We start from the raw sequence: 56696 nt of genomic DNA, 5'->3' as shown, positions 1-56696 counted from the left end.
GCGACGGGGTGTTGACCGGGCTGCACCTGATGGCCCGGATGGCGGCCACCGGCCGTACCCTGGCCGACCTGGCGGGGGTGGTGACCAAGCTGCCGCAGGTGTTGATCAACGTGCCGGTCGGTGACCGTACCGTGGGCGCCGCCGCACCGGCGGTCCGCGCGGAGGTCGAGCGGGCCGAGGCCGAGCTGGGCGAGACCGGCCGGGTGCTGCTGCGCCCCTCGGGCACCGAGCCGTTGGTGCGGGTGATGGTCGAGGCGGCCACCGAGGAGGTCGCCCAGCAGGTCGCCGAACGCATCGCCGCCCTGGTCCGCACCGCCAGCCCCGCCTCCTGAACCCGGCTCACCACAGACGGAGCTGATCGAGGTGGGCCGGGATCGAGGGGTTCCAGCCCACCTGCGTGACCGTCGTGCGGGTTCCTCAGGAGCTGGGCGCCAGGCGGTGCAGCCGGGTCACCGCCTCCGCCAGCACCTCGGTGCGTTTGCAGAAGGCGAACCGGATCAGCCGTCGGCCGGCCTCCGGGTCGTCGTAGAAGACCTGGGTGGGTACGGCCACCACCCCGCAACGCTCGGGCAGGGACCGGCAGAACTCCACCCCGTCGGAGCCGCCGAGGTCGGTGATGTCGGCGGTGACGAAGTAGGTGCCCTCCGGGGTGAGCACCTCGAACCCGGCCTCGGTCAGCCCACCGATCAGTTGGTCCCGACGGGCCTGAAGGTCGGCCCGGAACTGGGTGAAGTAGGCGTCGGGTAGCCCGAGGGCCACCGCCACGGCCGGTTGCAGGGGAGCGGCGTTGACGAAGGTGAGGAACTGCTTGACCCGCAGCACCGCGGCGACCAGCGCGGGCGGCCCGCTGACCCAGCCCACCTTCCAGCCGGTGCAGGAGAAGGTCTTGCCGGCCGAGGAGATGCGCAGGGTGCGCTCACGCATCCCGGGCAGGCCGGCCAGTGGCACGTGTGCGGTCGCCGCGTCGGTGAAGACCAGGTGTTCGTACACCTCGTCGGTGACCGCGTACGCGCCGTGCTCCTGGCAGAGGTCCGCGATCATGGCCACCTCGGCCGGGGTGAAGACCTTGCCGGTCGGGTTGTGCGGTGAGTTCAGCAGCACCAGCCGGGTACGCGGGCCGAAGGCGGCCCGCAGCGCGGAGGGGTCGAAGACGTACCGACCGTCGGGGCCGGGGCGCAGGGTCACCGGGCGGCGCACCGCACCGGCCAGGGCGATCGAGGCGGCGTAGGAGTCGTAGTACGGCTCGAAGCAGACCACCTCGTCCCCGGGTTCGCAGAGGGCGAGGATCGCTGCGGCCACCGCCTCGGTGGCACCGGCGGTGATGACCACCTCGCCGTCCGGGTCGTACTCCAGGCCCCAGAAGCGGCGTTGGTGGGCCGCCACGGCCGCGCGTAGCTCGGGGATGCCCGGGCCCGGGGGGTACTGGTTGTGTCCGGAGCACAGCGCCTCGGCGGCGGCGGTGAGCATCTCGGGTGGGCCGTCGGTGTCCGGGAAGCCCTGCCCGAGGTTCACCGCACCGGTGCGGACGGCCAGGGCGGACATCTCGGCGAAGATCGTCGTCCCGAAGGGGCGCATCCGGTTCACCAGGGGGTCGACATCGGTGCTCGTCACGCTCGTCAGGGTACGGGGGCAAGGCGGTGGGGCGCCCGACCCCGTCGGGGAGATTTGTGACCCCGATCACCGATACTGCGCCAATCGCTCAAGTTCGGTGATTGTTTACCCGACTTTCGAGCAGGCGAGTTGAGCAAAACTGGGTTAGGCTGCCATCCATGTGTGGAATCGTGGGTTACGCCGGTGGCCGACCGGCGCTCGGCATCGTGCTCGACGGTCTGCGGCGGTTGGAGTACCGCGGCTACGACTCGGCCGGGGTGGCGATCGCCTGCGACGGGGAACTGCTGACCGAGAAGAAGGCCGGCAAGCTGGCCAACCTGGAGAAGGTGCTCTCCGAGCGCGCCGCCGAGGACCCGCAGGCCTGCGGTGCCAGCCCGATCGGCATCGGCGACGGCACCACCGGCATCGGCCACACCCGCTGGGCCACCCACGGCGGACCCACCGACCGCAACGCCCACCCCCACCTGTCCCCGGACGGACGGGTAGCGGTGATCCACAACGGCATCATCGAGAACTTCGCCAAGCTCCGTGCCGAACTGGAGGACGAGGGCGTCACCTTCGTCAGCGACACCGACACGGAGTGCGCCGCGCACCTGATGGCCAAGGCGATGGCCGAGCTGCGCGCGGCCGGTCAGCCGGAGGGGCCGCACCTGCTCTCCGCCGCCATGCAGGTGATCTGCCAGCGGCTGGAGGGGGCCTTCACCCTGCTGGCCGTGGACGCCGGGATACCCGGTGCGGTGGTCGGTGCCCGGCGCAACTCCCCCCTGGTGGTCGGCCGGGGCGACGGGGAGAACTACCTGGCCAGCGATGTCGCCGCCTTCATCGAGCACACCCGGGAGGCGGTCGAGCTGGGTCAGGACCAGATCGTCCTGATCACCGCCGACACCATCGAGATCACCGATTTCGCCGGTCAGCCCGCCGCCGGCAAGGACTTCCACATCGACTGGGACTCCTCGGCCGCCGAGAAGGGCGGCTACGACTGGTTCATGCTCAAGGAGATCGAGGAGCAGCCCCAGGCCGTCGCGGACACCCTGCTGGGCCGACTGACCGACAGCGGCGAGATCGTGCTCGACGAGGTCCGGCTCAGCGACCAGGATCTGCGCGACGTCGACAAGATCTTCATCGTGGCCTGCGGCACGGCGTACCACTCCGGGCTGGTGGCCAAGTACGCCATCGAGCACTGGACCCGGATCCCCTGCGAGGTGGAACTGGCCAGCGAGTTCCGCTACCGCGACCCGGTGCTGGACCGGTCCACCCTGATCGTGGTGATCTCGCAGTCCGGCGAGACCATGGACACCCTGATGGCGTTGCGGCACGCCAAGGACCAGAAGGCCCGGGTGCTGGCCATCTGCAACACCAACGGCTCCACCATCCCCCGTGAGTCCGACGCGGTGCTCTACACCCACGGCGGGCCGGAGATCGCGGTCGCCTCCACCAAGGCCTTCCTGACCCAGTTGGTCGCCTGCTACCTGATCGGCCTGCACCTGGCCCAGGTGCGCGGCATCAAGTTCGCCGACGAGGTGGCGGCCGTGGTGGAGCAACTGCACCAGGTGCCGGACAAGCTGCGGCAACTGCTCGGGCGCATCGAGCCGGTGCGGGAGCTGGCCCGCGAGCTGGCCGACGAGCCGACCGTGCTGTTCATCGGCCGTCATGTCGGCTACCCGGTGGCCCTGGAGGGAGCCCTCAAGCTCAAGGAGTTGGCGTACATGCACGCCGAGGGGTTCGCCGCGGGCGAGCTGAAGCACGGCCCGATCGCCCTGATCGACCAGGGCACCCCGGTGATCTGTGTGGTGCCCTCCCCGGTGGGCCGCAGCCTGCTGCACGACAAGATCGTCTCCAACATCCAGGAGGTACGCGCCCGAGGCGCCCGCACCATCGTGATCGCCGAGGAGGGGGACCAGTCCGTGGTCCGGTACGCCGACCACCTGATCTACGTGCCGCGTACCCCGACCCTGCTGGCGCCGCTGCTGACGACCGTGCCCCTGCAGATCTTCGCCGCGGAGATCGCGGCCGCCCGGGGACACGACGTGGATCAGCCGCGCAACCTGGCCAAGTCCGTCACGGTCGAGTAGTCGCCGGGCCGGGCGGTCCCAGGGACCGCCCGGCCGCACCTGCCCGGTCAGCCGCCGACCACGATCCGGGCCATGCCGTCCAGGGCCGGATTGTCCGGATGCCAGTAGCCGCTGTGGCCGTACCGGCCGCTGGGGAAGCGGCTGCCCCCGAAGGAGGGGTGGGCGGGATCCCGCCCGAACCAGCGCTGGTCGTCGTCGCCGGTCAGCATCCCGGCGATCGCGGCCACCGGGGAGAGACTGACCAGGGCCTGTCGGGCCAGCTCACCGGGGGGTCGGGTCAGCCGGATCACGTCGTCCGGTGCGGCGCTGGCCCACACCTGCCCGGCGGGCACCCCCAGCTCGTCGGCGTGCCCCACCCCGACCCCGGGGGAGCCGACGAAGATCAGGGCGTCCGCCGCCAGCCCGTGATCCCGGGCGGCGGTGCCCACCACCAGGGATCCGTAGCTGTGCCCGAGCACGGTCTGCCGAGCGGGCGGCCCGTCATGGGTGGCCCGCAGCCCCTCCTGGAAGCGGTGCAGCGCCGCACCGGCTTCGTGGGCCTGGCGGTCCCAGGCCGCCTCGTGCAGGAAGTCCGGGGCGTCGTAGTCCAGCCAGAGCACCGCCGAGGTCTCCTGTCCGGGTGCCAGGTCGGCGCCGCGTGACAGCACCCGGGTGGCCCGGCCCAGCTCGCCGGTGGCGTCGTCCAGCCCGGCGGTCGTGCCCGGCACATGGGTCAGGATGGCGGCGGCCCGATCCGGGTTGCCCAGGGCGACCACCGTCCGCCCCTCACCCCCGACATCCAGCCCCAGCAGGTACGCCCGCGGGGGCTGCGGGTCGGCCAGCCGAGCGGTCAGGGCGTCCAGCCCGCGCAGCGCGGCGTCGACCGTGCGTAGCCCGAGCGCCTCGGCGGGCCCCCGTGGCACCCGGTTGAGCAACCGCTCCCAGCGTCGCACCAGCTCCTCTCGCCGGGCCTCCAGCAGCAGCCGGTTGGCTTGGTCGCGGGCGGCGGCCGGAACCCCGTCCAGCCGACCGACCAGCTCCGGCTCGTGGCCGATCAGCCACCGGCGCTGGGTCGGGGTCAGCCCCGCCCACCAGCGGTTGACCTGGGCCGGATCGGCGTGTGGGGCGGGCCGGTCCGGTGGGGGTCGGGTCATCCAGCCGGACTCGGCCTCGGCGGTCAGTTGGTCCAGCCGGGCGGCGGCCTCCCGATCCGCCGTGGCGGCCAGGGCCAGGGCCTCCCGGAGGGCCGTCGCCACCGGGGTCACCGTCTGCACGGCCCGGTGCGGCGGCACCCTACCCGGATCGGGGCTGGCCCTACCCCAGCGGTCGATCAGCACCCCGACGGCGGCGGCCAGGGTCACCGCCGCCGTCAACCGTGCCCGGGCCGCCGCCAGCCGGGCGGCGAACTCCGCCAGCACCTGGTCGATCTCGATCGCCACCGGGGCCAGGGTGAGCAGTCGGGCCCGCAGATCGGACAACTGGCCCTGGGCTGCGGTAGCGGCCAGCCCGGACCATTGGGGGCGCAGGGCCGCCGCGTCGTCGGCCAGCTCACCGGCCCGTCGTCGGGCCAGCCCGCACAGCCCCGCCCAGGCAGTCCCGGTGGCCTGCCAGCCCGCCGGATCGGCCGTCGAGAGTTGGGCGTAGCCGACCTGGCCCGCCGTCTCGGGGCCGGTCACCGGGGCAGGCCGGACAGTCGGGTGGCGGCCCGGGCATCCGCCGACTCGTACGACCGGGCGGCGGAGCGTACGGCCTCACCGGTCTGGGTGATCCGGCCGCCCAGCCGGGCCGTCCAGGACTGCACGGCTGCCTCCAGGGCGCCCAGCGCGGCCCCGGCAGCCCAGCCGGGGGCCGGTGCCGCCAACCCCGGCAGCCCGGCCAACCCGCTCGCCACCCGATGGCCGTGATCGCCCAGCGACCGTCCGATCCGGTGCAGCTGCTCCGGCTGCACGGTCACCTCCTGCTGATGCAGCACACCCGGCTGTCCGGTCGATCCCTGCTGGTGCATCGCCCCTCCCGTGGCCCCGTACCGCCGACTCACCGGACGCTAGGCGGCCCAGGCGGAAGCGGGGGTGCCCTGTGGACAACCGGTGCCTCAGGTGCCGCCGGGTTGTCCACAGGCATTGCCGGGCGATCGGCGGAGGGCTACCCTGCGGCCCCCGCACCGGTAGGGTGAGCCGGGTGAGATCGGTCTGGCGGGTGGCGGAGGTACGGGCGGCCGAGGCGGCACTGATGGCCGAACTCCCACCGGGCACCCTCATGCAGCGTGCCGCCGCCGGACTGGCGCGCCGGTGCGCGCTGCTGCTCGCCGAGCGGGGCGGGGTGTACGCCGCCCCCGTGCTGCTGCTGGTCGGCTCCGGGGACAACGGTGGCGACACGCTGTACGCCGGTGCCCGTCTGGCCCGGCGGGGAGCGGCCGTGTCGGCGCTGCTGCTGACCCCGGATCGGGTCCACGCCGAAGGGCTGGCCGCGTTGCGGGCCGCCGGTGGACGGGTCGTGCCGGACCCGCCGCCCGTGCTCGACCTGGTGCTGGACGGCATCGTCGGCATCGGCGGGCAGGGCGGGTTGCGGGAGCCGGCCGCCCGGGTGGTGGCGAGTCTGCCGGGACACCGGGGGCGGGACGGGGCCCGGCCGACCGTGCTGGCGGTGGACGTGCCCAGCGGGGTGGTGGTGGACACCGGAGACGTGCCCCTCACCTCCTCCGGCCGACCCGACGCGGTCTGCGCCGACGTCACGGTCGCCTTCGGCGCGCTGAAGCCGGCCCTGGCGGTCGGCCCGGCCGCCGCCCTGGCCGGGCAGGTGGAGCTGGTCGACATCGGGCTCGAACCCTGGCTGCGCGGCAGCCCCGCCCTTGAGGTGGTGGAGTGGTCGGATGTGGCGCAGTGGTGGCCCCGGCTGGACGCCGCCTCGGAGAAGTACACCCGGGGGGTGGTGGGGGTGGCCACCGGGTCGGCCACCTATCCGGGTGCCGCCACCCTCTCGGTCGGTGGCGCCCTGGCCGGGCCCACCGGCCTGGTCCGCTACGCCGGTGGGGCCCGCGAGGAGGTGGTCCGCCAGCACCCCTCCGTGATCGCCACCGGTCGGGTGGCCGACGCCGGCCGGGTGCAGGCCTGGGTGTGCGGGTCGGGGTTGGGCACGGACGAGCGGGCGGTCACCGAACTGCGGACCGTGCTGGCCGCCCCGGTGCCGGTGGTGCTGGACGCGGACGCGTTGACCCTGCTGGTCGACGGCTCCCTGGCCGAGGCGTTGCGGCGGCGGGACGCCCCGATCGTGGTCACCCCGCACGACCGGGAGTTCACCCGGCTCTGCGGTGAGCAGCCCGGCGGGGACCGGGTGGCCGCCACCCTCCGGCTGGCCGCCTGGATGAACGCCGTGGTGCTGCTCAAGGGGAACCGCACGGTGATCGGCACCCCGGACGGCCGGGCGTACGTCAATCCGAGCGGCACCCCCGCGCTGGCCACCGGCGGGACCGGGGATGTGCTGGCCGGGCTGCTCGGTTCCCTGCTGGCGGCCGGGCTGCCGGCGGAGCGGGCCGCCGCCGCGGCGGCGTACGTGCACGGCCTGGCCGGTCGGGAGGCGGCCCGCGGCGGCCCGGTAACCGCCCCTGAGGTGGCCACCGCGCTCCGGGCCGTGCTCGCCCGGCTGCCCTGACCTGCCCGGGGCCGACCCGCCCGCACCCGCCGGACCTGTCCGGTGCGCAGCGCGCTGATCAGGGTGGAAAGTAGGGTGGGGGCATGTGGCAGGCCGAGGTGCGCGTGGATCTGGACGCGATCCGGGAGAACGTGAGTCGGCTGCGTGCCGGCACCAGCGCCGAACTGATGGCGGTGGTGAAGGCCGACGGCTACGGCCACGGGATGCTTCCGGTTGCGCACGCCGCCCTCGAAGCGGGGGCCTCCTGGCTCGGGGTCTGCACCCTGGACGAGGCGCTGGCCCTGCGCGCGGCCGGCATCGAGGCCCCGGTCCTGGCCTGGCTGCTGGTGCCGGGTTTACCCCTGCACACCGGCATAGCGGCCGAGGTGGATCTGGGGGTGGCGAGTCTGCCGCAACTGGAGGAGATGACTGAGGCGAGTCGACAGGCGCAACGGCCCGCCCGGGTGCACCTGAAGATCGACACCGGGTTGTCCCGGGGTGGGGCGATCCTCGACGACTGGCCGGCCCTGCTGGACGCCGCCGCCAAGGCCCAGGCCGACGGTCTGGTCGAGGTGGTCGGGGTGTGGAGCCACTTCGTGTACGCGGACTCACCCGGTCATCCGACCACGGACCGGCAGTTGGCGGTCTTCCACGAGGGGCTGGCCATGGTCGAGCGGGCCGGACTGCGTCCCCGCTACCGCCACCTGGCCAACTCGGCGGCCACCCTGACCCGGCCGGACACCCACTTCGACCTGGTCCGCCCGGGGCTGGCGGTGTACGGGCTCTCCCCGGTGGCCGGGGAGAGCCACGGGCTGCGTCCGGCGATGACCGCCCGGGCCCGGGTGATGCTGACCAAGCGGGTCCCGGCCGGCACCGGGGTCTCCTACGGCCACACGTACACCACCGGCAGCGACGCGAACCTGGCGGTGGTGCCCCTGGGGTACGCCGACGGGGTGCCCCGGCACGCCTCCAACACCGGCCCGGTGCAGCTCGGTGGACGCCGCCGGACCATCTCCGGGCGGGTCTGCATGGACCAGTTCGTCCTGGACTGCGGCGACGACCCGGTGGCCGCCGGTGACGTGGCCACCCTCTTCGGCAGCGGTGCCGAGGGGGAACCCACCGCGGACGACTGGGCCGAGGCGGTCGGCACCATCAACTACGAGATCGTCACCCGCTTCGGCAGCACCCGGGTTCCCCGGGTCTACGACGGGGTGACCACATGAGCAACCGTTTCCACATCCCCAGGCCACGCACGGCGGCGGGCCGGGCCGCAGGTCTGGTGGGTGCGGCCCTCGGGGTGGCCGCCGCGGCGACCGCGGTCGGGGTCGCCACCGAGCGGGCCCTGGTCCGTCGACTGAAGGCCGACCCCGCCGACCGGTACGCCGACGAGGTCTTCGGCCGGCAGCGGTACGACGAGGCGTACCGGCTGGAGATGCCGGACGGTACGGACATCCATGTCGAGGTGGTCGAGCCGACCCGCCCGGTCGAGGGCAACCCGACCGTGGTGCTGGTGCACGGTTTCTGCCTGGACATGGGCACCTTCCATTTCCAACGCAAGCTGCTCGCCGAGCGGGGCGAGCACCGCATCGTCGCGTACGACCAGCCCGGTCACGGCCGTTCGGGTCGGCTGGAGAGCGGGGAGTACGACCTGGACGCCCTCGGCCACACCCTGCGCCGGGTCATCGACGAGGTGGCGGCCGAGGGGCCGCTGGTGCTGGTCGGCCACTCGATGGGCGGGATGACCATCATGGCGCTGGCCGAGCTGTATCCGGAGATGTTCGGCGACCGGGTGGTGGGCACCGTGCTGATGGCCACCTCGGGCGGGTTACTGGCGGAGACGAAGCTGGTGGCCCCGGCCCTGCTGGGACGGGTGAGCAGCCCGGTGCTGTACATGGCCGGCAATGTCACCCGGTATGGCGGGTCGGTGATCGACCGGGCCCGCCGGTCGACCACGAATGTGGCCTGGCTGCTGACCCGCAAGTACGGCTTCGGTACGGACAACCCCAGTCCGGCGCTGGTGTCGTACGTGGAGCAGATGAACTCGCGTACCTCAGCGGACACGGTGACCCGCTACCTGCGGACGATCGCCACCCACTCGCGGTTTCCGGCGCTGGCGGCGCTGGAGGGTACTCCGGTGCTGGTGATCGTCGGGGACAAGGACATGATCACACCCGTGAATCATTCCGAGGAGATCGTCCGGCGGCTGCCGCACGCCGAGTTCGTCAAGATCCACGACAGTGGGCATGTGGTGATGCTGGAGCACGCCGACGAGGTGAACGAGGCCCTGCTGGGGTTCCTCGGCAACTACGGGCCGGGATCCGCGTGACCCGGTTCGTCCTGCCGACGGCCGCCGACACCCACGCCTTCGGTCGGCGGCTGGCCGGGTTGCTGCGTACCGGCGATCTGGTGCTGCTCTCCGGTCCGTTGGGTGCCGGCAAGACCGCCCTGACCCAGGGGATCGGGGCCGGCCTGGGGGTGCTCGGTGACATCACCTCGCCGACCTTCGTGATCGCCCGGGTGCACCGGCCCGATCCGGAGGCGGGGCGGGGGGTGGCCCTGGTGCACGCCGACGCGTACCGGCTCGGCGACGCTACCGATCCCCGGGCCGAGATCGACGACCTGGACCTGGACGCCTCCGTCGACGAGTCGGTGACCGTGGTCGAGTGGGGGGAGGGGCTGGTCGAGCAGTTGACCGACGCGCACCTGTGGGTCCGGCTGGACCGGCGCGACGACGACACCCGGGTAGCGGAACTGGTGCCGGTCGGTGGCGACTGGGCGCGGCGGCTGACCGCCCTGGACTGACTCTCGGCCCGGCCACCGGCAGCGCCGTCGTACCGTGCGCCTACAGTGCCGGGGACCGACCTAGCCGCGCGGAAAGGCCGCCGATGCCCGACGATCTCACCCCCCTGGACCTGCCCGCACTGCTGCCGGAGGCCTGGCGGGAGGTGCTGACCCCGCACCTCGACCCGGCCCGCACGGCCGCGCTGGGCGAGTTCGTCGCCAAGGAGTACGCCACCGGCACGGTCTTCCCGCCGGTGGAGGACCTGTTCTCCGCCTACCGGCTGTGCGCCCCGGCGGACTGCCGGGTGCTGATCCTGGGCCAGGACCCCTACCACCGGGTGGGTCAGGCGCACGGGCTGAGCTTCAGCGTGCGTGAGGGGGTGTCCGTGCCGCCGTCGCTGCGCAACGTCTTCAAGGAGTTGGGCGAGGACCTGGGGGTGCCCAAGCCGCGCAGCGGCAACCTGGACGGCTGGGCCGCGCAGGGCGTGCTGCTGCTCAATTCGGTGTTGACGGTGCGGCAGGGTGCCCCGGGCTCGCACGCGAACCGGGGTTGGGAGGAGTTCACCGACGCCACCATCCATGCCCTCGACGCGCTGGAGTCCCGGGTGGTCTTCCTGCTCTGGGGCGGTTACGCGCGTAAGAAGGCGGCGCTGGTCAGCAACCCGCAGCACGTGGTGCTGGAGGCGGGGCATCCGAGCCCGATGAACCCGCGTGGCTTCCTCGGCAGCCGGCCGTTCAGCGCCGCCAACAAGGCGCTCGCCGACGCCGGCCTGCCCACCATCGTCTGGGAGCGTACGGCCGGCTAGGCGTGCAGTCCGGCTGCACGTTCGTTCCTCCCGATGTCGGCAGTGTTCTTGACGTGTTGACAGTCCGTGCTCGGACAGTCGACCATGCAACTAGTTGGTGATGATCGATCAATGTGACTCGTCACCGACCTGCCACCACCCGCATCAAGGAGGACTGCATGCGCCCGTCGAAGCCTGTCCGGACCGTCCTGCTCGCCACCATCAGTGCCGCCGCGATCGCGGTGACCGGAGCCCCCGCGGCTGCGGCCGAATCCCGCAGCTGCACCTACGTCGACGGCACCCTGTGCCTGCACGAGTCCAAGTGGTTCAACGGCGCCACGGTCGAGTACCCGGCACCCTTCGGCACCGACTGCGTGAACAGCTCGATGGGCTTCCTGGGCTGGCTGAACCTCACCGACTACTCGCTGCGGGTGTACGAGGGCGCCAACTGCACCGGGATCAGCTACTACGTGCCGAGCGGTGACCTGCACAACGTGCAGGCTCCGCTGAGCAGCTTCAAGGTCGTCTGACCTCGGCGCGCCCACGACCGACGGCGCCGTGTTCCGTGCGAACACGGCGCCGTCGGCAGTCGGCCGTTCAGCGCCGCCACCAAGGCGCTCGCCGATGCCGGCCTGCCCACAATCGACTGGGAGCGGTCGGCCGGCTGAGCCGTGTGCTCCTGCCTCCAGACTGCCCGCACCTAGCAGGTGGCGGCATCCGCCTGGTAGTTCCGGAAGTGCCGGTCGGACGACATTTCTTGACTGGCGTCGATATTTGGATAACGATATCGAAGACATAGATGCTGGCTAACTTGCTCAGTCTGGAGGTCAGTGGCGACGGCAAGTAGCAGTGGAGCACCCACACAACCGACAGTCCGGAAATTCTTACCGCCAAGGCGCAGCATCGACGCGCGGTGACCGTCCCTGGAGCACACGCACCCCGTCGATTACGCCACGCCGCCTCTCGCAAGGAGAAGCACGCCACCATGAACGAAGTCCCCACTCACCGTAAGAGCCGCCGACGCGGCCGCATCAGGATGCTGGCTGCCGCCGCATTCGCCGCAGTGTTGGCCACCACCGGCACCATCGCGATCTCGGCCAGCCCCGCCCACGCCGAGGCCGACCGGCAGGTCTGCTCGAACACGGAAGGCACCCACAACGGGTTCTTCTTCTCGTTCTGGAAGGACAGCGGCGACGCCTGCATGGTGTTGCGTGAGAACGGCCGCTACTCCAGCTCGTGGAACAGGAGCACCAACAACTGGGTCGGCGGCAAGGGCTGGAACCCCGGAACCCGCCGCACGATCACCTACTCGGGCAACTACAACCCGGGCAACAACAACACCTACCTCGCCCTGTACGGCTGGACCCGCAACCCGCTGGTCGAGTACTACATCGTCGAGAACTTCGGCAGCTACAACCCGAGCAGCGGCGCCACCCGGCTCGGCAGCATCACCACCGACGGCGGCACGTACGACATCCTCCGCAGCCAGCGGGTCAACGCCCCGTCGATCGACGGCACCCAGACGTTCTACCAGTACTGGAGCGTCCGGCAGCAGAAGCGCAGCAGTGGCACCATCACCACCGCCAACCACTTCGACGCCTGGGCCCGCGTCGGCCTGAACCTGGGCAACCACTACTACCAGATCATGGCCACCGAGGGTTACCAGAGCCAGGGAAGCTCCGACATCACCCTGTCGGAAGGCGGTAACTCCGACCCCGGCAACCCGGGCAACCCGGGCAACCCGACCACCCCGCCGCCCAGTGGCGGCAGCGGCCAGATGATCGTCGGTCAGCAGTCCGGCCGGTGCCTGGACGTGCCGAACTCGAGCACCAGCAACGGCACCCAGATCCAGTTGTATGACTGCTGGGGTGGCGCGAACCAGCGGTTCACCCACACCTCGAGCCGGCAGCTGACGGTGAACGGCAAGTGCCTGGACGCCGCGAATCAGGGCACCAGCAACGGTACGCGGGTGACCATCTACGACTGCCACGGCGGCGCGAACCAGCAGTGGAACATCAACTCCAACGGCACGATCACCGGAGTGCAGTCAGGGCTGTGCCTCGACGCCGGTGGCAGCGGTAACGGGGCGCTTCTCCAGCTGTACAGCTGCTGGGGTGGAGCCAACCAGCAGTGGAGCCGCCGCAACTGATCCGTCGCAACTGATCCGTCGCCCCCGGGGCCAGGCGCTGACGCGCCTGGCCCCGTACCTCCTTGGTGCGGTGCGTGCGAGCGCTACGACCCGACGGCGATGGCGGGCGGGCGTCCAAGGGCCGGAGACGATGCGGCTAGGCTGGGTCATTGTGCTCGTACTGGTGGTGGACAGCTCGACCCCGGCGGTGACGGCGGCGCTGGTAGAGGTCACCGCCGACGGCGTCACGACCCGGGCGCACCGGTGCACGGTCGATGCCCGGGCGCACGGCGAACTGCTGGCCCCACAGGTGGACGGGGTGCTCGCCGACCTCGGTGCCCGCCCGGCCGACCTGGGTGCGATCGTCGCCGGGCTCGGCCCCGGCCCGTTCACCGGGCTGCGGGTGGGGCTGGTCACCGCAGCCACCATGGCCCAGGTGCTCGACATCCCGGCGTACGGAGTCTGCTCCCTGGACGCCATCGGTCACCCGGCGGCGGCCGGGGAACCGGTGCTGGCGGCGAGCGACGCGCGCCGCCGGGAGATCTACTGGGCGATCTACGACGGGGCCGGTCAACGGCTGGTCGGGCCGGAGGTCTCCGCGCCCGGGGTCGCCGCCCAACGGGCCCGCGACCTGGCTGTGACGGTCGCGGTCGGCGACGGCGCGCACCGCTACGCCGACCAGCTCGGGCTGCCCCTGCGGGCCGAGCCGCGCTACCCGGAGGCGAACGCCCTGGCCACCCTGGCCGCCGAGCGGATCCGGGCCGGGGCCCCCGGGGACCCGTTGACCCCGCTGTACCTGCGTCGGCCGGACGCCGTGGCGGCGACCGCCCGCAAGTCGGTCCTGCCGTGACCGAGGTACGGCTGGACCGGTTCCGCTGGTGGCACATCGAGCAGGTACTCCCCATCGAGGCGGACCTCTTCGGCGCCGAACAGTGGTCCGCCGCGATGTTCTGGAACGAACTGGCCAACGGGCACCACTACCGGGTCGCCACGGACGAGCAGGGTGGGGTGCTCGGCTACGCCGGGCTGGCCGTGGCCCCGCCGGACGAGGCCTGGGTGCAGAACATCGCGGTACGCCGGGAGGCCCAGCGGCGGGGGATCGGGCGACTGCTGCTGGAGGAGTTGCTGGCCGAGGCGGGACGACGCGGCCTGCGGTCCGTGCTCCTGGAGGTCGCCGCGGACAACGCGCCGGCCCAGCGGCTCTACGCCACCTACGGCTTCGAACCGATCGGGGTACGCCGTGGCTACTACCAACCGAGCAACACGGACGCACTGGTGATGCAGCGGATCGAGGAGGCGAGACCCCATGGCTGATGAACCGTTGATCCTCGGCATCGAGACCTCGTGCGACGAGACCGGGGTCGGCATCGTACGCGGACACACCCTGCTGGCGGACGCCCTGGCCTCCAGCGTCGACCAGCACGCCCGCTTCGGTGGGGTGGTGCCGGAGGTGGCCAGCCGGGCCCACCTGGAGGCCATCGTGCCGACCATGCAGCGGGCCCTGACCTCCGCGGGGGTGACCCTGGCCGACATCGACGCGATCGCGGTGACCTCCGGCCCCGGCCTGGCCGGTGCCCTGCTGGTCGGGGTGGCCGCCGCCAAGGGTTACGCGGTGGCCGCCGAGAAGCCGGTGTACGGGGTCAACCACCTGGCCGCCCACGTGGCCGTGGACACCCTGGAGCACGGTCCGCTGCCCGAACCGGCGGTGGCGCTGCTGGTCTCCGGGGGGCACTCCTCCCTGCTGATGGTCGACGACCTGGCCCGGGGGGTGACCCCCCTGGGTGCCACCATCGACGACGCGGCCGGTGAGGCCTTCGACAAGATCGCCCGACTGCTCGGGCTGCCCTTCCCCGGTGGTCCGTACATCGACCGGGAGGCCCGCTCGGGTGACCCGGCGGCCATCGCCTTTCCGCGCGGGCTGACCGCCGCCAAGGATCTGGCCAACCATCGCTACGACTTCTCCTTCTCCGGGCTGAAGACCGCGGTGGCCCGCTGGGTGGAGGCCCGACAGCGAGCCGGTGAAGCCGTTCCGGTCGCCGATGTCGCCGCCTCCTTCCAGGAGGCGGTCTGTGACGTGCTGGTGGCCAAGGCGTTGGACGCCTGCCGCAGCAACGGCATCGAGACCCTGGTGATCGGTGGGGGAGTGGCGGCCAACTCGCGGCTGCGGGCGATGGCCGAGCAGCGTGCGGCCCGCCACGGCATCCGGGTACGGGTGCCCCGACCGGGGTTGTGCACCGACAATGGCGCGATGGTGGCCGCGCTCGGCTCCCACCTGGTCGCCGCCGGGGTCGCGCCGAGCCGACTGGATCTGCCGGCGGATTCGGCGATGCCGCTGACCACGGTCAGCGTCTAGAGGGAGGACGGCTACGTGATCGTACGGATGTGGGAGGTGCGGGCCGAGCCGTACGCGTTCGCCGATCTGATCACCTGGGTCTGCGACACGGCCCTGCCCGAGTTCGAGCACGATCCCCTGCACGTCTCCAGCGAGGTCTTCTCCTCCACGGATCACCGGGTGGTGGTGATCTCCAAGTGGCGGAGCAACCCTCGACCGATGCCCGAGCCCCCGGTGATGCTGCTGGCCCGGCCACCGCACTCCTGGGACTTCACCCAGGTCGACCGCTGAGCACTCAGCGGATGGTCACCGTGGTGGTGGCGGTGGAGCGGTCGATCTCGCTGGTCCGGGCGGCGATGCGCAGGGTCCAGTCCCCGGGCACCGGGAAGTGGATCTCGGCGCTGCCGTGGTGTGGTTCCAGCGCGAAGACCTCCACGGTGATCGGCTCGATGCCGGCCTCCGGCAGAGCGGCCGTGATCGTCCACTCGGCCACCGGCAACTCCCGCGCCTGCGGCGTGTAGACGTAGGCGTGCAGGCTGTTCGTGGTGCCGGCGGCGGCCGGGTAGATGTCGAACTGGAGGGTGAACAGGTTGGTGGTCACCGACTGGGCGACCCCCTCCCGGGTGACCCCGGCGGCGGCCGTACCGGCCGTGCGGCCCGGTGGGGTCTGCACCAGCAGGGCGGTCACGGCCAGGATCACCGCAGTCACCCCGAGTTCCACTCCGGCCGCCCGGGCTACCCGCCCGGGTTGGGCTGCGGCGGCCCGGCGGCGGATCAGTCGTCGCTGCCCGGCGGCCACCGCCAGCACCACGGCCAGCAGCCCGGCCTTGGCACCGAGCAGCCGCCCGTAGGTGCTGTCCAGCAGCGCCGAGGGCCGGCCCAGTTCGATCGCGGCCTGGACCAGCCCGGCGGTGAGGAACCAGGCCACCGCCAGGGTGGCCCACCGGGACCAGGCCGGCAGGATCCGGGCCAGGACCCGCTCGTGGGTGCCCGGCAGCAGGAACACCGTCAGGGTCAGCAGACCGCCCAGCCACACGGCGATCCCGATGAGGTGCACCGTGGTCAGCACGATGCTCACCGGCGGCACCGGTGCGGCCACCGGATGCCCGGCCAACGGCCAGGTGGCCAGGGCGGCCACCCCCACCACCGCCAGGGCACCCGGGCTACCCCGCCCCGCGGTGCCCCGGGTGACCGGCGGCAGCAGGGCCGCGGCCAGGCAGACCAACCCCAGGCGTACGGTCAGCACCAGCCCGATGTCGCTGTCCGCTACCGCCCGCAGGTCCGCCACGGACAGCCGTCCGACCGGTGCGCCGACCACCTGGGCGGCCTGCCCTACCCAGGTGCCCAGGGTGGCGACGGCAACCAGACCCAGCCCCACCAGGGCCGTGATCGTGGCGCGGCGGCGGGACCGTAGGGGCGGCCACATCGTCGCCGCCAGCAGGGGTGGGCCGACGGCCAGCAGCAGCCCCAGGTAGCCGAGGTACTTGGCCACCGGCACCAGGACCCCGGCCGGTGACCCGACCTCCTCCGGCAGGGGCGGGGTGGCCGAGGGGGCCCCGGCGGCGAAGGTGAAGCTGCCGGAGATCGGGTGGCTGTCCGCCGAGACCACCCGGTAGCTGACCAGGTAGGTGCCGAGCGGCCGGTCGGCCGCCCGCAGGGCGATCCGCATGGTGCGGTCGCGGACCTCCGGGTCACCTACGTTGATCCGCTTGCCGTCCGGGGCCAGCACCTGCACCCGGCCGGGCACCACGGCCACCGGTTCACTGAAGGTGACCAGCACCTCGCGTGGGGCGTAGCCGAGCACCTCGTCACGCTGCGGGGTGGTGGCGACCACGACGGCGTGCGCCGCCGCCGGACCGGCCGCCCCCAGGACCGCGCCCAGGGTGGCGCAGAAGGTGGCCAGGGCCAGCCCGAACAGGACCCCGGCCCGGGTACGGGTGGGCATCTGGTGGGAGTCAGTTACGGCGCAGCAGGCGGTAGCTGAGGAAGCCGCCGGTGCCGATCGCACCCAGGAAGATCACCCAGATCACGGTGTTGCTGATGCCGACCTGCGGACCGGTGTTGGCCGCGGCGGCGGCGATCAGCCCGTCGTTGCCGGGGGCGGGCAGGGCGGCCGGGGGCAGTTCGGCGTACCGGACCAGACCGGTGCTCTCCAGCATCAGCATGTGGTCGCCGACGAACTTGTTCGTGGCGTTGGCCAGGTCCCGGATGACCTCGTTGCGGGTACTGGCCCGGACCGCGCCGACCACCGGGAAGATCTTGCCGTGGGCGACCCGGAGGCGGGTGACGAAGATCTGGTCGAAGCGGGCCCCGGTGGCGTCCTTCATCTCCGTCAGCCACTGCTGCTGTTCGGCGGTCGGCTGGTTGGGGATGGTGGCGCCGAGCTTGTTCGCGGCCTCCACGGTCAGCCGGTCCAGTTCCTCGTGCTGACGGGCGATCTCCGCACCGATCTCCCGGACCACCCGGGACTGGCCCTTCTCGGCGGCCATCTGCCCGGCCGGCATCTCCCAGAGCCCGGCCAGCCGTACGCCGTCCAGCAGGGCCTGGTCGGCGGCGGCGAGTTGCTGACCGGCGGGCGCGGCCAAGGCCGCCCCGGGCAGCACGACGAGGGCCGCGGCGATCGTGGTGAGCAGCAGCGCCAACCGGGGGGACCGATTGCCCTGCCGGTGACGAGCGGAATCCAGCGATGCCATGTCTGCGGTGCCTCCTCGGTCGAGAACCGATCATCTGCCCGACGAGCGTCCGCACGCCGTTGGTCGCCCGTCCGCACACTGGTACGGATCGACCGGCCGATCAGTTCATCGTTCCCGGATCCACCTCATGGCGCTGCCGGCGTACCTGGTCAGCCGACGTCCAGGGGGTCGGCCAGCAGCCGGTCGAAGGCCAGTTCGGCGGCGCCGATCAGCGGGGCGTCCGCGCCGAGCAGGGGAGTGCGCAGGCGTACGTGCTCCAGGCAGGCGGGCAGCCCGTTGGAGTTCAGTCGACTGCGTACCTGAGCGGCGGCGGCCAGGTACAGGTCCCGCATGGTGCCACCGAAGATGACCATCTCCGGGTTGAAGATGTTGACCAGGTTGGCCACCCCGAAGCCGAGCCAGTCGCCGGCCTGGCGTACCGCCGTCTGGGCCCGGGCGTCGCCCCGGTCGGCGGCGTCGAAGACCGCCAGCAGGGCCTCCCGGCCCCGGGCGTCCGAGCGCCCGGCGGCCCGCAGCAGGCCGTGCTCACCGATCTCGGTCTCCCAGCAGCCCCGGTTGCCGCACTCGCAGCGGGCCCCGTCCCGGACCACCACCATGTGTCCGACCTCGCCGCCGTACCCGCCGTGCCCGGTCAGCCGCCTCCCCCCGGCGATGATTCCGGCCCCGACCCCCACGTCGCCGTAGAGGAAGATGACGTTGTCGCAGCCGGCCGCCGTGCCCCGGGCGTGCTCGGCGAAGGCGGCCACCTCGGCCACGTTGCCGACCGTCACCGGCACCTCCGCGCCGAGTTCGGCGCTGACCGCCGCCCCGATCGGCTCGTCCACCCACCCGGTGGCCGGCCCGAGCCGGACCAGGCCGTCGTGGCGACGCACCATGCCGCAGACCGCGATGCCGGCCCCGACGCAGACGGCGTCGGCCGGCAGGGCCTGCCGCATCTCCTTGACCGCCCCGGCCAGCAGGGGGGCGGCCTCTGCGGCGGTGAGACCCCGGGGCCGGTCCAGCTCCCGGCGGTCGAGCATCGCCCCGCCGAGGCCGACCCGGGCGGCCCGCAGCCGGTCCACCTCGATGCTGTACGCGTACGCGAAGATCCGTTCCGACTCGGGCCGGACGACAAGTGAGGGTCGTCCGGCCCGGCCGGTCTCCTTCGGCGCCCCCTCGGTCACCAGGCCGGCGGCGGCCAGGTCGGCGGTGAGCGCACCGATGGTGCTGCGGTTCAGTCCGAGCGCGTTGGTCAACTCGGCGCGGGTGGTCGCGCCGTGCAGATGCACGTAGCGCAGTAGCGCGCCGAGATTCTGCCGGCGGATCTCGTCCTGGCTGGGTCCTACGCGCATCTAATGGTTACTACTTTCGGTGGTGCGTTCAGCGGTTTCCGGTGGCCGAGGCTCGTCGTCGGGACAGCGCGTCGACACTGGCCGCGAGCAACAGCACCACGCCGGTGACCACGTACTTGACGCCGGAGCTGTAGCCCATCAGACCCATCCCATTGTCGATCACGGCCACGACGGCGCCACCGAGAACCGCGTCCAATACGCGGCCTTTGCCCCCGAACAAGCTTGTGCCGCCGATCACCGCCGCGCCCACGGCGTAGAGCAGCACGTTGCTGCCGCCGGTGTTCGGGTCCACGGAGTTGGCCCGGCTGGCCGCCACGATGCCACCGACCGCGGCCATGGTCGAGCAGATCATGAAGGCCGAGATGCGGATGCGGTCCACGTTGATGCCGGCCCGCCGGGCCGCCTCCCGGTTGCCGCCGACCGCGTAGATGTGCCGGCCGTAGCTGGTGCGCTGGAGCACGAAGGTCAGGACCACCAGCAGTACGGCGACGATCGGCACCACGATCGGCACCCCCTTGAGGGAGGTGATCAGCACGTTGAGGCTGCGCTCCAGGTTGAGCACGTAGACGGCGAAGCCCAGGACCAGGGCCAGGGCGGCGATGCGACCCAGCACCACCGGGAGCGGATCGTTGATCAGGTTCCGGGCGGCGCGACTGCGATAGCGGAGCAGTTGCACCACGGCGAATCCGGCTATCGCGATCGCGGCGAGGGTCCAGCCGAGCGCGACCGGCATGTTGCGGTTGACGATCGCCACCACCACCGGCTCGCGGACGGAGATGTTGCGGCCCTCCTTCATCAGCAGCAGCACCACCCCCTGGAAGGCGAGGAAGCCGGCGAGGGTGACCACGAAGGAGGGGATGCCCACCTTGGCGACCAGGAAGCCCAGGGTGGTGCCGATGACCATGCCGGTGAGCAGGGCGGCGAGCACCGCGACGTACCACGGGTAGCCCAGGACGGTGATCAGGTTGGCCAGCACGGCCGCGCAGACCCCGCTGGCGAAGCCGGCCGACAGGTCGATCTCGCCGAGCAGCAGGACGAAGACCAGACCCATCGCGATCAGGGTGACCGCCGCGCCCTGGGTGAACAGGTTGGCGAAGTTGCCGGCGGTGAGGAACGACGGCCGCATGATCGAGAAGATCGTGCAGAGGACGAGCAGACCGGCGACCGCAGGCAGGGCGCCGATGTCTCCGCCGCGTACCCGCTGCCAGTAGTCGCGGAGGTGGCTGCCGATGGTGGGTGCCGGTGCGACGGCGGCGGGGCCCACCTTCGTGACGGCGGTGATGCTCATGAGACGCCTCCAGTGGTGCTGTCGGCCGGCGCCGCGCCGTTGCCGTTGACGCCCGGGTCGGCGGCGAGTCCCAGCTCGCCGGAGCGGCCGGCGGTGATCAGCTCGACCACCTGGGCGTGGGTGATGTCGGTGGTCCTCACCTGGGCGACCATCTGGCCGAGGTAGAGCGCGGCGATGCGGTCGGAGACGGCGAAGACGTCGTTCATGTTGTGCGAGATGAGGACGACGGCCAGGCCGTTGTCGGCCAGCCGGCGAACGAGTTCGAGGACCTGGGCGGTCTGCGCGACGCCGAGGGCGGCGGTCGGCTCGTCCAGGATCACCAGCTTGCTGTTCCAGAGCACCGCCTTGGCGATCGCCACGGTCTGGCGCTGACCACCGGAGAGGCTGGAGACGTGCTGGCGCAGGGACTTGACGGTGCGTACGGAGAGCCCGGCCAGGGTCTCCGCGGCCATCTGCTCCATCGTCGGCTCGTCCAGCACGATGCCGTTGCGCTTCTCCCGCCCGAGGAACATGTTCTGCACGATGTCGAGGTTGTCGCAGAGCGCCAGATCCTGATAGACGACCTCGATGCCGAGCGCGGCGGCGTCCCGCGGACTGTTGATGGTCACCGGTTGACCGTCGAAGACGAACTCGCCGGCATCGGTGGAGTAGATGCCGCTGATGCACTTGACCAGGGTCGACTTGCCGGCACCGTTGTCACCGACGAGGGCGGTGACCTCGCCCGGGTAGGCGGCGAAGGCGACGTCACGCAGCACCTGGACGGGACCGAAGCTCTTGTCGATCCCGCGTAGCTCCAGCAGTGGGGTCGCGGACACGGGGTTCTCCTTATTCCACGGAGGCGATCGGGGCCCGTCCAGCGACGCCGCCCGGTACGGGATTGCCGTACCGGGCGGCGTCGCTTCGGCGGGGACGGGTCAGCTGATGCCCGCGTCGGTGCAGAGCTTGGCGTAGTCGCCGGTGCAGATCTGTTCCTTGGTCACGTAGCCGTCGGCGATGACGTCCTTGACGTTCTCCTTGTAGATCGCCGCCGGGGTGAGCAGGACGGCGGGCACGTCACGGTTGCCCTCCGGGTCCCGGACCGTCTGGCCGGTCTCCTTGCGCTCGCCCTTGGCCAGCGCGATGGCCAGCTCGGCGGCGGCGTCCGCCTCCTTCTTGACCGCCTTGTAGACCGTCATGCACTGGTCACCGGCGAGGATGTTCTGCAACGCCTGCGGGTCGGCGTCCTGCCCGGTGACCGGGACCTTGCCGTTGAGGTTGTTCTTCTTCAGCACGGAGATGGCGGCGTTGCCGAGGCCGTCGTTCGCGGAGAGGACCCCGTCGATCTTGCCGCCGGTCTTGGTGAGCTGCTGCTCGAAGATGGTCGCGGCCTGGGTGTTGTCCCAGTCCGGCACGGAGTCGTCGGCGGCCTTGGTGTACTCGCCGGAGTCGAACTTCGGCTTGAGGACCGAGTCGTAGCCCTCCTTGAACAGGGTGGCGTTGTTGTCGGTCGGCGAGCCGTTGAGGTAGGCGATCGCCGGCTTCTCGACCTTCGCGTCGGTGAGGCACTTGACCAGGCCCTCGCCCTGCAGCTTGCCGACCGCCACGTTGTCGAAGCTGACGTAGTACTCCGCCGAGCCGCCGAGGGTCAGGCGGTCGTAGTCGATGGTGGCGACACCCTGCGACTTGGCCTTGTCCAGGACGGCCTTACCGGTGCCGGAGTCCAGGTTGACGATCATCAGCACGGTGACGCCGTTGGTGATCATCTGGTCGGCGATGGTCTGGAAGGCGTTCTTGTCGCCCTGGGCGTTCTGGATGTCCGACTGGACACCGGCCGCGTCGAACGCCTCCTTGAGGAACTTGCGGTCCGCGCTCTCCCAGCGGACCGAGGAGCTGCTGTCCGGCAGGATCACGCCGATCTTCGGGGTCTTGCCGGAGCCGCCACCGGCCTGGTCGCCGGAGTCGTCGCCGCAGGCCGTCAGGCTGCCGAGGGCGAGCACGCCCACGGCGCCGACGGCGAGGAAGCCCTTGCGCATCTGCAGGGTCCTTTCGAGAGTGGGAAGGGTGTCGGTGTGTTGATGACGTTCTTTTGTTGTGCCCGGCAACGTATTGCGCCCCGCGCGTCGACACAAGGGCGCGGCGGGGGCTAGTTTGTTGTCGGCAGTAACAATTCGGCAACGTCGAAGACACCTCCCTGCCGCGCCGGTGTCCGGGGTGATCACTCCGGCGGTGCCCGGGTGATCGACACCGTTTCGGCGAAGTGGGGGTAACCGACCGGCAGGGATACCGCCGTTGCGGCGTAACGGCGGCGAGCCTCGGCCGATGGCGAGCCTCGGCCGATGGCGAGCCTCGGCCGATGGCGAGCCTCGGCCGATGGCGAGCCTCAGCCCGGTGGCGGGCTGACTCAGCGGGCCCCAGCTAGCGCCGGGCCTCGGGCGGTGGCGGGCTCGGCCTGGTGGCGGGCTCGGCTAGGTGAAAGGCTTCGGCCGGTGGGGGGTGGGCCTCAGGCGGTGGCGAGGGCGGCGGTGTGGGCGCTGGTGAGGGCGACCAGATCGGTCGGGGCCAGCTCCACCTGAAGACCGCGTCGACCAGCCGAGACGTACACCGTGTCGTGCTCCAGGGCGGAGGCGTCGAGCACCGTGGGTAGCCGCTTCCGTTGCCCCAGCGGGCTGATGCCGCCACGTACGTACCCGGTGGCGCGTTCGGCCGCCCCGCGATCGGCGAGGGTGGCCCGCTTGCCGCCGACTGCCGCGGCCAGGGCCTTGAGGTCCAGCTCCCCGGTGACCGGCACGATCGCCACGGTCAGCGCGCCGTCCACCTCGGTCACCAGGGTCTTGAAGACCCGGCCGGGTGCCACCCCGAGGGCGGCGGCGACCAGGGCACCGTAGTTCGGCGACTCCGCCGGGACCTCGTACGGATGGGTGCGATGGGCGATGCCGCGCTTGGCCAGCAACACCGTCGCCGGCGTACCCCGTCCCGTCATGTGCGCCAACCTAACCCCGACCCGCAGTCCGGGATCTCCCGGGTGGCCCTGCCAGCCTCGACCCGGTGGTCAGGCTTCCCGGTCGCCCTTGCCCAGCCCGGAACCTGGCCGGTCTGGCCCCTGCCCGAGCGGAGGACTCAGGGGACCGGCTGGCAGACCAGCACGGTCGGGGCGCCGGCCACCCGGGTCAGTACCAGGCTGGCCGGTTGGTCGCCGGTCAGGCGCAGGTCGTGCCGGAGGCGTTCCGGGTCCAGGGCGGAGCCGCGCTTGAGGATCTCCACCCGGCCGACCCGGCGCTCCCGCAGCAGGGCCCGCAGGCGCTTGAGCGAGAACGGCAGCATCTCGGTCACCTCCAGACACCGGGCGTACGGCGTAGGGGTCGGCGTGTCGGCGTAGAGGTAGGCGATGCTCGGGTCGGCCAGGGTGGCATCCAGTTCGGCGGCCAGTTCGGCGATCAGGTGGGCGCGTACCACCGCCGGGTCGGGGTCGTACACGAACCGGCCCACCGCCCCGACCGGCGCCTCCTCCCGACCGGACCCGACAAGTTCGTGCACCATGCTCCCCTCGACCTGGGGAGCGCCGTCGGTCTGGTGATAAGAAGGGGCCCTTTTAGTACCGGAGGCGTTAAGAAGGGGCCCTTCCTTCACGACGGTGGCGCGGCGGGGGGATTGGGCCAGCGGGCCGCACCAGAGGGCGGCTTCGACCAGGTCGCCGCCGACACTCACCCACTCGGCCTCGGCACCGGCGGGGATGAGGGCATGATCGAGACCGGGGGCCACCTTCACCACCGTGTACGGCACCCGTTCGGCGAGCCCGGTGACGAAGTCCCAGGGCGGCGAGTACGCCTTGGGGTCGAAGATCCGGCGTCCGGTACCGGCTCGACGGCGGGCCGGATCGCAGAACACCCCCGCGACCCGGGTCACCTCGAAGGCGGTAGCGTCGCCGCACTCGACCGTGAACAGCTCGGCCAGCCCGGTGGCCTGCGCGTTCGCCTCGGCCAGGGCGGCGGTCAGCGGGTCGGCCTCCACCCCGTACACCCGGATGCCGGCACGGGCGGCGGCGAGGGCGTCGGCTCCCAGCCCGCAGCCCAGGTCGGCGAGGCTGGTCACCCCGGCCTCGCGCAACCGGTGCGCGCGGCGTTGCGCGACCACCCCCCGGGTGGCCTGCTCCAGGCCGGGCCGGGTGAAGAACATGCCGCCGGCCGCCGCACCGAACTTGCCCGCTGCCCGGCGGCGCAGTTCCGCCTGGGTCAGGGCTGCCGCCGCCAGCCCAGCCGGAATCCCGGCCGAGCGCAGCGCCGCCGCCGCAGCCAGGGGATCGCCCCCGGCCACCTCGGTCGCCGCCGCGAGGGCGGCCGACCCCTCGGGGGTACGCAGGGCGGCAAGCTGCTCCAGATCCACCCGCCCATTGTCCCGACCCACCGATCGCCCCCACCCAACCGGCCCGGCCCGGCTCGGCTTGATCAACTCCGTTTCGCCGCGATGGCGGTATCCGGGTGCGAGGGATACCGCCATTTCGGCGTAACGGAGTCGATCACACTCCCGGGACGGGGCCGATCACTTCCTGGGCGGCCGGGTGGGGTGGTGGGAGGTGATGAAGGCGCGCCAACTGGTGGGGGTGAAGGCGAGCACCGGGCCGGTCGGGTCCTTGCTGTCGCGTACGGCGACCAGGTCGGGCAGGTTGTCGGCGACCTCGACACAGGCACCGCCGTTGCTGTTGCTGCGGGAGGATTTGCGCCAAGCGGCACGGCTCAGGTCCATGACTTCGCCACTTCCTCGATCAGGCGGGCGGACTGCCGGTGCGGCAGCGCCTCACCGGCCACAGTCTCCCAACCCCGTCCGAGGCTGGCAAGGTCGTTCGGGCTGTCCACGGTGTTTCCCCGGAGTTGGTCGTCCAGATGCGCCACCTCGGTGCCGTCGGCGAGCCGGGCGAGCACGAAGGGGCCGTTCAATCCGATGTACCAGGGAGTCGCGGCCGGAATGATCCGCACCTGGACAAATGGCCGGTCGGCAAGGGTGCGCAGGTGCTCACATTGCTCGACCATCGTCGCCCGGTCGCCGACCTGTCGGCGCAGCGCCAGCTCGTCCAGGATCGCGACGAACTGCGGCGGCTCGTCGCGAGCGAGCACCTCCTGTCGGGCCATCCGGGCCAGCACCCGCTTCTCGACCTGCTCGTCGGTCAGCGGCGGCCCGGCCCGCAGCATCGCTCGGGCGTACGCCTCGGTCTGGAGCAGGCCCGGCACCACGGCCGGGTCGTACCAGCGCAGCGAGACCGCCTCCCGTTCGATCTCACCCCACGGCCGGAACCAGTCCGGCTCGGCGTGCAGGCGGATCAACTCCAGCATCCCGACGAAGAGGCCACCGGTCTCCAGCACCTTGTCGAACCGGGCCAGGTAGTCCGCGCTGAGCTGGTTCTGCCCGGTCTCGATCGCGCTGATCGAGGAGGGCGCGTAATTGATCAACTTGCTCAGGTCCTCCTGGCTGAGCCCGCGTGTCTTGCGGGCCCGGCGCAACTGGTCCCGGAGAAACCCCAGGGTCGGTACGTCGGCCATGCCGTCTCCCTCCGTGATGTGGTCGTGCCGCACCGTAGGGAATCGGATGGTCGGACGGAAGACAGGACGGGCATGTTGCGGTAACCCCTGGCGAAGGAGTGGAGAACAGGTGGCGGGGGTGGCGAAAAGATGGCGACACGAGGGGTGGTCGCTGGCACTCTCCTTGACGGAGTGCTAGCCGAGGCATAACCTGCGATTAGCACTCTCACCCTGAGGGTGCCAACACTCGGGCCTGGTGTCCGGGTGTTGAACGCCAGGCGGACCGGCACCCGCGACGACGGCCCCGCCCGGTGGCATGTGGCAGATTGACGCTGGTCGGCATGCCGACCGGTAACGAAACCAGTACCCCAGGAGGGTATGCCCGTGACTACCGCGACCAAGGTTGCGATCAAGCCGCTCGAGGACCGGATCCTGGTCCAGGCGAACGAGGCTGAGACCACCACTGCGTCGGGCATCGTGATTCCCGACACCGCCAAGGAGAAGCCGCAGGAGGGCACCGTCCTCGCTGTCGGCCCGGGTCGTTTCGACGACGACGGCGACCGGATCCCGATGGACGTCAAGGTCGGCGACACCGTCCTCTACTCGAAGTACGGCGGCACCGAGGTCAAGTACGCCGGCGAGGAGTACCTGGTGCTCTCCGCCCGCGACGTCCTCGCGATCATCGAGAAGTAAGCAACCGATCAGTGTCGTTGCCCCGGACCGGCTCGCCGGGCCGGGGCAACGTCGCTTCGAAGGGACATACATGGCGAAGATCCTGAGCTTCTCGGATGACGCCCGGCACCAGCTGGAGCACGGTGTCAACGCGCTCGCCAACGCGGTGAAGGTCACCCTCGGGCCGCGCGGGCGCAACGTCGTCCTGGACAAGAAATTCGGTGCGCCGACGATCACCAACGATGGTGTGACCATCGCCAAGGAGATCGAGCTCACCAACCCCTACGAGAACCTCGGTGCGCAGCTGGTCAAGGAGGTGGCGACCAAGACCAACGACGTCGCCGGCGACGGGACCACCACCGCCACCGTGCTGGCCCAGGCGATGGTCCGTGAGGGCCTGCGCAACGTGACCGCGGGTGCCAACCCGGCCGGTCTCAAGCGGGGCATCGACGCCGCCGCGGCCAAGGTCTCCGAGGCCCTGCTCGGCAAGGCCGTGGAGGTCTCCGACAAGAAGTCCGTCGCCCACGTCGCGACGATCTCGGCCCAGGACGCCACCATCGGCGAGCTGATCGCCGAGGCGATGGAGAGGGTCGGCCGGGACGGTGTGATCACCGTCGAGGAGGGCTCCGCCCTGCACACCGAGCTGGAGGTCACCGAGGGACTCCAGTTCGACAAGGGCTTCATCTCGCCGAACTTCGTCACCGACGCGGAGGCGCAGGAGTCCGTCCTGGAGGACGCGTACATCCTGATCACCACGCAGAAGATCTCGGCGATCGAGGAGCTGCTGCCGCTGCTGGAGAAGGTCCTCCAGAACAACAAGCCGCTGCTGATCATCGCCGAGGACGTCGAGGGTCAGGCGCTGTCCACCCTGGTGGTCAACTCGATCCGCAAGACCCTCAAGGTCTGCGCGGTCAAGGCCCCCGGCTTCGGTGACCGCCGCAAGGCGATGCTCCAGGACATGGCGATCCTCACCGGCGCCGAGCTGGTCGCCCCCGAGCTGGGCTACAAGCTCGACCAGGTCGGCCTGGAGGTGCTCGGCACCGCCCGGCGCATCGTGGTCGACAAGGAGAACACCACCGTCGTCGACGGTGGCGGGCAGGCCAGCGAGGTCGCCGACCGGGTCGCCCAGATCCGCAAGGAGATCGAGGCTTCGGACTCCGACTGGGACCGGGAGAAGCTGGCCGAGCGGCTGGCCAAGCTCTCCGGCGGCATCGCCGTGGTCAAGGTCGGCGCGGCCACCGAGGTCGAGATGAAGGAGCGCAAGCACCGCATCGAGGACGCCATCGCCGCGACCAAGGCCGCGGTCGAGGAGGGTACGGTGCCCGGTGGTGGCGCCGCCCTGGCCCAGATCCTGCCGGTGCTCGACGACGACCTCGGCTTCACCGGTGACGAGAAGGTCGGCGTGTCGATCGTGCGCAAGGCGCTGGTCGAGCCGCTGCGCTGGATCGCGCAGAACGCCGGGCACGACGGGTACGTCGTGGTGCAGAAGGTCACCGAGGGCAAGTGGGGCCACGGCCTCGACGCCGCCATCGGCGACTACGTGGACCTGACCGCCTCCGGCATCATCGACCCGGTCAAGGTGACCCGCAACGCGGTCACCAACGCCGCCTCGATCGCCGGCCTGCTGCTGACCACGGAGAGCCTCGTGGTCGAGAAGCCCAAGGAGCCGGAGGCCGCCGCCGCGGGTCACGGCCATGGGCACGGCCACAGCCACCAGCACGGTCCGGGCTTCTGAGCCGTCCACGAAACGGTACGGCGGGTGCGCCGCTCCCCCGGAGCACCCGCCGTACCGCGTGACGCCCGTACTGCGGGGGCCTTCGCCTTCCGCGACGCCCGTACCGAGCGGGTGATCTCATCGAACCCCGCCCAGACCAGTTCGGGCGCGGGGAGATCCATGGTGCTGCAAACACGCTGCCGCGCCCCTGGACAGGGGCGCGGCAGCGGTGGCTATGGGGTGGATCAGGCGACGTTGCGTTGGGTGGGGAGGGTGGACCGGTGGCTGCTGCCCAGCCGGGCCTCCAGCCGGGCCACGTCCACCCGGGTCTGTCGGCGGTCGGCGAGATCCTCCCAGCCGACCGCGAGCAGCCGCAGCCGCTCGGATTCGCTGAAGCCGCCCCACACCCCGTACGGCTCCCGCACGGTCAGGGCGTGCGCGGCGCACTCGGCCCGTACCGGGCAGGCGCGGCAGACGGCCTTGGCGCCCGACTCCCGGCGCAGCCGCGACGAGCCCCGCTCGCCGTCGGGGTGGAAGAACTGCGCACTGTCCCGGCCACGGCAGGCGCCCAGCCGTTGCCAGTCCCACAGGTCGACGATGGGTCCGGGAAGTCTACGTACGTTCGACATCAGCACCCCTCCTCTCGCGCGGCACCGCGAGATGCTTGTTGGCCGGCTTGTCCGGGTGGCGGGCCGCGCAGGGCACCGTTCCCGGCCTTGAGCCCCCGGTACCCCCACCGTCCTCGGCTCACACGTCCTGTGATCAAAAAGCTTCGGCGACTTGGGGCAAATGACCTATCTGTCGGAAAAGTTGGGAGGATTGCCCGGAACCTCCTCCCGAGGCTGCCCGGTCATGGTCTGCTCGTCTGCGGAGAGGAGATCGTTGTGCGTACCGTTCTTGTGTGCGTTCGGACGCCGCTCGCTGCACAGCATTTGACTTCCGCAGCGGCGCGGCTGGGATTGTCCGGTGCTGTCCGGACGGCCGTCTCCGACCCCGAGGTGATGCTGCGGCTGGCCGAGCGTCCCGCCGACGTGGTGCTCGCCGACACCGCCCTGACCCGACCGGACAGCGCCGGTTTCGTGCGGCGGGTGCTGGCCCGCGCGCCGCAGGCCGCCGTACTGCTGCTCGGCATGGAGGAGTCCGAGGCCGCCGCAGCGACCATCCACGCTGGAGCACGCGGCCTGATCCAGGGCGTCGACCACGACCTGACCAGTGCGGTCGCCAAGGCCCTGCTGCTGTTGGCCGCCCCCGGCCGGGCCAACCGGCACCGGATAGCCGACCCCGCCCGGGACACCGCCACGGTGGGCAGCCCTCGGCCGGCATCCAACGGTCGGCCCGCCGGGGAGAGTTCCCCGACCTGGCCGGCCACGGACCCGGCCGGTGGCCCGTCGATGGTGCCGGTGCAGCGGGGCGAGGACCCGGCCGAGCCGGAGGCCGCGGCCGAGGCGGGCCCGGTCGCCCGGCCGCCCCGCGCCGACCGGTCCACGGTCGGGCTCACCGAACGCGAGTTGCAGGTGCTGCTGGGCATGGCCGAGGGCAAGAGCAATGCCGAGATCGGCCGGGAGTTGTTCGTCTCCGAGGACACCGTGAAGACCCACGCCCGACGGCTGTTCCGCAAGCTCGGAGCCCGGGACCGGGCCCACGCGGTGGCCGCCGGCTTCCGAGCCGGCCTGGTGGCCTGACGCCCACCCCACCGCCCCGACCCGCATCCGGTCCGCCGGGCATGAGGCGGCAAGCCGGGCGTACGCCGGTCGGGCTTTTGCCTTCCGGGCGGCCATGCGGCGGCCGGGTGTACGGCGGGGGACGCGCGGTGGGCTGGTCAGTCTCGGGAGGTGGCTTCGTCCTCGGTGCCCTCGCTCAGGGTGTCGTGCACCCCGTCGGCGTAGCCGCGCGCGTAGTCCCAGGTGACGTAGTGGTCCGGATCGGGGTCGAAGGCCGGTTCGTGCACCCGGGGCCGCCCGGAGCTGAGCAGGTGCCGCAGGTTGCCCCGCAGCAGGTCCCAGTCGAAGTAGTGCGGCTCCCGGCAGTCCTCGCACTCGATGACGAGTCCGCGTACCCCGATCGGCGCGAGCAGTGCCTGGTAGATCTCCAGATCGGCGAGGTCTTCCAGCACGTCCTGGCGTTCGACGTCGGTCAGCGGGTCGATCGCGGAGTCGCGGTCAGGGTCGTCCAACCCGGCTGCCGGATCGGCGGGATCACCGGTGAAGGGGTCGATGGGCTCGTCTTGCACCCCCTCACCGTAGACCTAAGCACCCGCCGATGCCCGTCCCCCTTCGCGCAAGCCAGGCTGAAGGCGTTGCCTCGCCGGGTGGACCGCCAGACGCGGGTGCCACCGGAGCCACTAGGTACGATGGGGGCGACGCCTTCCTGCCCGGCAGTAGCCGGTGCCGCCAAGCCACCTCACTGCAGCCCGTTCGAGCAGCTCAGGAGAGCAATCGTGGAGATTTCGCCCCAGACCCACCTTTCCGCCAGCGCCGATGCTGGCGAGCTGGGCGGCCATCTGCCCGAGCTGCCCGCGGGCTCGGCCCGGGTGGTGCCCTTGGGGCTGACCTTCGACGACGTGCTGCTGCAGCCCGGCGAGTCGGACGTGGTGCCCAGCCGGGTGAACACGGTCACCCGGCTGACCCGCAACGTCACCCTCTCCATCCCGCTGCTGTCCAGCGCGATGGACACGGTGACCGAGGCCCGGATGGCGATCGCGATGGCCCGCCAGGGCGGCATCGGTGTGCTGCACCGCAACCTCTCCGTGGAGGATCAGGCGCTCCAGGTCGACCTGGTGAAGCGCTCCGAGTCGGGCATGATCACCAACCCGGTGACCGCCAGCCCGGACGACACCCTGCGTGAGGTGGACCAGCTCTGCGGGCGTTACCGGATCTCCGGGGTCCCGGTGGTGGACGCCGAGGGGCAACTCGTCGGCATCGTCACCAACCGCGACATGCGGTTCGTCTCCGACCCGGCCACCCCGGTCCGCGACATCATGACCCGGTCCCCCCTGGTCACCGCCCCGGTAGGGGTCAGCAAGGACGAGGCCCTGGGCCTGCTGCGCCAGCACAAGGTCGAGAAGCTGCCGATCGTCGACGGGGCCGGCAAGCTGCGCGGGCTGATCACCGTCAAGGACTTCACCAAGAGCGAGCAGTACCCGAACGCCACCAAGGACGACGCCGGCCGACTGCGGGTGGCCGCGGCGATCGGGGTCGGCGAGGACGCCTACAAGCGGGCCCGGGCGCTCGTCGATGCCGGGGTCGACGTGCTGATCGTGGACACCGCCCACGGCCACCAGCGGGCCGTGCTGGAGATGGTCGCCCGGCTGAAGAAGGACGTGGCCATCGACATCGTCGGCGGCAACGTGGCCACCTACTCCGGGGCCAAGGCCCTCGTGGACGCCGGCGCCGACGGGGTGAAGGTGGGCGTGGGTCCGGGTGCCATCTGCACCACCCGGATCGTGGCCGGTGTCGGGGTGCCGCAGATCACCGCGATCATGGAGGCCGCCCGGGCGGCCCGTCCGGCCGGGGTGCCGGTGATCGGCGACGGTGGCATCCAGTACTCCGGCGACATCGCCAAGGCCCTGGTCGCCGGGGCCGACACGGTGATGCTCGGCAGCCTGCTGGCCGGCTGCGAGGAGAGCCCCGGTGAGCTGATCTTCGTCAACGGCAAGCAGTTCAAGGCGTACCGGGGGATGGGTTCGCTCGGCGCGATGCAGTCGCGTGGGCAGGCCAAGTCGTACTCCAAGGACCGCTACTTCCAGCAGGACGTGACCAGCGACGAGAAGCTGGTCCCGGAGGGTGTCGAGGGCCAGGTGCCCTACCGTGGGCCGCTGTCCCGGATGGCCCACCAGCTGGTCGGTGGGCTGCGGCTGGCGATGGGGTACGCGGGCGCGGAGAGCATCAGCGAGCTGCACCAGCGTGGCCAGTTGATCCGGATCACCGCGGCCGGGCTCAAGGAGAGCCACCCGCACGACATCCAGATGACCGTCGAGGCACCGAACTACCACACCCGCTGACACCCCTTTCGTTGAAAACTGGAGCCCCCATGCGTGACGTGGTCGAGATCGGGATGGGCAAGACCGCGCAGCGCGGCTACCACCTTGACGACATCGCCATCGTGCCGAGCCGTCGTACCCGGGACGTGGACGACGTCTCCACCGGCTGGCAGTTGGACGCGTACCAGTTCGGCATCCCCTGCGTGGGGCACCCCTCGGACGCGACCATGAGCCCGGCCTCGGCGGTACGCCTGGGTCAGCTCGGTGGCCTCGGGGTGCTCAACGTCGAGGGGCTGTGGACCCGGTACGAGAACCCCAGCAAGGTGCTGGAGGAGCTGGCCGGCCTGGACGAGGACGCCCGCGCCACCAAGCGGCTCCAGGAGGTGTACGCCGAGCCGATCCGGCCCGATCTGATCACCGAGCGGGTTCGGGAGCTGCGTGCCGGCGGCGGCACGGTGGCGGTCCGGGTCTCCCCGCAGCACACCCTGGCCCTGGCTCCGGTCATCCTCGACGCCGGGGTGGACATCCTGGTCATCCAGGGCACCATCGTCTCGGCCGAGCATGTCTCGACCACGGACGAGCCGCTGAACCTCAAGGAGTTCATCGCCGACCTGGACCTGCCGGTCATCGTCGGCGGCTGCACGGACTACAAGACCGCCCTGCACCTGATGCGTACCGGCGCGGCCGGTGTGATCATCGGCATCGGTGGCGACGAGTGGTCCACCACCGAGTCGGTGCTCGGCATTCGGGTGCCGATGGCGACCGCCATCGCCGACGCCGCCGCCGCCCGGCGGGACTACCTGGACGAGACCGGCGGCCGGTACGTGCACCTGATCGCCGACGGGGACATCCGTACCTCCGGGGACATCGCCAAGGCCCTCGGCTGCGGGGCGGACGCGGTGATGCTCGGCGAGCCCCTGTCGCTCTGCGACGAGGCCCCGGCCGGCGGTGCCTGGTGGCACTCGGCGGCCAGCCACCCCTCCCTGCCCCGGGGCGCCTTCGAGACCGCCGGTGGTTCCATCGGCTCGATGGAACGTCTCCTCTTCGGCCCGGCCGACGAGCCCGACGGCCAACTCAACCTCTTCGGCGGCCTCCGCCGAGCCATGGCCAAGTGCGGCTACCGCGACCTCAAGGAATTCCAAAAAGTAGGCCTGGTCCTGGACCGCTAAACCCCACCCCACCCCGCGCCCCCTCCCCGAGCCCCCGCGCCCCCGCGCCCCCGCGCCCCGTCGATCATGCACTTCTGGTCGCCGGTTCGTGGTGGTTCGTGATGGTTCGCCGTGACCGTAAGTGCATGATCGGCGTGGCTGGCGACGGTAGGCTCGGCGAGTGACCGGGTTGAATCGGGTGGTTGGGCGGGGGGTGCGGACGGCGGCGGCTGCGGTGATGGCTGCCGTTGTCCTGGTCGGTTGCACCGGGGACAGTGACGACGGGTTCCGGCCGGGCAGTGTGGACCTGGCCGATCCGTACGCGCCGGGCAGCGGCAACGGCGGCTACGACGTGGAGCACTACCGGCTGAAGGTGCGCTACGACCCGGCCGAGGACCGACTGACCGGGGTGGCCGTCGTCACGGCGACCGCCACCCAGAACCTGTCCCGGTTCAATCTGGACCTGACCGGTCTTCAGGCCGACAAGGTCACTGTGGACGGTGACCCGGCCGAGTACCGGCAGGACGACGGGGAGTTGATCGTCACCCCGAGCCGGAAGCTGAAGAACCTCGGCCGCTTCACCGTCGAGGTGGGCTACGCCGGGGTACCCCAGGCGGTCACGGACGGGGTGCTGGGCGGCAGCGGCTTCCACCACACCGACGACGGGGCGATCGCCCTGGGGCAGCCGCACTCGGCGGCGACCTGGTTTCCGGTCAACGACCACCCCTCCGACAAGGCGACCTACGACATCGAGGTGACCGTTCCCCAGGGGCTGGCCGCGCTGAGCAACGGGGTACCGGGGGAGCGGACCACGGCCGACGGGTGGACGACCTGGCGCTGGGCGGAACGGTCACCGATGGCCAGCTACCTGACCACTCTGGTGATCGGCGACTACCGGCTGAATGTCGCCACCCACGACGGCAAGCCGATGGTCACCGCCGTACCCGCCGCTGTGCCGGCCACCGGTCCGCAGGCCCGGACCCTGTCGCGTACCGGGGAGATCGCCGACTTCCTGGCCGATCTCTTCGGGCCGTACCCCTTCGAGTCGTACGGCGGGGTGGCGGTGGCCGACCCGAGGATCGGGTACGCGCTGGAGACCCAGTCCCGGCCGGTCTACGGGCCGGGCTTCTTCCGCAGCGGCCAACCCAACTACACCGTGGTCGTCCACGAGGTGGCCCACCAGTGGTTCGGCAACAGTGTGGCCCTGAACCGGTGGAGCGACATCTGGCTCAACGAGGGCTTCGCCAGCTACGCCGAGTGGCTCTGGACCGAACACGACGGCGGGCCCAGCGCCCAGCGCGCCTTCGAGCAGCAGTACGAATGGACGAACTGGTCCCAACCGGCCCTGGATCCCGGCCTGGACCAGATGTTCAGCACCGCCGTCTACCGGCGGGGTCCGGTGGTCGTGCACGCGCTTCGGCGTACCGTCGGTGACGAGGTCTTCTTCCAGATCCTGCGGACCTGGACCAGTGAGCGGCGGGACCGCACCGCCACCACTCAGGACTTCATCGCCCTGGCCGAGCGGATCTCCGGGCGTCAGTTGGGCTCGTTCTTCGACGCCTGGTTGTCCGGAACCACCCCACCGCCACTGCCCTGACCCGCCGCCCCGCCCTGACCGGCTATCGGGGCACCACCAGCTTCGGGTGCTCGGCGAGGAACTCGTCGACCCGGCCGGCCCGCAACTCGGTGAGGAATCGACGGCCGGTAGCGGTCAGTTCCTCGCCCCGGTAGGCGTTGCCCCGACCGACCGCCGCCCCGGGCAGGGTGACCAGGGTCAGCGCCTCGGGAGACAACCCACCCAGGGCGTACGCGAACTCCACGATCCGCCGCCCCCCGACATAGAGCAGCATCTCGCCGAGGGCCGTCACCACCTGTTCGACCTGCTCCGGTTGCCGGGCCAGGTCGGTGTCGAGGATCTTGCCGACCAGCGACCGGATCAACTGCTGCTGGTGGCGTTGCCGGGTGTAGTCACCACCGGGCAGGTAACGCTGGCGGGCGTAGTCCAGCGCCTGCCAGCCGTTGAGGTGCCGGTCCCCGGGCTCGTAGACCATCCGCGGCCCCACGTACCCGCCCACCCCGGGGCCGGGGGAGCGGTGCTTGCCGTCCGGCTGACGATGCCGCGAGACCACCCGCTGCTCGACGGTGATGTCGACCCCGCCGAGGCTGTCCACCAACTTGTCGAACCCGCCGAAGGTGAGCACCGCCCCGGCATCCAGGCGCAACCCGGTGTACTCGCTGACCACCTGGCTGAGCAACTCGTACCCCTGGGCGGGGTCGGGTTCCTTCGGCCGGTCCGGGACCCGACTGCCGTAACTCATCGCGTTGGTCAGCTTCGTCCGCCCGCCCCGGTAGCCCGCCGGCTCGAAGGCCGGGATGTCCACCACCAGGTCGCGGGGGAGGGAGAAGAGGTACGCCCGGGACAACCCCGCCGGTACGTGCAGGACTAGCACCGCGTCGGCGTGCGGCTCCCAACCCGGCACGCTGACCCGGGTGTCGATGCCGACCAGCAGCAGGTTGAGCGGGCCGGTGATGTCGGCGCCCGGCGGCGGGGCGCTCGGGCTCGGGCTAGGTGGCACCTCGGGCGACCCGGAGCCGGACGGCGCGGCGGTCGGTGTGCTCCGGTCGGTGCCGACGGTCCGGGTGATGACCACCGCACCGACGGCCACCACCGCCACCGTGACCAGAGCGGCCAGCACCAGGGTCAGCCGTCTCCGGTCGTCTCCGAGCCCCATCTCCCCCGCCTCCTTTTGAACAACTGTCGATCCAACGCCGTGAGGTGGGCTCAGGGTTGCCTTCGAATCGGCGCAGCCGGCCCGGCCTCGATCCAGCCGTGACCCACGCCCGCCGGGCCTGCCGATCTGGCTGGGCAGCATGATGCCGCCCACATTGCTGCTGGCGCGAGAGCTACCCGAGAGTAATGATGCCCGTATGCGGTACGACGTGGTCGTCATCGGGTCGGGCTTCGGTGGTAGCGTCGCCGCGCTTCGGCTGGCCGAGAAGGGCTACACGGTCGGGGTCCTGGAGGCGGGCCGCCGGTTCGCCGACGACGAGTTCCCGAAGACCTCCTGGCAACTGCGCAGGTTTCTCTGGGCCCCGAAACTGGGCTGCTTCGGCCTGCAACGGCTCACCCTGCTGCGGGCGGCCGACCGCCGCGCCGGGGGCGGGGTGCTGGTGCTGTCCGGGTCCGGGGTCGGCGGCGGTTCGCTGGTGTACGCCAACACCCTGTACGAACCCCTGGACGCCTTCTACGACGACCCCCAGTGGCGGGACATCACCGACTGGCGGGCCGAACTGGCCCCGCACTTCGCGCAGGCGAAACGGATGCTCGGGGTCACCACGTACCCCTTCGTCACCCCCGCGGACCGGGCGATGCGGCGGGTGGCCGACCGGATGGGGGTGGGGGACACCTTCCACCCCACCCCGGTCGGGGTGTACATCGGGCGGCCCGGGGAGCGGGTCGCCGACCCCTACTTCGGGGGTGCCGGGCCGGAGCGTACCGGCTGCACCAACTGTGGTGGCTGCATGACCGGCTGCCGGTACGGTGCGAAGAACACCCTGGTCAAGAACTACCTGTGGCTGGCCGAACGGCTCGGGGTCCAGGTGCACCCGCTGACCACGGTGACCGCCGTGCGCCCTTCCGGCGACGGGTACGCGGTGCACACCGAACGCACCGGCGCCTGGCTGCGCAAGCGTCGGCAAGTGATCCACGCCGACCAGGTGATCTTCGCCGCCGGTGCCCTGGGCACCCAACGCCTGCTGCACGAGATGCGGGAGCGGGGCGCCCTGCCCCGGCTGTCGCCTCGGCTGGGGGAGTTGACCCGTACCAACTCGGAGGCCATCCTCGGCGCCTCGGTGTCCCAACGCCAGGCCCGCGCCAGCGGAGTCGACTACACCGAGGGGGTGGCCATCACCAGCTCCTTCCACCCCGACCCACAGACCCACATCGAGCCGGTCCGCTACGGCCGGGGCTCCAACGCGATGGGCCTGCTTCAGTCCCTGCTGGTCGACGGCGGGCCACACCGGGTACGCCGCTGGCTGGGTCAACTGCTGCGGCACCCCGGGCAGACCGCCCGGACCCTGTCGGTGCGGAACTGGTCCACCCGTACGGTGATCGCCCTGGTGATGCAGTCGGCCGACAACTCACTGACCACCCGGCTGCGGCGCGGCCTGTGGGGTCCCCGCCTGGTCGCCGCCCCCGGCCACGGCGAGCCCAACCCGACCTGGATCCCGGTCGGCAACCGGGCGGCCCGACTGCTGGCCGAGGAGATCGGGGGTACCCCCGGCGGTGCGCTTACCGAGCCCTTCGACATCCCGATGACCGCCCACATCCTCGGCGGGGCGGTGATCGGCGCCACCCCCCAGGAGGGGGTCATCGACCCGTACCACCGGGTCTACGGCCACCCCGGCCTGCATGTCGTCGACGGCGCCGCCGTCTCCGCCAACCTGGGCGTCAACCCCTCCCTCACCATCACCGCCCAGGCCGAACGCGCCATGTCCCTCTGGCCCCCCAAGAACACCCCCGACCCCCGCCCCCCACTAGGCGCCCCCTACCGCCCCCTACCCCCCACCCCCTGACCCCCGCACCCTCCCGCACCCCCTGGCCCCGCGCCCCTTGATCTCCGCGCAGATCTTGCACTTTTGGTCGCTGATACGCGGCTTATACACCTTTCGCCCCGACGAAAAGTGCAAGATCAGCGGGGCGAGGGTGGGGCGAGGGCGGGGCGGGGAGCGGGTGAGGGCGGGGAGTGAGCGGAAGGTGGGGTGGGGGTGGGGGAGGGGGTGACGGTGGGTAGGCTTGCTGCACATGAGCCTGCCGCGTCCTGTCCTGGTGGTCGACTTCGGTGCCCAGTACGCCCAGCTGATCGCCCGTCGGGTGCGTGAGGCCAAGGTCTACTCCGAGATCGTGCCGCACTCCATGCCGGTGGCCGAGATGCTGGCCAAGGACCCGGCCGCGATCATCCTGTCCGGCGGCCCGGCCAGCGTCTACGCGCCCGAGGCCCCGCAGGTCGACAGCGGGCTGTTCACGGCGGGGGTGCCGGTCTTCGGCATCTGCTACGGCTTCCAGGCGATGGCCCGGGCCCTGGGCGGCACGGTGGCGCGCACCGGCAACCGGGAGTACGGCGGCACCCCGCTGCGTCCCCGCCTGCTCGACCCGGGGGTGCTGCTCCGCGACCTGCCGGCCGACCTGCCGGTCTGGATGAGCCACGGCGACTGTGTCACCGAGGCCCCGGAGGGCTTCACGGTGACCGCCGAGTCTGCCGGTGCGCCGGTCGCCGCCTTCGAGGATCTGGCCGGGCGTCGGGCCGGTGTGCAGTTCCACCCCGAGGTGGGGCACACCGCGTACGGGCAGGAGATGCTGACCCGCTTCCTGTACGAGATCGCCGGGATCGAGCCCACCTGGACCCCGGAGAACATCATCGACGAGCAGGTGGCCCGGATCCGCGCCCAGGTCGGTGACAAGGAGGTCATCTGCGGCCTCAGCGGCGGGGTGGACTCCGCAGTCGCCGCCGCCCTGGTGCACCGGGCCGTCGGCGACCAGCTCACCTGCGTCTTCGTCGACCACGGTCTGCTGCGGGCCGGTGAGGCCGAGCAGGTGGAGAAGGACTACGTGGCGGCCACCGGCATCAAGCTGAAGGTGGTCGACGCGGCCGACCGGTTCCTCGGCGCACTGGCCGGGGTGACCGACCCGGAGCAGAAGCGCAAGATCATCGGCCGGGAGTTCATCCGGGTCTTCGAGGCCGCCGCCCGGGAGATCGCCTCGCACGGTGACGTCGAGTTCCTGGTGCAGGGCACCCTCTACCCGGACGTGGTCGAGTCCGGCGGCGGCACCGGCACCGCCAACATCAAGAGCCACCACAACGTCGGCGGGCTGCCGGAGGACCTGAAGTTCGCCCTGGTAGAGCCGCTGCGCACGCTGTTCAAGGACGAGGTCCGTGCCCTCGGTCTGCAACTCGGCCTGCCCGAGGCGATGGTCTGGCGGCACCCCTTCCCGGGCCCCGGCCTGGCCATCCGGATCATCGGCGCGGTCGACCAGGAGCGCCTGGACGTGCTACGCCGGGCCGACTTCATCGCCCGGCAGGAGCTGAGCGCCGCCGGCCTGGACCGGGACGTGTGGCAGTTCCCGGTGGTGCTGCTGGCCGATGTCCGCAGTGTGGGGGTGCAGGGCGACGGGCGTACCTACGGTCACCCCGTGGTGCTGCGTCCGGTCTCCAGCGAGGACGCCATGACGGCGGACTGGTCCCGGCTGCCCTACGACGTCATCGCCCGGATCTCCACCCGGATCACCAACGAGGTAGCCGAGGTGAACCGGGTGGTCCTGGACGTGACCAGCAAGCCGCCGGGCACCATCGAGTGGGAGTGAGGCCGGCTCACACCGGCGGCTGAGGCGCGGTCCGCGGCTGCGGCTCCGGCGTCACCGGCCCGGACTGGGGTGTCGGGGTCACCGGGCCGGACTGCGGCGCCGGTGCGCCGGGGGCGGGGAAGGGCCACGCCGGGTGCGGACCCGCCGGTCCGGCAGGGTACGCCGGGCCACCGGCTGGACCCTGGGGCGCAGGGCCCGCCGGGTGCGGCCAGGCCGGCGCGCTGACCGGCTCCTCCGGCATCAGGAACCACATGATCGGGTACGTCAGGGCGGCGATCCCGCCGGTGAGCAGGGTGGCGACCGCGAAGACGACCCGGACCAGGTTCGGGTCTACCGCGAAGTAGCGGCCTAGGCCGCTGGCCACCCCGGCGACCATCCGGTCGGTCTTCGGGCGGCGGAGTTGCTTGTACGGGGCCTGGGGTGTGGAAGTCATGCCTCCACGGTCCCCGCCTCGGGGCGCATCGACCTCGGTGACCGCCCGGATCAATACCCTGACTTGCCCCTCAGGGGTAAGTAATCAGTCAGGAATCCGACTCTTTTCCGCAGCCTTAACGGGCCGGAGGGAGAATTTCCCCCCGTGACCACCATGCTGGAGCCGCTTCGCAGGATCGCGGCATATGCAGTCTGTACTGATTCGGTAGACCGAGTGTTGCTGGTCCGTGCTTCCGAGCGCTCCGGCACACCTGGTACGTGGTCCCTGCCCGGCGGGGCGGTCGACCACGGCGAGGATCCCAAGCACACCGTCGTGCGCGAGACCGCCGCCGAGACCGGTCTGTCGGTCTCCGTCGCCGGCCTTCACGACGTCCTCGCCGACATGCGGGCGCTGCCCGAACGCGGCATCACCATCCACACCGACCGGCTGGTCTACCAGGTCTCGGTCCGGGGTGGTTCGCTGACCGACCGGGTCGACCGGCCGACCGATCTGGCCCGCTGGTTCACCCGCGAGGAGGCCCGGCAGCTGCCCCTGCGCTCGTTCACCGCCCGGGCCCTGGGGTTGCCGACCTCCTCGGCGGACATCGTGCCCGACGAGCCGCCGGAGTTCCCCTCCTTCTACGCCGTACCGGGCCCGGACGGTCTGCACCGGGCGCAGCGCTTCGCCGCGTACGCGGTGGTCACCGATCCGGACGACCGGGTGCTGCTGACCCGGGTCTCGGACGGCTACCCGGGCGCGGGTTGCTGGCATCTGCCGGGGGGCGGCACGGACTACGGCGAGCAGCCGGGTGCCGCCCTGATCCGGGAACTGGTCGAGGAGACCGGGCAGACCGGGCGCCTGGTCGGGCTGCTGGGGGTGGCCAGTCACCGGGACGCGGCTTCCCTGGGTCCGGAGGGCTACCCGATCGACTGGCACGGGGTACGCGCCTTCTACCGGGTGGTCGTCGACAAGCCGGCGCCCCCCACGGTCGCCGACGTCGGCGGCTCCACCTGTGAGGCTCGCTGGTTCGCCCGCGAGGAACTCGGTGCCCTGCCCACCGACCGTCTCACCGAGGTGACCGCGGAAGCCGTCCAGGCCGCCCGCCTGACCTGACCCGACCCACCACTCCCCGCCCGGCCCACACGATCATGAAGTTATTGTCGGGGCACGTCACGACGGGTGACGGCAGATGACCGACGACGGCCGGGCGGCCGGAGGTGGTCGTGCGGGCGGGAGTCGGTGTGGAGCAGATGCGGCGGGTGGGGGCGTACGGCGTGCTGCGCGACCCCGAGGGGCGGGTGCTGCTGGTCCGGGGCTCCGAGCGGGCCGACTTCCCAGGCGTGTGGTCGCTGCCGGGCGGTGGGCTGGAGCATGCCGAGCACCCGGCGCAGGCGGTACTGCGCGAGGTGGCCGAGGAGACCGGACTGGCCGTCGAGGTGGCCGGGTTGCGGGCGGTGGTCGCCGACGTGGTGCCGTACCCCGACCTGGGGGTCGCCCTGCACACCGATCGGGTGCTGTTCGAGCTGACGGCCGTGGGTGGCACGCTGCGCGCCGAACGGGACGGCACTACCGATCTGGCGCGCTGGTTGACGCCGCGGGAGGCGGCCGGGTTGCCGCTGCTGCCGTTCACCGCCGAGGCGCTGGCCCTGCCGGTCGTACCCCTGCCCTCCGGGGCGCTGCGTCGACAGGAGCCCTTCGCCGCACCCCAGGCCGCCCGACGGCAGCGCTTCGGGGCGTACGGGTTGGTGACCGACCCGGCCGGGCGGGTGCTGCTGGCGTTGATCGCGGAGGGCTATCCGGGGGCCGGACGGTGGCACCTGCCGGGTGGCGGTACGGATCATGGTGAGCAGCCGGTGAGCGCCCTGCTACGGGAACTGGTGGAGGAATCCGGCCAACTGGGTCGAGTGAGCGAGCTCATCGGGGTGGACAATCTGCACAATCCCGCCGCGCTGGGTCCGGAGGGATACCCGATCGACTGGCACGGCATCCGGGTCGTCTACCGGGTGGTGGTCGACCGCCCGACCGAGCCGGCGGTGACCGAGCTGGCCGGTGGCTCCACCGCCCGCGCCGCCTGGTTCACCCCTTCCGAGCTGCGCGGACTCCCGCTGACGGAGATCGCCGCCGAGGCTCTGGCGGGTGCCCGATGAGTCGCGCCGCCGGGGTCCCGGCGCCCGCTCGGCGGCCCCCGATGACGATCTCCGGTACAGTCGGAGGAAGGGCTGAGGAAGGAAAACGGGCGATGAAGCCCTAGATAGGAACAACTGCCTGGTTCGCGCGGTTGGGGGAGATATGAGCGAGACCGGCAGCTATCGCCAATCCCCACTCGCCTATGCGATGGTGTACTCCGCAAAATGGGCTGCCGGGCCAGAAAGGTCCGGCACGAGACAGCCGGACACCCGCCCCGTACGGGCGGCCAGCTGATCCGGTGATGGAGGAAGCGTGCCGAGAGCCCCATGGCGCCGGCGTCGTACTACTGACAGCCCGCGTCCCGCAGGGCGAAACTGGACGGGCCCCCTGCGCCGCAGCGGTAGCCTGGCCCGTCAGGTCCTGCTGGTCCGCGTCGGCCGCCGCGATGGCGAGCTGCACGGCGCGGCCGATGCCCTGCCCGAGCCCCGGTATTCGGACCGTCCCCGCCGTCGTTACGGCCTGAAGCGGTTCCACCGGACCCGGATCGAAGCGATCGCCCCGGCCGCCCCGGTCGAGACCCTGACAGGGGGCGAGGCGACAACCGTCCCGGGCGCGCTGCTGCCCGGTGAGCGGACAATGGCGCGTCGGGTGAAGTTCGCCCTGGTCAACGCCTGCACCCTGGCCAGCCTGGTGCTGGGCATCAACGCGATCTTCGTCGCCATGGGCGGGAACGTACGACTCGCCGCCCTGCTGCTCATCGCCTGTGTCGCCTTCGACGGCCTGGACGGGGCGCTGGCCCGCAAGCTCGGCGTCTCCAGCCCCTTCGGCGCCCAGATGGACTCGCTGGCCGACATGTGCTCCTTCGGCCTGGCCGCGCCCGTCGTGGTCTACGCCTCGCTGGCCGGTGAGGTGCCGACCGCGGCCGCCGGAGTGGCCGCCGCCCTCGTCGCGGCCTGCGCGGCGATCCGGCTGGCCCGGTTCAACGTCTCGCCCCAGGACGGCCGCTTCTTCAGCGGGGTACCCACCACGATGGCGGCGGCAGTGCTCGCCCTGATGGTGGTGATCGGCCTGCCGGTGCCCGGCGCGGTGCAGATCGCCGGGGTGGCCCTGCTCGCCTTCACCATGGTCAGCAGCTTCCCGTACGCCAAGCTCGCCCGGCTGGTCAAACTGCCGCCGTGGGTCTGGCTGGCTCCGGTGATCGGTGCCCTGATCGACGTCCGGCTGACCTTCGGCCTGATCGTGATCGGCTACCTGATCAGCGGGCCGGTGCTCTGGCTGCACCAGCGCCGCACCATCTGATCTCCGTACCGACGAAAAGGGCGCCGCGGTCGACCGCGGCGCCCTTTCTCGTCTCTCCGATCAGCGCCAGCGGGCGATGACGGTGGATCCGCCGACCACCTTGTCGCCGGGCCCGACCACCGGGTCCGCGGCCTCCACCGGCAGGTAGACGTCCGTACGGGAGCCGAACCGGATCAGCCCGAACCGCTCGCCCCGCGCCAGCAGGGTGCCCACCGGTGCCCGCTGCACGATCCGCCGGGCGATCAGACCGGTCCGCTGCGCCACCACGACTGGGCCGTGCACGGTGTCCAGCACGGTGTACGCGGCCACGTTGTGCTCCGCGTCCGGCTTCATCGCGTTGACGAAGCCCCCGTCGGCGACGAAGTAGTCCACCACCTTGCCGGCCACCGGGGAGCGGTTGACATGCACGTCGAGCACGGACAGGAAGACCGCGATCCGCAGGAACTCGCCGTCGCCGAAGCGTTCGTCGTGCAGCCGCTGCACCGACAGGACCTTGCCGTCGGCCGCGGCCACCACCGCCGAGGGGTCCTCCGGCACCTCCCGCTCCGGGTCCCGGAAGAAGGCGGCCACCGGCGCGGCGGCGAGCGCGGGAACCAGCCAGAGCTTGGACTTCGGCCGAGTCAGCCGGGTGACGGCGGCCAGACCCAGGGCGATGCCGGCGGCGGCCACCCCGTTGGAGTCGATGTGCATGCCCCGGGTCAGCGGCACGCTCGACGGGCGGTAGGCGGGGGCGAGCCGCTCCGCCGCGGCGGAGTCCGCCGGGGTGAACCGGAGTCGGTAGACCCGTACCGGCTCCGCATTGCGCAGCACCAGGTCGACCCCGACGCCGTGCAGCGCACCCTGGCGCTCCATCTCGGTGGCCGCACCGGCGGTCCGCCCGACCGCGGTCGCCACGCTGAGCACCGCCCCGTCGGTCAGGTACTTGGTCAGGCTCTCGATGGTGGCGCGGGCCTCTTCGGCCGTGCCGGCCAAGGCCTCTCCGGCCACCACCACCGCGGCCGGTTCGGCCTCGGCCAGGCTGTCCACCACCCGGACCCGGTCGGCTACCCAACGCCCCTGGGCGGTGACGTGCTCACGCAGCGCCGCGGGGCTGACCGACTCGGCCGGCACCACGGTCAGGGTGTCGCCAGGCAGCAGGGCTTCAATGGCCGCGGCCAGCACCGCGGACTCCGGCGCCGCACCTACCAGCAGTGCGGCCTTGGGGTCGTTGATCCGGGCTAGCTCGGCGACGAGGGTGCGGGCGGCACGCTCGCCGAGGCGGACCGGGCCGGACCGGCCGGCGGCACGCACGCCGGGGAACTGGGTCATCTGCAACGGGCTCCTGACGGGATAGAGGCGACTGACGCGAGATCACCGCCCGGCGGCACGATCGGCCCGGCCGCGAGCGGCCCGCGCGAACCGGTGACCCGCGCGGGATGCCCCGCGACGTGGGCCGGCCGGAAGGCGGGAGCACACCGGCCAGCATAGGCGGCGTGGCGCCGCTGCCGCATGGTCAGGCAGCCGGGCCTCGCCGCTGTGGCGCGGGTGGCTCCTCGCCGATCAGATCGAGGGTGCGGTCCTCCCCGGTCAGCAGGGTCCGATCCTCCTCGGTCAGGTTCAGGGTGTGGTCCTCCTCGCCGCGCAGATCCGGATCGGCCGCCGCCGGCGGCCCCCCGTACCCCTCGGCCGCCGGGCCGGGCTGCTCCGTCTGGCCGGGCTGCTCCGGTTGGTCGGCCTGTTTGGTGGAGCGCAGGGCACCGAGCAGACCCAGCAGGCCGATCAGGATCAGCCCGCCGGCCAGGAACCAGCCCACCGGCGGCAGGACCAGCCCGAGCACCTGGGCGAGCAGCCACCACGCGGCGAGCGCCAGGAAGAGCAGCCCGAAGACGAACGACACCAGGTCGGTACGGTGTGCCCTCATCGGGTCACCTCCATGTGTCCGGCGTTGACGTGCAGGTTGAGGCGGAGCTTGCCGCCGCCCGGTCCGTCTGGACCCAGGTCGACGACCTCCCGGCGCTGGTCGTCCCTGGACCAGCCGCGTTGGTCACCGAGGATGTTCGCGTCACCGGCGGTGACCTCGGTCACCGCGGTCACGTCCACGTTCGGGGGCAGCAGCACGGTGGCCTGACCGAAGTTGATGACCACGGTGATCTCGGTCGCCCGCTTGTCGAAATCCACCGTCCGCAGGTCCAGCACGGCGTCGGAGAAGCTCTGCTCGTACCGCAGGGCCAGATCGTCGTGGCTGGCCGGGGCCCAGACGACCGAGGCGCCGAGACCATTGGCCCGCTCGTACGACTCCGCGATGGTGGCCACCCCAAGGGCGGCTGCGGTCACCAGACCCAGGGCGATCAGCCAGCGGGCCCGCCCGAACCAGGCGCCCACGAGCAGGCCCAGGCCGATCACGGTGAGCGCCGCCGCGAAGTAGGCCGAGGCGCCGATCCGGAAGATGTCCAGCAGATCGAGTACGCCCACCAGACCCAGCGCCACGAAGATCAGCGAGAAGGTCACCGCGCCGAGGGCGGAGCGTTCCCGAGGCTTCTTCGGTGGCTTGGGCCTCGGCTGCGGGGGAGGTGGGGGCATGGTCCGCGTCGCGTACGGGCCGTGCGGGGCGAAGGGGGGACGGTACGTCGGCGGCGGGGTCACCGCGGGCTGGGTCAGCGGGTTGCTCGCCGTCGACCAGGGGGGCGCGGGGGAGGGATGCACGGCGGGTTCTTCCGGTCGTGGGGCGGGAGGGACCGTCGCGTACTGCGGGTAGGCGGTGGTCTGCGGGCTGCCGGCGTACGGCGGCGGGTAGGGGTTCGGGGTGGGGTGGCTGACCGGCGGGGTGAAGGCCGGTGGCGGATTCGGGGGGGTGGTCGAGGGGCCCGGTGCGGGCTGCCGCCGCTGTTGCTGACGGTTGAGCAGCAACGCCCCACCGACCAGGATGGCCGCGCCGAGCAGCACCGCCCGGAACGCGTCCGTGACGATGTAGCCGAAGGCCACCGCGACCAGGATGCTGAGCACGATCACGGTGACCGGGGACATGCTGGATCTGCCCCGGCCCAGCATCGACTCGACCGGGGAGGCGGTGTCCCCCTCGCCTGGGATGATCAACCAGGCGGCTACGTAGACCAGGATTCCGACGCCACCGAAGAAGCCGAGCACCGCCAGCAGCACCCGCCAGAGCACCGGATCGGTGTTGGTGGCTCGGCCGATGGCCGCGCAGACCCCGGCCAGGTACCGGCCGTCGCGGGGGCGGACCAGCCCGTACCGGGAGGTGAAGCCGGCCCCTCCGAAGGGCCCGCCGGCACCACCCGCGGGAGGGGGCGCGCTGGCGGTCGGCCCGCCCCAGCCGCCACCGGGAGGCGGTACGGCGGTCGGGTCGTGCGGGGGACCGCCCCAGCGGCCGCCGGGCGGTGGGACGGCGCTCGGGTCGTACGGTGGCGGGCTGGTCGGCCCGGGTCCGGCGGAGGGTGCGGGCGAAAGGGGTGCGGTCGGGGCCTCGGAGGCCGTGGTGGGCATCTGGTGGGTGCCCGGCGCTGCCGTGTCGTCCCCGGCCGAGCCCGGCGATGCGGGCGCGGCCGAGGATGCGGACGGGGTCGGCGAGGTCGCCTCGGCTTCCGTCGGCTCCGGTCGGTGCGGCTGCGCAGGGTCGTCGGTCATATCTCGATCCTGCGACGCCGGGGGCCCGAGCGCCTCAGGAGGCGACCCTGACCCCACCCTGAGATCCGACGCCACCCAATCTCCGGGGCCTCCCCGTGGTCGGCCGGCCGTTCTGCATGTGACGATCAACCTGGGCCGGAGCCCGACCGCATCCGGCAAAGATCCTGCCCAGGGAGCCCGTGATCAGTGCCGTGAGTCAGCCACCCCGCCTCTACCGCGCCCCGGAGAACCGGATGGCCGCCGGGGTGGCCGCCGGCATCGCCGAGCACCTCGGGGTCCCGGTGCTGCGGGTCCGGATCGCCTTCATGGTGCTGCTAGGGCTCAGCGGTCTGGGTCTGCTGCTGTACGCCGCCTTCTGGGCCGTGGTCCCGCTGCGCCCCGGTGACACCGCGGTGCCACCCCGTCGAGACATCGCCCAACTGTTGCCGTTCGTGGCGATCGGGCTCGGGGTCCTGCTGATCCAGGTGATGGTCTTCGACTCGGTGGGCGCGGCCGGTACGGCGGGCTGGCTGGTGGCGATCATCGCGGTCGGCGCCGGGGTGATCTGGCACCAGTCCGGGCCGGAGCGGCGGCGCCAGTGGGGCGACTCGATGCCGGTGCCCTGGCTCAGCGCGGTGGTGGAGGAGAGCGACCGGCGGGCCTTCGTGCTGCGCTTCGTCGGCGGCGGGGTGCTGGTGGCGGTCGGCATCATCGGGGTCGCCGCGGTGTACTCCCCGGCGCAGAACATGGACGCGGTCGTCAACGGGGTCATCTTCGCGCTGGTCGGGCTGGCCGGGGTGGGAGTGGTGGCCGCCCCGGTGCTCTGGCGGACCTGGAACCAGCTCCGCTCGGAGCGGGAGGGGCGCATCCGTGAGCAGGAGCGGGCCGAGTTGGCGGCCATGGTGCACGACCAGGTGCTGCACACCCTGGCGTTGATCCAGCGCAACGCCAGCGACGTCAAGATGGTGCAGCGCCTGGCCCGGGGCCAGGAGCGATCCCTGCGCAACTGGCTCTACAAGCCCACCGGATCACCGACGGAGCGGTTCGCGGCCGCCCTGGAGCAGGCGGCGGCCGAGGTCGAGGACACCTTCGCGATCACCGTCGAGGCGGTGGTGGTCGGCGACCGGGAGACCGACGAGCGGGTCGGCGCGCTGGTCGCCGCCGCCCGCGAGGCCCTGGTGAACGCCGCCCGGCACGCCGGGGTGCAGACCGTCTCGCTGTACGCCGAGGTGGAACCCGACCAGGTCAGCGTCTTCGTCCGGGACCGGGGTGCCGGGTTCGATCCGGATACCGTGGAGGATCACCGGCACGGGGTCCGAGGTTCCATCATCGGACGGATGAAGCGGCACGGCGGCCGGGCGGAGATCCGCTCCCGGCCTGGGGAGGGGACCGAGGTCCGGCTGATCTTGCCGATCACCCGGGAGTCGGCCACTGCGGAGAGGACCAGATGATGGCTGAGCAGTCGAGGCAACCGGCCGAGGCGGCCGAGGCCCGCCCTGAGCGGCTGCGGGTGTTCCTGGTCGACGACCACGCGATGTTCCGGGCCGGCGTACGCGCCGAGCTGGGCGCGCACGTGGAGGTGGTCGGCGAGGCGAGCACGGTGGCCGAGGCGGTCAGCCGGATCGCCGCCACCGGACCCGATGTCGTGCTGCTGGACGTACACATGCCCGACGGTGGGGGCCGGGCGGTGCTGGAGGCGATGCGGCGCAGCCATCCCCAGGTGCGGTTCCTGGCCCTCAGCGTCTCCGACGCCGCCGAGGACGTGATCGGGCTGATCCGGGCCGGTGCCCGGGGCTACGTGACCAAGACCATCTCCCCGGACGAGCTGGCCGCGGCGATCCGCCGGGTGGCCGACGGGGACGCGGTGTTCAGCCCACGGCTGGCCGGCTTCGTGCTGGACGCCTTCGCCGCCCGCCCGGACGCCCCGGTCGCGGACCCCGAACTGGACCAGCTGACCAACCGCGAGCGCGAGGTGTTGCGACTGCTGGCCCGGGGGTACGCGTACAAGGAGATCGCCCGGGAGCTCTTCATCTCGATCAAGACGGTGGAGACCCATGTTTCCAACGTGTTGCGCAAGCTCCAGATGTCCAACCGGTACGAGTTGTCCCGATGGGCGGCGGACCGCCGACTGGTCTAACCGATCGTCGGGGTCGGCGAATCGATCACCCGGATGATCAACGTGTCTGCACGTCTGGAACTTGACTCCTACTTTCGGGTAGCATCTGGCTACGAGTGGCTGGATTCACGTTCTGATTTCTCGCCGTCACAGAGATCATCAACGCCCCTCTGCCAATCGTCCATTCGGGCGTGAAAACCCGTTGACGGGCAGGTCATACCATGCATCCGGGGTGGCGCGAATTCGACTCCAGGTGGATGTCGGCACCGTCCCGGGCGGGTATCGGGTTGATAACACGCCTTCCGGCTTGGGCGCATCGGGTGTCACAGTGGCAGGCACCTCACAACCCCCTCGTGAGCCGAGCGCCCTGAGGAGGCACTCCCATGCGCGGGAAATTCCTGAAGGTGGCGGTCGCGGCGACCGCCACCGCCATGTTGGCTACCGCCTGCGGCGGCAGTAGCGACAACGACAACGACAACGCCGGCTCGACCGGCGGCACGTTGCGCGTCTACAACGCGGAGCCGGCGTTCCTGACGCCCTCCGGTGGTGACGACGAGCCGTCGCTGTATGTGATCCGTTCGCTTTTCCGCGGTCTGGTGAAGTACAACGCCCAGACCTCCGCGGTCGAGATGGACCTGGCCGAGTCGGTCGAGTCGGATGACCAGAAGCTCTGGACCATCAAGATCAAGAGCGGCTACACCTTCGACAACGGCGAGCCGGTCAACGCCGACGCCTTCATCCGTTCCTGGAACTTCGCGGCCTACAGCCCGAACACCCAGAACAACGGCTACTTCATGAAGCGCATCGCCGGGATCAAGGACGTCCAGTCCGTGGACCCGGACGGCGACGGCCCGCAGAAGGCCCCGGAGCCGAAGGCCAAGGAGCTCTCCGGCCTCAAGAAGGTCGACGACCTGACCTTCACCGTCGAGCTGGAGGCCCCGTTCTCCGGCTTCCCGACCACCATCGGCTACCCGGGCTTCTTCCCGATGGCCGAGGCGTGCGTCGCCGACATCGCGGCCTGCAACGAGAAGCCGATCGGTAACGGCCCGTACAAGATGGACGGCAACTGGCAGCACAACGTTGCGATCAACGTGGTTCGCAGCGACACCTGGAAGGGTGAGCCCGGCAAGCCGGACCGCATCGAGTACAAGATCTTCGCCGACGTCGACGCCGGTTACGCCGCCTTCCAGGCCGGCGAGCTGGACGTGATGTACACCGTGCCGCCGGCCCGTTACAAGGAGGCCAAGGCCACCTACAACGACCGCATGTACGAGCAGCCGGGTGACAGCTTCACCTACGTCGGTATGCCGCTGTACCAGGACAACTTCAAGGACAAGCGGATCCGTCAGGCGCTCTCGCTGTCGATCGACCGCCAGTCGATCATCGACGCCGTCTTCGACGGCCGGTTCACCCCGGCCACCGGCTTCGTCGCCCCGACCTTCGAGGGTGCCCGCGCCGACGTCTGCAAGTACTGCACCAAGGACGTCGAGAAGGCCAAGCAGCTGCTCGCCGAGGCTGGCGGCTGGCCGGCCGGTGAGAAGCTGATCCTGTGGGCCAACGCCGGTGCCGGTCACGACCAGTGGCTGCAGGCCGTTGGTGACCAGATCAAGGACGCCCTGGGCATCGACTACGAGCTGAAGGTCAACCTGCAGTTCGCCGAGTACCTCGAGACCGCGGACCAGAAGAAGTTCACCGGTGGATTCCGGCTCGGCTGGGGCCCGGACTACCCGTTCATGGAGACCTTCCTCTACCCGCTCTACGGCACGGGTTCGGGCAGCAACAACTCGACCTACAGCAACCCCGCGTTCGACGCCGCGATGAAGGAGGGTGACTCGGCCGACTCGATCCAGGCCGCGATCCCGTCCTACCAGAAGGCGGAGGACCTGATCGGTGAGGACCTGCCGGTCATCCCGATGTGGTTCAACAAGGTTGGTGCCCTCTACAGCGAGAACGTCGACCAGTTCGTCTGGAACGCCGTTTCCGACGCGGACTACGCAGCGACCTCTCTGAAGTAGAACTGAGCTTCAGGCTCCTGACCCAGCCGTAATACGACGTGGCGGTAACGGTCACCTCACCAGGGTGATCGTTACCGCCACGTCAGCGCCGAGAGGAGACCCCGAGATGGGGCGCTACGTCATTCGACGGTTGCTCCAGTTCATCCCCACCGTGCTGGGCACCATGTTCCTGCTTCACTACATCACCTCGCTGGCCATCCAGTTCAGCGGGAACCCGGTCCGGGCCATGTTCGGTGACCGGACCCCCTCCCCCGCCCAGTTGGACGCGCTCACCGAGCGGCTCGGTTACGGTGATCCATGCCTGAGCCGCAAGGGTGACCCCTGCCTCTGGCGCGTGGCGGCAGACGGCAACGGCTGGCTGGGCACCAGCTACGAGCCGGGTCTTTTCTTCGACCGCCTGGGCAACATCTTCTTCCGCTTCGACTTCGGCATCAACCTGCGTCAGCGTGAGGTCACGGACCTGGTGGCCGACGCCATCCCGTTCACTCTCAAGCTGCTGGTGATCGCGATCATCTTCGAGGCGGTCGTGGGTATCGCAGCAGGTGTGCTTGCCGGTCTGCGCGGTGGCAGTTTCATCGACTACATGGTGAAGATCAGCACGGTCTTCCTCATCTCGGTGCCGATCTTCGTGCTCGGCGTGGTGGTGCGGGAATTCGTCGGGGTCAAGTTCGGCAACGTCCTGCGGGGCCAGGACTGGATTCCCGACGTGATTTCCGCGGGTGTCTTCACGCCCGGCTTCAAGGCCGACTATCCGTTCGCCAGCCTGATCATTCCCGGCATGGTGCTCGGCGCAGTCTCGCTGGCCACCACGGCCCGGCTGACCCGGACCAGCATCATGGAGAACATCCGGGCCGACTACGTCCGGACCGCCAAGGCCAAGGGCCTGGCGAACAAGCGGGTCATCGGCGTGCACACGCTGCGCAACTCGCTGATTCCGGTGATCACCTTCCTCGGCGTCGACATCGGTGCGGCGATGGCGGGTGCGGTCGTCACGGAAACGATCTTCAACGTTCCCGGCATCGGTCGACTGGTGACCTTCTCCGCCCGTACCGGCGAATCTTCAGTCGTGGTCGGTGTGGTGACCATGCTGGTGCTTGTCGTCCTGATCGCCAACCTGCTGGTCGACCTGCTGTACGCCGTGCTCGACCCGAGGATCCGCTATGAGTGACCGAACCGTGGTGACGATGCGGACCGCGGGGCATCCGACCGCCTCCGGCTGGAGCGAAACGAGGTGTGGACATGAGTGACCTGACGAGTGCGGGTGCGGCCGTCGGTGGCGCGCCGGTCGGGGGTGACGGCCCGACGACGGAGGCCACTACCGGCGGTGGTGGCAAGGAGCGCAGTGCCAGCCTGTGGGCGGACGCCCGGCGGCAGCTGGTCCGCGACCCGGTCTTCGTGATCGCCTCCCTCTACATCCTGGTGGTCGGCTCGATGGCGGCCTTCCCGTGGCTCTGGACCAGCCAGGATCCGCGTGCCTGCAGCACCGACCGGTCCCGCATCGGGCCTAGCTGGGAGCACCCCTTCGGGTACGACATCCTCGGTTGCGACTACTACTCGCACGCCATCTACGGCGCTCGGCCCTCGATGGTGATCGCGGTGATGGCGACCTCCGCCATCGTGATCGTCGGTGGCCTGCTCGGTCTGCTGGCCGGCTACTACGGCGGCTGGGTCGACACGATCATCTCCCGGGTGATGGACATCTTCTTCTCGCTGCCGTTCCTGCTCGGCGCGATCGTGTTCCTGACCGTGATCAAGCGGCAGAACATCTGGACCATCACCATGGTGCTGTTCCTGCTGGCCTGGCCGACAATCGCCCGGATCATCCGGGGCAGCGTGATCTCCGCGAAGGATCTGGACTACGTACACGCGGCTAAGGCCGTGGGTGCCCGCAACTCGCGGTTGATGTTCCGGCACATCCTGCCGAACGCGATCGCCCCGATGCTGGTGTACGCGACCATCGTGCTCGGCTCGTTCGTCGCCGCGGAGGCCACGCTGACCTTCCTCGGTGTCGGGCTCCAGCCGCCGGCCCAGTCGTGGGGCATCATGATCTCGGTCCACCAGGTCTACTTCCTGGAGGATCCGTGGCTGCTGCTCTTCCCCTGCGGCCTGCTGGTCGGCACGGTGCTGTCCTTCATCCTCATGGGTGACGCCCTGCGTGACGCCCTCGACCCGAAGTTCCGGTGAGGCATGAGCACTGATGTGAACGTCAAGTTGGACGCGCTGCCGGGTCTGGACCCGAACGCGCTGCCGCTGGAGGTCAAGAACCTGCAGGTGGAGTTCCGCACCCGCAACGGCATCGCCCACGCGGTCAACGGAGTGAGCTTCGACGTGCGGGCCGGCGAGACCCGGGCGATCCTCGGCGAGTCGGGCTGCGGCAAGAGCGTGACCGCTCAGGCGATCATGGGCATCCTGGACACCCCGCCCGGGTTCGTCACCGGTGGAGAGATCCTCTACCGGGGTGTCGACCTGCTGAAGCTGCCCGAGGCGCAGCGCCGCCGGGTCCGGGCCAACCGGATCGCGATGATCTTCCAGGACGCCCTCTCCGCGCTGAACCCGGTCTTCACGGTCGGGTTCCAGCTCGCCGAGCTGTTCCGTAAGCACCGGGGCATGTCCCGCCGGGACGCCAAGGCCCGCGCGGTCGAGCTGCTCGACCTGGTCAAGATCCCGGCGGCGAATCAGCGGGTGAACGACTACCCCCACCAGTTCTCCGGGGGTATGCGCCAGCGCGTGATGATCGCGATGGCGCTGGCACTCGACCCCGAGGTGCTGATCGCCGACGAGCCGACCACCGCGTTGGACGTGACCGTCCAGGCCCAGATCATGGCCCTGCTGGCCGAGCTCCAGCAGGAGCGGAACATGGCCCTGGTGCTGATCACCCACGACATGGGGGTGGTCGCCGACGTGGCGGACCGGATCTCGGTCATGTACGCCGGTCGGGTCATCGAGGAAGCCGGGGTGGACGACATCTACGCCAGCCCGGCCCACCCGTACACCAAGGGTCTGTTGGAGTCGATCCCGCGCCTGGACCTCAAGGGCCAGGAACTCAGCGCCATCAAGGGCCTGCCCCCGGCGCTGACCAACATCCCGCCGGGCTGCGCCTTCAACCCCCGCTGCCGGTACGCACAGGACGTCTGCCGCCAGGACCCGGCGCCGCCGCTGTACCAGGTGACGCCGAGCCGCACGTCGGCCTGCCACTTCTGGAAGGAGGTCAAGGGCGATGAGTGACTTCGTGCTGGAGACCCGCGACCTGGTGAAGCACTTCCCGCTGACCCAGGGGATCGTCTTCAAGAAGCAGTACGGTGCGGTTCGGGCGGTCGACGGGGTCAACCTGCAACTGCGCCGGGGGGAGACCCTCGGGGTCGTCGGCGAGTCCGGCTGCGGCAAGTCGACCCTGGCCCGGATGCTGGTCGGGTTGGAGACGCCGACCTCCGGTGACCTGTTCGTGCAGGGCCGGAACATGGCCAAGGTCGGTGCCGAGGAGCGGCGGCGGGGCCGGCGCAACATCCAGCTGGTGATGCAGGACCCGTACACCTCGCTGAACCCCCGGATGACCGTCGGTGACATCATCGGCGAGCCGTTCGAGGTGCACCCGGACGTGGTGCCCAAGGGGCAGCGGCGGCGGAAGGTGCAGGAGCTGCTGGAGCTGGTCGGTCTCAACCCCGACCACATCAACCGGTACCCGCACCAGTTCTCCGGCGGTCAGCGGCAGCGCATCGGCATCGCCCGGGCCCTGGCGCTCAACCCGGAGATCATCCTCTGTGACGAGCCGGTGTCGGCGCTTGACGTCTCCATCCAGGCCCAGGTGATCAACCTGCTGGAGAAGCTCCAGAACGAGCTGGGTCTGTCGTACATCTTCATCGCCCACGACCTGTCGGTGGTCCGGCACATCGCCGACCGGGTAGCGGTGATGTACCTCGGCAAGATCGTCGAGGTCGGCACCGAGGACGAGATCTACGAGACGCCGACCCATCCGTACACCCAGGCGCTGCTGTCGGCGGTGCCCGTGCCGGACCCGAAGCTGCGGGGCCAGCGGGACCAGATCGTGCTGACCGGCGATGTGCCCTCCCCGGCCAACCCGCCGTCGGGTTGCCGGTTCCGGACCCGCTGCTGGAAGGCGCAGGACATCTGCGCCGAGCAGGAGCCGCTGCTGGAGGTCCGGGACAAGTCCGGCCACCCGAGCGCCTGCCACTTCGCCGAGGTACGCGACGTGGTGCACGCTACGGAGTAGCCGCATAGACGCCGCCGGCCCTGATCATCCGGATGGGACCGGCGGTAAAGGTAGTGCCTCCTCAGTGATCCGGGGCGTCGGCCGTCACCAACGGCCGGCGTCCCGGATTCCTGTCTCCGGCGCAGCGGCCCACCCGGCGTCCGGGTCGGAGCTGCCCGCCGGTCGGGCTGCCCACCGCAGGCCGGTCAGAGCGGTCCTCGGCCGGCGCGCAGGAGCAGCAGGGCGAGCTGGGTGCCGTCGGCGCCGAGGGCGCTGTTGAAGCGCTCCAGGATCTCCTGCTCGCGGGAGAGCACCAGCCGGGTTCCGCCGGAGGCCAGTCGGGTGGCCCCCACCTCGCGGGACAGGGCGGACCGTTCCCGCCACAGCTCGATGAGGGTACGGTCGATCTCGTCGATCCGGGTCCGGATCTCGGCGATCCGGGCGGCGGCCATCGGCTCCGTGGTCCCGGTGCCCGGCTTCACCGCGTCCGTCGCCTCGGCACCGCCGGTGCGGTCGGAAAGGCCGGCGCCGGCCGGGACGCCACTCTGCTCCATCACGTCTGACATCTTCGGGTACCTCTCAAGGTCTGGTGCCCGCTACCCGGATCCCGGGACGATGAAAGCCCCGGGCTCCGTGAGCCCGGGGCTTTCGTAGGTCTGATTGATCAGGCGCGACCCACGGCTGCCGGACTCCCGGTGCCGTAGTAAAAAAAGTAGCAGCGCTGATCGAACACGTCGTCGAGTATGCCCCCCCGGGCCCGGGGGATGCAAGAAAACGACCGGCGCAGCCTGCGAGGATGCGGTTCACCGTGGCCCGTCCTTCACCGCCGGGCGGGGGCTGTCCGGGGGTCGGCATAGACTCGCTCTGCGATGCATCCTCTCTTCGACATCCCCGTGTCCCCGCCGGAGCAACCGCCGCGTCGGGCCGCGC

The 56696-nt window shown here is 71.1% G+C and carries 51 protein-coding genes and 3 pseudogenes (2 of these 54 cut by a window edge); 33 read left to right on the top strand and 21 right to left on the bottom strand.

Going from position 1 to position 56696, the window contains the following annotated elements; all coding sequences use genetic code 11:
* On the top strand, positions 1–332 hold the final stretch of the coding sequence (gene glmM / locus ACGFIK_RS20195) for a phosphoglucosamine mutase (protein ID WP_393340619.1). It extends 1024 nt beyond the left edge of the window; the window shows 332 of its 1356 coding nt (coding positions 1025–1356); its start codon lies off the left edge, out of view; its stop codon occupies positions 330–332.
* A gap of 85 nt (positions 333–417) precedes the next feature.
* On the opposite strand, the gene ACGFIK_RS20190 is transcribed toward glmM, so the two are convergent.
* Positions 418–1611 (bottom strand): pyridoxal phosphate-dependent aminotransferase, encoded by a 1194-nt coding sequence (locus ACGFIK_RS20190; RefSeq protein ID WP_327024073.1) that lies wholly within the window; start codon positions 1609–1611, stop codon positions 418–420.
* A 158-nt stretch (positions 1612–1769) separates the two neighbouring features.
* Between ACGFIK_RS20190 and glmS the strand changes: the two genes are divergently transcribed.
* Positions 1770–3683: a glutamine--fructose-6-phosphate transaminase (isomerizing) gene (gene glmS, locus ACGFIK_RS20185; RefSeq protein ID WP_327024075.1), complete on the top strand. Its 1914-nt coding sequence runs from the start codon at positions 1770–1772 to the stop codon at positions 3681–3683.
* A 47-nt stretch (positions 3684–3730) separates the two neighbouring features.
* Here glmS and ACGFIK_RS20180 read toward each other — a convergent pair whose 3' ends face one another.
* Positions 3731–5338: an alpha/beta hydrolase gene (locus ACGFIK_RS20180; RefSeq protein WP_327024076.1), complete on the bottom strand. Its 1608-nt coding sequence runs from the start codon at positions 5336–5338 to the stop codon at positions 3731–3733.
* A complete protein-coding gene (locus ACGFIK_RS20175; protein WP_327024077.1) occupies positions 5335–5667 on the bottom strand; it encodes a hypothetical protein in 333 nt (110 codons plus the stop codon). Before ACGFIK_RS20175 ends, ACGFIK_RS20180 begins: the two co-directional genes overlap by 4 nt.
* 173 nt (positions 5668–5840) lie before the next feature.
* Between ACGFIK_RS20175 and ACGFIK_RS20170 the strand changes: the two genes are divergently transcribed.
* The 12 genes and pseudogenes from ACGFIK_RS20170 to ACGFIK_RS20115 all read left to right on the top strand — a co-directional run bounded on the left by ACGFIK_RS20170 (position 5841) and on the right by ACGFIK_RS20115 (position 15606).
* Positions 5841–7310: an NAD(P)H-hydrate dehydratase gene (locus tag ACGFIK_RS20170; protein WP_327024078.1), complete on the top strand. Its 1470-nt coding sequence runs from the start codon at positions 5841–5843 to the stop codon at positions 7308–7310.
* Between the two features lie 83 nt (positions 7311–7393).
* The gene (gene alr, locus ACGFIK_RS20165; RefSeq protein ID WP_327024079.1) at positions 7394–8512 is read left to right on the top strand and encodes an alanine racemase; all 1119 of its coding nucleotides are present in this window, start codon (positions 7394–7396) and stop codon (positions 8510–8512) included.
* A complete protein-coding gene (locus ACGFIK_RS20160; protein ID WP_327024080.1) occupies positions 8509–9615 on the top strand; it encodes an alpha/beta hydrolase in 1107 nt (368 codons plus the stop codon). The genes alr and ACGFIK_RS20160 overlap by 4 nt, the downstream gene beginning before the upstream one ends.
* Positions 9606–10091, top strand: a complete 486-nt coding sequence (tsaE, locus tag ACGFIK_RS20155) for a tRNA (adenosine(37)-N6)-threonylcarbamoyltransferase complex ATPase subunit type 1 TsaE (protein WP_327027421.1) — start codon at positions 9606–9608, stop codon at positions 10089–10091. The genes ACGFIK_RS20160 and tsaE overlap by 10 nt, the downstream gene beginning before the upstream one ends.
* A gap of 83 nt (positions 10092–10174) precedes the next feature.
* A complete protein-coding gene (ung, locus tag ACGFIK_RS20150) occupies positions 10175–10876 on the top strand; it encodes a uracil-DNA glycosylase (RefSeq protein ID WP_327024081.1) in 702 nt (233 codons plus the stop codon).
* Positions 10877–11034: 158 nt separating this feature from the next.
* Positions 11035–11385: a hypothetical protein gene (locus ACGFIK_RS20145; RefSeq protein ID WP_327024082.1), complete on the top strand. Its 351-nt coding sequence runs from the start codon at positions 11035–11037 to the stop codon at positions 11383–11385.
* 45 nt (positions 11386–11430) lie between these two features.
* Positions 11431–11523: pseudogene (locus ACGFIK_RS20140) on the top strand (uracil-DNA glycosylase); the annotation flags it as partial.
* A gap of 317 nt (positions 11524–11840) precedes the next feature.
* Positions 11841–13004: a glycoside hydrolase family 11 protein gene (locus ACGFIK_RS20135; protein ID WP_327024083.1), complete on the top strand. Its 1164-nt coding sequence runs from the start codon at positions 11841–11843 to the stop codon at positions 13002–13004.
* 151 nt (positions 13005–13155) lie between these two features.
* The gene (tsaB, locus tag ACGFIK_RS20130) at positions 13156–13833 is read left to right on the top strand and encodes a tRNA (adenosine(37)-N6)-threonylcarbamoyltransferase complex dimerization subunit type 1 TsaB (protein ID WP_327024084.1); all 678 of its coding nucleotides are present in this window, start codon (positions 13156–13158) and stop codon (positions 13831–13833) included.
* A complete protein-coding gene (rimI, locus tag ACGFIK_RS20125; protein WP_327024085.1) occupies positions 13830–14297 on the top strand; it encodes a ribosomal protein S18-alanine N-acetyltransferase in 468 nt (155 codons plus the stop codon). The genes tsaB and rimI overlap by 4 nt, the downstream gene beginning before the upstream one ends.
* Positions 14290–15336 carry a tRNA (adenosine(37)-N6)-threonylcarbamoyltransferase complex transferase subunit TsaD gene (gene tsaD / locus ACGFIK_RS20120; protein WP_327024086.1) on the top strand — a complete coding sequence of 349 codons (1047 nt, stop codon included), beginning with the start codon at positions 14290–14292 and terminating at the stop codon, positions 15334–15336. Before rimI ends, tsaD begins: the two co-directional genes overlap by 8 nt.
* A 15-nt stretch (positions 15337–15351) precedes the next feature.
* Entirely contained in the window at positions 15352–15606 is a 255-nt protein-coding gene (locus ACGFIK_RS20115) for a hypothetical protein (RefSeq protein WP_327024087.1), read from the top strand.
* Positions 15607–15610: 4 nt separating this feature from the next.
* Here the strand turns inward: ACGFIK_RS20115 and ACGFIK_RS20110 are convergent, their stop codons facing one another.
* The 10 genes and pseudogenes from ACGFIK_RS20110 to ACGFIK_RS20065 form a co-directional block, all read right to left on the bottom strand.
* Positions 15611–17260: a copper resistance protein CopC gene (locus ACGFIK_RS20110; protein WP_327024088.1), complete on the bottom strand. Its 1650-nt coding sequence runs from the start codon at positions 17258–17260 to the stop codon at positions 15611–15613.
* Between the two features lie 10 nt (positions 17261–17270).
* Positions 17271–18008 (bottom strand): DUF4142 domain-containing protein, encoded by a 738-nt coding sequence (locus ACGFIK_RS20105; protein WP_327024089.1) that lies wholly within the window; start codon positions 18006–18008, stop codon positions 17271–17273.
* Positions 18009–18157: 149 nt separating this feature from the next.
* On the bottom strand, positions 18158–19339 hold the full coding sequence (locus ACGFIK_RS20100; RefSeq protein ID WP_327024090.1) for an ROK family transcriptional regulator: 1182 nt from the start codon (positions 19337–19339) through the stop codon (positions 18158–18160).
* Positions 19340–19367: 28 nt separating this feature from the next.
* The gene (locus ACGFIK_RS20095) at positions 19368–20627 is read right to left on the bottom strand and encodes an ABC transporter permease (protein WP_327024091.1); all 1260 of its coding nucleotides are present in this window, start codon (positions 20625–20627) and stop codon (positions 19368–19370) included.
* The gene (locus ACGFIK_RS20090; RefSeq protein WP_327024092.1) at positions 20624–21442 is read right to left on the bottom strand and encodes an ATP-binding cassette domain-containing protein; all 819 of its coding nucleotides are present in this window, start codon (positions 21440–21442) and stop codon (positions 20624–20626) included. Before ACGFIK_RS20090 ends, ACGFIK_RS20095 begins: the two co-directional genes overlap by 4 nt.
* A gap of 99 nt (positions 21443–21541) precedes the next feature.
* On the bottom strand, positions 21542–22639 hold the full coding sequence (locus tag ACGFIK_RS20085) for a substrate-binding domain-containing protein (protein WP_327024093.1): 1098 nt from the start codon (positions 22637–22639) through the stop codon (positions 21542–21544).
* Positions 22640–23106: 467 nt separating this feature from the next.
* A complete protein-coding gene (gene ybaK / locus ACGFIK_RS20080; protein WP_327024094.1) occupies positions 23107–23586 on the bottom strand; it encodes a Cys-tRNA(Pro) deacylase in 480 nt (159 codons plus the stop codon).
* 143 nt (positions 23587–23729) lie between these two features.
* Positions 23730–24986 (bottom strand): annotated as a pseudogene (locus tag ACGFIK_RS20075) (methyltransferase domain-containing protein); the annotation flags it as partial.
* A gap of 156 nt (positions 24987–25142) precedes the next feature.
* Positions 25143–25346 (bottom strand): DUF397 domain-containing protein, encoded by a 204-nt coding sequence (locus ACGFIK_RS20070; protein WP_393340609.1) that lies wholly within the window; start codon positions 25344–25346, stop codon positions 25143–25145.
* Positions 25337–26137, bottom strand: coding sequence for a helix-turn-helix transcriptional regulator (locus tag ACGFIK_RS20065; RefSeq protein ID WP_327024097.1), 801 nt, complete (start codon positions 26135–26137; stop codon positions 25337–25339). The genes ACGFIK_RS20070 and ACGFIK_RS20065 overlap by 10 nt, the downstream gene beginning before the upstream one ends.
* A gap of 357 nt (positions 26138–26494) precedes the next feature.
* On the opposite strand from ACGFIK_RS20065, the gene groES reads away from it, so the two are divergent.
* The gene (gene groES, locus ACGFIK_RS20060) at positions 26495–26809 is read left to right on the top strand and encodes a co-chaperone GroES (RefSeq protein ID WP_193386273.1); all 315 of its coding nucleotides are present in this window, start codon (positions 26495–26497) and stop codon (positions 26807–26809) included.
* 70 nt (positions 26810–26879) lie between these two features.
* Entirely contained in the window at positions 26880–28523 is a 1644-nt protein-coding gene (gene groL / locus ACGFIK_RS20055; protein WP_327024098.1) for a chaperonin GroEL, read from the top strand.
* 224 nt (positions 28524–28747) lie between these two features.
* Here groL and ACGFIK_RS20050 read toward each other — a convergent pair whose 3' ends face one another.
* Positions 28748–29131, bottom strand: coding sequence for a WhiB family transcriptional regulator (locus ACGFIK_RS20050; RefSeq protein ID WP_327024099.1), 384 nt, complete (start codon positions 29129–29131; stop codon positions 28748–28750).
* A 255-nt stretch (positions 29132–29386) separates the two neighbouring features.
* On the opposite strand from ACGFIK_RS20050, the gene ACGFIK_RS20045 reads away from it, so the two are divergent.
* Positions 29387–30184, top strand: a complete 798-nt coding sequence (locus ACGFIK_RS20045) for a response regulator transcription factor (RefSeq protein ID WP_327024100.1) — start codon at positions 29387–29389, stop codon at positions 30182–30184.
* 137 nt (positions 30185–30321) lie between these two features.
* Here the strand turns inward: ACGFIK_RS20045 and ACGFIK_RS20040 are convergent, their stop codons facing one another.
* Entirely contained in the window at positions 30322–30732 is a 411-nt protein-coding gene (locus ACGFIK_RS20040) for a DUF5319 domain-containing protein (RefSeq protein WP_327024101.1), read from the bottom strand.
* Positions 30733–30939: 207 nt separating this feature from the next.
* Between ACGFIK_RS20040 and guaB the strand changes: the two genes are divergently transcribed.
* The 3 genes from guaB to ACGFIK_RS20025 all read left to right on the top strand — a co-directional run bounded on the left by guaB (position 30940) and on the right by ACGFIK_RS20025 (position 35226).
* The gene (gene guaB, locus ACGFIK_RS20035) at positions 30940–32502 is read left to right on the top strand and encodes an IMP dehydrogenase (protein ID WP_327024102.1); all 1563 of its coding nucleotides are present in this window, start codon (positions 30940–30942) and stop codon (positions 32500–32502) included.
* Positions 32503–32531: 29 nt separating this feature from the next.
* Positions 32532–33650, top strand: a complete 1119-nt coding sequence (locus tag ACGFIK_RS20030; protein ID WP_327024103.1) for a GuaB3 family IMP dehydrogenase-related protein — start codon at positions 32532–32534, stop codon at positions 33648–33650.
* A gap of 217 nt (positions 33651–33867) precedes the next feature.
* Entirely contained in the window at positions 33868–35226 is a 1359-nt protein-coding gene (locus ACGFIK_RS20025; RefSeq protein WP_327027422.1) for a M1 family metallopeptidase, read from the top strand.
* A gap of 22 nt (positions 35227–35248) precedes the next feature.
* Here the strand turns inward: ACGFIK_RS20025 and ACGFIK_RS20020 are convergent, their stop codons facing one another.
* Positions 35249–36361: an LCP family protein gene (locus ACGFIK_RS20020; protein ID WP_327024104.1), complete on the bottom strand. Its 1113-nt coding sequence runs from the start codon at positions 36359–36361 to the stop codon at positions 35249–35251.
* Between the two features lie 196 nt (positions 36362–36557).
* Here ACGFIK_RS20020 and ACGFIK_RS20015 point away from each other — a divergent pair, with 196 nt between their 5' ends.
* Both ACGFIK_RS20015 and guaA read left to right on the top strand, forming a co-directional pair.
* Complete coding sequence (locus ACGFIK_RS20015) at positions 36558–38204, top strand: GMC oxidoreductase (RefSeq protein ID WP_393340603.1); 1647 nt, start codon at positions 36558–36560, stop codon at positions 38202–38204.
* Positions 38205–38433: 229 nt separating this feature from the next.
* Positions 38434–39990, top strand: a complete 1557-nt coding sequence (gene guaA / locus ACGFIK_RS20010; protein ID WP_357531930.1) for a glutamine-hydrolyzing GMP synthase — start codon at positions 38434–38436, stop codon at positions 39988–39990.
* Between the two features lie 7 nt (positions 39991–39997).
* On the opposite strand, the gene ACGFIK_RS20005 is transcribed toward guaA, so the two are convergent.
* Complete coding sequence (locus tag ACGFIK_RS20005; protein ID WP_327024107.1) at positions 39998–40423, bottom strand: PspC domain-containing protein; 426 nt, start codon at positions 40421–40423, stop codon at positions 39998–40000.
* 144 nt (positions 40424–40567) lie between these two features.
* Between ACGFIK_RS20005 and ACGFIK_RS20000 the strand changes: the two genes are divergently transcribed.
* From ACGFIK_RS20000 to ACGFIK_RS19990, 3 genes are all read left to right on the top strand, one after another.
* A complete protein-coding gene (locus tag ACGFIK_RS20000) occupies positions 40568–41515 on the top strand; it encodes an NUDIX hydrolase (protein ID WP_327024108.1) in 948 nt (315 codons plus the stop codon).
* Positions 41516–41643: 128 nt separating this feature from the next.
* Entirely contained in the window at positions 41644–42549 is a 906-nt protein-coding gene (locus ACGFIK_RS19995; protein WP_327024109.1) for an NUDIX domain-containing protein, read from the top strand.
* 367 nt (positions 42550–42916) lie between these two features.
* Positions 42917–43828 (top strand): CDP-alcohol phosphatidyltransferase family protein, encoded by a 912-nt coding sequence (locus ACGFIK_RS19990; RefSeq protein WP_327027423.1) that lies wholly within the window; start codon positions 42917–42919, stop codon positions 43826–43828.
* A 60-nt stretch (positions 43829–43888) separates the two neighbouring features.
* Here ACGFIK_RS19990 and ACGFIK_RS19985 read toward each other — a convergent pair whose 3' ends face one another.
* The 3 genes and pseudogenes from ACGFIK_RS19985 to ACGFIK_RS19975 all read right to left on the bottom strand — a co-directional run bounded on the left by ACGFIK_RS19985 (position 43889) and on the right by ACGFIK_RS19975 (position 47449).
* Positions 43889–45136: a phosphatidylserine decarboxylase gene (locus tag ACGFIK_RS19985; protein WP_327024110.1), complete on the bottom strand. Its 1248-nt coding sequence runs from the start codon at positions 45134–45136 to the stop codon at positions 43889–43891.
* Between the two features lie 343 nt (positions 45137–45479).
* A pseudogene (locus ACGFIK_RS19980) lies at positions 45480–45728 on the bottom strand (hypothetical protein); the annotation flags it as partial.
* Positions 45725–47449 (bottom strand): PspC domain-containing protein, encoded by a 1725-nt coding sequence (locus ACGFIK_RS19975; protein WP_327024111.1) that lies wholly within the window; start codon positions 47447–47449, stop codon positions 45725–45727. The gene ACGFIK_RS19975 and the pseudogene ACGFIK_RS19980, both read right to left, overlap by 4 nt.
* Positions 47450–47640: 191 nt before the next feature.
* On the opposite strand from ACGFIK_RS19975, the gene ACGFIK_RS19970 reads away from it, so the two are divergent.
* From ACGFIK_RS19970 to ACGFIK_RS19940, 7 genes are all read left to right on the top strand, one after another.
* Positions 47641–48879: a PspC domain-containing protein gene (locus ACGFIK_RS19970; protein ID WP_393340599.1), complete on the top strand. Its 1239-nt coding sequence runs from the start codon at positions 47641–47643 to the stop codon at positions 48877–48879.
* Positions 48879–49565, top strand: a complete 687-nt coding sequence (locus tag ACGFIK_RS19965) for a response regulator (protein ID WP_393340597.1) — start codon at positions 48879–48881, stop codon at positions 49563–49565. Before ACGFIK_RS19970 ends, ACGFIK_RS19965 begins: the two co-directional genes overlap by 1 nt.
* Before the next feature lie 362 nt (positions 49566–49927).
* Positions 49928–51559 carry an ABC transporter substrate-binding protein gene (locus ACGFIK_RS19960; RefSeq protein ID WP_327024113.1) on the top strand — a complete coding sequence of 544 codons (1632 nt, stop codon included), beginning with the start codon at positions 49928–49930 and terminating at the stop codon, positions 51557–51559.
* A 106-nt stretch (positions 51560–51665) separates the two neighbouring features.
* On the top strand, positions 51666–52727 hold the full coding sequence (locus tag ACGFIK_RS19955) for an ABC transporter permease (RefSeq protein ID WP_327024114.1): 1062 nt from the start codon (positions 51666–51668) through the stop codon (positions 52725–52727).
* 71 nt (positions 52728–52798) lie between these two features.
* Positions 52799–53743, top strand: a complete 945-nt coding sequence (locus tag ACGFIK_RS19950) for an ABC transporter permease (protein WP_327024115.1) — start codon at positions 52799–52801, stop codon at positions 53741–53743.
* Positions 53744–53746: 3 nt separating this feature from the next.
* Positions 53747–54784, top strand: coding sequence for an ABC transporter ATP-binding protein (locus ACGFIK_RS19945; protein ID WP_327024116.1), 1038 nt, complete (start codon positions 53747–53749; stop codon positions 54782–54784).
* Entirely contained in the window at positions 54777–55787 is a 1011-nt protein-coding gene (locus ACGFIK_RS19940) for a dipeptide ABC transporter ATP-binding protein (RefSeq protein WP_327024117.1), read from the top strand. The genes ACGFIK_RS19945 and ACGFIK_RS19940 overlap by 8 nt, the downstream gene beginning before the upstream one ends.
* A gap of 185 nt (positions 55788–55972) precedes the next feature.
* Here ACGFIK_RS19940 and ACGFIK_RS19935 read toward each other — a convergent pair whose 3' ends face one another.
* On the bottom strand, positions 55973–56320 hold the full coding sequence (locus ACGFIK_RS19935; RefSeq protein ID WP_327027425.1) for a chorismate mutase: 348 nt from the start codon (positions 56318–56320) through the stop codon (positions 55973–55975).
* Positions 56321–56635: 315 nt separating this feature from the next.
* On the opposite strand from ACGFIK_RS19935, the gene pcrA reads away from it, so the two are divergent.
* Positions 56636–56696, top strand: the beginning of a protein-coding gene (pcrA, locus tag ACGFIK_RS19930) for a DNA helicase PcrA (protein ID WP_327024118.1). It continues 2324 nt past the right edge of the window; 61 of the gene's 2385 nt are visible here — the first part of the coding sequence; its start codon is at positions 56636–56638; the stop codon falls past the right edge of the window.

The organism is Micromonospora sp. NPDC048871, from assembly GCF_043198155.1.
Classification (GTDB): Bacteria; Actinomycetota; Actinomycetes; order Mycobacteriales; family Micromonosporaceae; genus Micromonospora.
This window is presented reverse-complemented; position numbering and strand designations above follow the sequence as displayed.

Coding starts and splice junctions, on each gene's coding strand:
- ACGFIK_RS19960 (WP_327024113.1), top strand. CDS start 49,928: ATGCGCGGGAAATTCCTGAAGGTGGCGGTCGCGGCGACCGCCACCGCC.
- groES (WP_193386273.1), top strand. CDS start 26,495: ATGCCCGTGACTACCGCGACCAAGGTTGCGATCAAGCCGCTCGAGGAC.
- ACGFIK_RS19950 (WP_327024115.1), top strand. CDS start 52,799: ATGAGTGACCTGACGAGTGCGGGTGCGGCCGTCGGTGGCGCGCCGGTC.
- ACGFIK_RS20175 (WP_327024077.1), bottom strand. CDS start 5,667: ATGCACCAGCAGGGATCGACCGGACAGCCGGGTGTGCTGCATCAGCAG.
- ACGFIK_RS20145 (WP_327024082.1), top strand. CDS start 11,035: ATGCGCCCGTCGAAGCCTGTCCGGACCGTCCTGCTCGCCACCATCAGT.
- ACGFIK_RS20160 (WP_327024080.1), top strand. CDS start 8,509: ATGAGCAACCGTTTCCACATCCCCAGGCCACGCACGGCGGCGGGCCGG.
- glmS (WP_327024075.1), top strand. CDS start 1,770: ATGTGTGGAATCGTGGGTTACGCCGGTGGCCGACCGGCGCTCGGCATC.
- ACGFIK_RS20085 (WP_327024093.1), bottom strand. CDS start 22,639: ATGCGCAAGGGCTTCCTCGCCGTCGGCGCCGTGGGCGTGCTCGCCCTC.
- ung (WP_327024081.1), top strand. CDS start 10,175: ATGCCCGACGATCTCACCCCCCTGGACCTGCCCGCACTGCTGCCGGAG.
- ybaK (WP_327024094.1), bottom strand. CDS start 23,586: ATGACGGGACGGGGTACGCCGGCGACGGTGTTGCTGGCCAAGCGCGGC.
- ACGFIK_RS20050 (WP_327024099.1), bottom strand. CDS start 29,131: ATGTCGAACGTACGTAGACTTCCCGGACCCATCGTCGACCTGTGGGAC.
- ACGFIK_RS19945 (WP_327024116.1), top strand. CDS start 53,747: ATGAGCACTGATGTGAACGTCAAGTTGGACGCGCTGCCGGGTCTGGAC.
- ACGFIK_RS20095 (WP_327024091.1), bottom strand. CDS start 20,627: ATGAGCATCACCGCCGTCACGAAGGTGGGCCCCGCCGCCGTCGCACCG.
- ACGFIK_RS19955 (WP_327024114.1), top strand. CDS start 51,666: ATGGGGCGCTACGTCATTCGACGGTTGCTCCAGTTCATCCCCACCGTG.
- ACGFIK_RS20020 (WP_327024104.1), bottom strand. CDS start 36,361: ATGGGGCTCGGAGACGACCGGAGACGGCTGACCCTGGTGCTGGCCGCT.
- groL (WP_327024098.1), top strand. CDS start 26,880: ATGGCGAAGATCCTGAGCTTCTCGGATGACGCCCGGCACCAGCTGGAG.
- ACGFIK_RS20005 (WP_327024107.1), bottom strand. CDS start 40,423: ATGACTTCCACACCCCAGGCCCCGTACAAGCAACTCCGCCGCCCGAAG.
- ACGFIK_RS20100 (WP_327024090.1), bottom strand. CDS start 19,339: ATGCGCGTAGGACCCAGCCAGGACGAGATCCGCCGGCAGAATCTCGGC.
- ACGFIK_RS20015 (WP_393340603.1), top strand. CDS start 36,558: ATGCGGTACGACGTGGTCGTCATCGGGTCGGGCTTCGGTGGTAGCGTC.
- tsaD (WP_327024086.1), top strand. CDS start 14,290: ATGGCTGATGAACCGTTGATCCTCGGCATCGAGACCTCGTGCGACGAG.
- ACGFIK_RS20135 (WP_327024083.1), top strand. CDS start 11,841: ATGAACGAAGTCCCCACTCACCGTAAGAGCCGCCGACGCGGCCGCATC.
- ACGFIK_RS20065 (WP_327024097.1), bottom strand. CDS start 26,137: ATGGCCGACGTACCGACCCTGGGGTTTCTCCGGGACCAGTTGCGCCGG.
- ACGFIK_RS20105 (WP_327024089.1), bottom strand. CDS start 18,008: ATGGCATCGCTGGATTCCGCTCGTCACCGGCAGGGCAATCGGTCCCCC.
- guaA (WP_357531930.1), top strand. CDS start 38,434: ATGAGCCTGCCGCGTCCTGTCCTGGTGGTCGACTTCGGTGCCCAGTAC.
- ACGFIK_RS19975 (WP_327024111.1), bottom strand. CDS start 47,449: ATGACCGACGACCCTGCGCAGCCGCACCGACCGGAGCCGACGGAAGCC.
- ACGFIK_RS20070 (WP_393340609.1), bottom strand. CDS start 25,346: ATGGACCTGAGCCGTGCCGCTTGGCGCAAATCCTCCCGCAGCAACAGC.
- ACGFIK_RS19940 (WP_327024117.1), top strand. CDS start 54,777: ATGAGTGACTTCGTGCTGGAGACCCGCGACCTGGTGAAGCACTTCCCG.
- ACGFIK_RS20030 (WP_327024103.1), top strand. CDS start 32,532: ATGCGTGACGTGGTCGAGATCGGGATGGGCAAGACCGCGCAGCGCGGC.
- ACGFIK_RS19985 (WP_327024110.1), bottom strand. CDS start 45,136: ATGACCCAGTTCCCCGGCGTGCGTGCCGCCGGCCGGTCCGGCCCGGTC.
- ACGFIK_RS19965 (WP_393340597.1), top strand. CDS start 48,879: ATGGCTGAGCAGTCGAGGCAACCGGCCGAGGCGGCCGAGGCCCGCCCT.
- ACGFIK_RS20025 (WP_327027422.1), top strand. CDS start 33,868: ATGGCTGCCGTTGTCCTGGTCGGTTGCACCGGGGACAGTGACGACGGG.
- ACGFIK_RS20110 (WP_327024088.1), bottom strand. CDS start 17,260: ATGCCCACCCGTACCCGGGCCGGGGTCCTGTTCGGGCTGGCCCTGGCC.
- ACGFIK_RS19935 (WP_327027425.1), bottom strand. CDS start 56,320: ATGGAGCAGAGTGGCGTCCCGGCCGGCGCCGGCCTTTCCGACCGCACC.
- alr (WP_327024079.1), top strand. CDS start 7,394: ATGTGGCAGGCCGAGGTGCGCGTGGATCTGGACGCGATCCGGGAGAAC.